At 59.2% G+C, this 56,202-nt stretch carries 54 protein-coding genes, 5 tRNA genes and 1 pseudogene (1 of these 60 only partly in view); 24 read left to right on the forward strand and 36 right to left on the reverse strand.

What is annotated here, in order from left to right:
* The first annotated feature begins 327 nt into the window (after positions 1–327).
* From FFS64_RS24610 to FFS64_RS24620, 3 genes are all read left to right on the forward strand, one after another.
* Positions 328–3,417, forward strand: a complete 3,090-nt coding sequence (locus tag FFS64_RS24610) for an Ig-like domain-containing protein (protein WP_305955752.1) — start codon at positions 328–330, stop codon at positions 3,415–3,417.
* Positions 3,418–3,613: 196 nt separating this feature from the next.
* Entirely contained in the window at positions 3,614–4,744 is a 1,131-nt protein-coding gene (locus FFS64_RS24615; protein WP_137807498.1) for a carbon-nitrogen hydrolase family protein, read from the forward strand.
* Between the two features lie 3 nt (positions 4,745–4,747).
* Positions 4,748–5,788 (forward strand): AraC family transcriptional regulator, encoded by a 1,041-nt coding sequence (locus FFS64_RS24620; RefSeq protein ID WP_137807499.1) that lies wholly within the window; start codon positions 4,748–4,750, stop codon positions 5,786–5,788.
* 3 nt (positions 5,789–5,791) lie between these two features.
* Here the strand turns inward: FFS64_RS24620 and FFS64_RS24625 are convergent, their stop codons facing one another.
* From FFS64_RS24625 to FFS64_RS24685, 13 genes are all read right to left on the reverse strand, one after another.
* Positions 5,792–5,971 (reverse strand): hypothetical protein, encoded by a 180-nt coding sequence (locus FFS64_RS24625; protein WP_137807500.1) that lies wholly within the window; start codon positions 5,969–5,971, stop codon positions 5,792–5,794.
* Positions 5,972–6,128: 157 nt separating this feature from the next.
* Positions 6,129–6,971 (reverse strand): DUF2242 domain-containing protein, encoded by an 843-nt coding sequence (locus FFS64_RS24630; RefSeq protein WP_137807501.1) that lies wholly within the window; start codon positions 6,969–6,971, stop codon positions 6,129–6,131.
* 201 nt (positions 6,972–7,172) lie between these two features.
* Positions 7,173–9,044 carry a SurA N-terminal domain-containing protein gene (locus FFS64_RS24635; RefSeq protein WP_137807502.1) on the reverse strand — a complete coding sequence of 624 codons (1,872 nt, stop codon included), beginning with the start codon at positions 9,042–9,044 and terminating at the stop codon, positions 7,173–7,175.
* Positions 9,045–9,146: 102 nt separating this feature from the next.
* Positions 9,147–9,224 (reverse strand) — tRNA-Leu (locus FFS64_RS24640).
* Between the two features lie 53 nt (positions 9,225–9,277).
* Complete coding sequence (locus FFS64_RS24645) at positions 9,278–9,550, reverse strand: HU family DNA-binding protein (RefSeq protein WP_002552737.1); 273 nt, start codon at positions 9,548–9,550, stop codon at positions 9,278–9,280.
* 149 nt (positions 9,551–9,699) lie between these two features.
* On the reverse strand, positions 9,700–12,096 hold the full coding sequence (gene lon, locus FFS64_RS24650; RefSeq protein WP_137807503.1) for an endopeptidase La: 2,397 nt from the start codon (positions 12,094–12,096) through the stop codon (positions 9,700–9,702).
* A gap of 161 nt (positions 12,097–12,257) precedes the next feature.
* Positions 12,258–13,541, reverse strand: a complete 1,284-nt coding sequence (clpX, locus tag FFS64_RS24655) for an ATP-dependent Clp protease ATP-binding subunit ClpX (protein ID WP_007946893.1) — start codon at positions 13,539–13,541, stop codon at positions 12,258–12,260.
* Between the two features lie 112 nt (positions 13,542–13,653).
* On the reverse strand, positions 13,654–14,289 hold the full coding sequence (gene clpP / locus FFS64_RS24660; protein WP_137807504.1) for an ATP-dependent Clp endopeptidase proteolytic subunit ClpP: 636 nt from the start codon (positions 14,287–14,289) through the stop codon (positions 13,654–13,656).
* A 93-nt stretch (positions 14,290–14,382) separates the two neighbouring features.
* Positions 14,383–15,693, reverse strand: a complete 1,311-nt coding sequence (tig, locus tag FFS64_RS24665; RefSeq protein WP_137807505.1) for a trigger factor — start codon at positions 15,691–15,693, stop codon at positions 14,383–14,385.
* A gap of 401 nt (positions 15,694–16,094) precedes the next feature.
* A tRNA-His gene (locus tag FFS64_RS24670) sits at positions 16,095–16,170 on the reverse strand.
* Between the two features lie 78 nt (positions 16,171–16,248).
* Positions 16,249–16,333, reverse strand: a tRNA-Leu gene (locus FFS64_RS24675).
* 56 nt (positions 16,334–16,389) lie between these two features.
* Positions 16,390–16,465, reverse strand: a tRNA-His gene (locus tag FFS64_RS24680).
* A 32-nt stretch (positions 16,466–16,497) separates the two neighbouring features.
* Positions 16,498–16,574: transfer RNA gene (locus FFS64_RS24685), tRNA-Arg, on the reverse strand.
* 275 nt (positions 16,575–16,849) lie between these two features.
* Here FFS64_RS24685 and folD point away from each other — a divergent pair.
* Positions 16,850–17,704 carry a bifunctional methylenetetrahydrofolate dehydrogenase/methenyltetrahydrofolate cyclohydrolase FolD gene (gene folD / locus FFS64_RS24690; protein ID WP_007986489.1) on the forward strand — a complete coding sequence of 285 codons (855 nt, stop codon included), beginning with the start codon at positions 16,850–16,852 and terminating at the stop codon, positions 17,702–17,704.
* Positions 17,705–17,942: 238 nt separating this feature from the next.
* A complete protein-coding gene (pbpG, locus tag FFS64_RS24695; protein WP_137807506.1) occupies positions 17,943–18,881 on the forward strand; it encodes a D-alanyl-D-alanine endopeptidase in 939 nt (312 codons plus the stop codon).
* Between the two features lie 58 nt (positions 18,882–18,939).
* Here pbpG and FFS64_RS24700 read toward each other — a convergent pair whose 3' ends face one another.
* The 3 genes from FFS64_RS24700 to FFS64_RS24710 form a co-directional block, all read right to left on the reverse strand.
* Positions 18,940–19,155 carry a hypothetical protein gene (locus FFS64_RS24700; RefSeq protein WP_137807507.1) on the reverse strand — a complete coding sequence of 72 codons (216 nt, stop codon included), beginning with the start codon at positions 19,153–19,155 and terminating at the stop codon, positions 18,940–18,942.
* A 17-nt stretch (positions 19,156–19,172) separates the two neighbouring features.
* Positions 19,173–19,379, reverse strand: a complete 207-nt coding sequence (locus FFS64_RS24705) for a DUF6021 family protein (RefSeq protein ID WP_137807508.1) — start codon at positions 19,377–19,379, stop codon at positions 19,173–19,175.
* Positions 19,380–19,473: 94 nt separating this feature from the next.
* Positions 19,474–20,202, reverse strand: coding sequence for a peptidase C39 family protein (locus tag FFS64_RS24710; RefSeq protein ID WP_137807509.1), 729 nt, complete (start codon positions 20,200–20,202; stop codon positions 19,474–19,476).
* 167 nt (positions 20,203–20,369) lie between these two features.
* Here FFS64_RS24710 and FFS64_RS24715 point away from each other — a divergent pair, with 167 nt between their 5' ends.
* Complete coding sequence (locus FFS64_RS24715) at positions 20,370–20,540, forward strand: hypothetical protein (RefSeq protein ID WP_171017130.1); 171 nt, start codon at positions 20,370–20,372, stop codon at positions 20,538–20,540.
* Positions 20,541–20,618: 78 nt separating this feature from the next.
* On the opposite strand, the gene FFS64_RS24720 is transcribed toward FFS64_RS24715, so the two are convergent.
* Together FFS64_RS24720 and FFS64_RS24725 are read right to left on the reverse strand one after the other, a co-directional pair.
* A complete protein-coding gene (locus FFS64_RS24720) occupies positions 20,619–21,368 on the reverse strand; it encodes a TerC family protein (RefSeq protein ID WP_095192797.1) in 750 nt (249 codons plus the stop codon).
* A gap of 29 nt (positions 21,369–21,397) precedes the next feature.
* The gene (locus FFS64_RS24725) at positions 21,398–21,640 is read right to left on the reverse strand and encodes a hypothetical protein (protein ID WP_095192798.1); all 243 of its coding nucleotides are present in this window, start codon (positions 21,638–21,640) and stop codon (positions 21,398–21,400) included.
* Between the two features lie 135 nt (positions 21,641–21,775).
* On the opposite strand from FFS64_RS24725, the gene nhaR reads away from it, so the two are divergent.
* Entirely contained in the window at positions 21,776–22,675 is a 900-nt protein-coding gene (gene nhaR, locus FFS64_RS24730; RefSeq protein WP_095192888.1) for a transcriptional activator NhaR, read from the forward strand.
* 4 nt (positions 22,676–22,679) lie between these two features.
* Here the strand turns inward: nhaR and FFS64_RS24735 are convergent, their stop codons facing one another.
* Positions 22,680–23,834 (reverse strand): MFS transporter, encoded by a 1,155-nt coding sequence (locus FFS64_RS24735; protein WP_137807511.1) that lies wholly within the window; start codon positions 23,832–23,834, stop codon positions 22,680–22,682.
* 277 nt (positions 23,835–24,111) lie between these two features.
* Here FFS64_RS24735 and sstT point away from each other — a divergent pair, with 277 nt between their 5' ends.
* A complete protein-coding gene (gene sstT / locus FFS64_RS24740) occupies positions 24,112–25,344 on the forward strand; it encodes a serine/threonine transporter SstT (protein ID WP_137807512.1) in 1,233 nt (410 codons plus the stop codon).
* 75 nt (positions 25,345–25,419) lie between these two features.
* Here the strand turns inward: sstT and FFS64_RS24745 are convergent, their stop codons facing one another.
* A complete protein-coding gene (locus FFS64_RS24745) occupies positions 25,420–25,929 on the reverse strand; it encodes a DUF1993 family protein (protein ID WP_095192800.1) in 510 nt (169 codons plus the stop codon).
* 139 nt (positions 25,930–26,068) lie between these two features.
* On the opposite strand from FFS64_RS24745, the gene FFS64_RS24750 reads away from it, so the two are divergent.
* Positions 26,069–26,713 carry a YceH family protein gene (locus tag FFS64_RS24750; RefSeq protein ID WP_095192801.1) on the forward strand — a complete coding sequence of 215 codons (645 nt, stop codon included), beginning with the start codon at positions 26,069–26,071 and terminating at the stop codon, positions 26,711–26,713.
* Between the two features lie 69 nt (positions 26,714–26,782).
* Here FFS64_RS24750 and FFS64_RS24755 read toward each other — a convergent pair whose 3' ends face one another.
* A complete protein-coding gene (locus FFS64_RS24755; RefSeq protein ID WP_137807513.1) occupies positions 26,783–27,301 on the reverse strand; it encodes a cupin domain-containing protein in 519 nt (172 codons plus the stop codon).
* Between the two features lie 201 nt (positions 27,302–27,502).
* Positions 27,503–28,321, reverse strand: coding sequence for a shikimate 5-dehydrogenase (locus FFS64_RS24760; protein ID WP_137807514.1), 819 nt, complete (start codon positions 28,319–28,321; stop codon positions 27,503–27,505).
* A 245-nt stretch (positions 28,322–28,566) separates the two neighbouring features.
* On the opposite strand from FFS64_RS24760, the gene FFS64_RS24765 reads away from it, so the two are divergent.
* The 3 genes from FFS64_RS24765 to FFS64_RS24775 all read left to right on the forward strand — a co-directional run bounded on the left by FFS64_RS24765 (position 28,567) and on the right by FFS64_RS24775 (position 29,746).
* Positions 28,567–28,929, forward strand: a complete 363-nt coding sequence (locus tag FFS64_RS24765) for a hypothetical protein (protein ID WP_137807515.1) — start codon at positions 28,567–28,569, stop codon at positions 28,927–28,929.
* Positions 28,930–29,244: 315 nt separating this feature from the next.
* Complete coding sequence (locus FFS64_RS24770) at positions 29,245–29,439, forward strand: hypothetical protein (RefSeq protein ID WP_034149937.1); 195 nt, start codon at positions 29,245–29,247, stop codon at positions 29,437–29,439.
* 115 nt (positions 29,440–29,554) lie between these two features.
* Positions 29,555–29,746, forward strand: coding sequence for a hypothetical protein (locus FFS64_RS24775; RefSeq protein WP_137807553.1), 192 nt, complete (start codon positions 29,555–29,557; stop codon positions 29,744–29,746).
* Here the strand turns inward: FFS64_RS24775 and FFS64_RS24780 are convergent.
* Positions 29,743–30,804 (reverse strand): AI-2E family transporter, encoded by a 1,062-nt coding sequence (locus FFS64_RS24780; RefSeq protein WP_137807516.1) that lies wholly within the window; start codon positions 30,802–30,804, stop codon positions 29,743–29,745. The genes FFS64_RS24775 and FFS64_RS24780 overlap by 4 nt on opposite strands.
* A 162-nt stretch (positions 30,805–30,966) precedes the next feature.
* Between FFS64_RS24780 and yegQ the strand changes: the two genes are divergently transcribed.
* Positions 30,967–32,292, forward strand: coding sequence for a tRNA 5-hydroxyuridine modification protein YegQ (gene yegQ, locus FFS64_RS24785; protein ID WP_137807517.1), 1,326 nt, complete (start codon positions 30,967–30,969; stop codon positions 32,290–32,292).
* Between the two features lie 104 nt (positions 32,293–32,396).
* Here yegQ and FFS64_RS24795 read toward each other — a convergent pair whose 3' ends face one another.
* Complete coding sequence (locus FFS64_RS24795) at positions 32,397–33,260, reverse strand: LysR family transcriptional regulator (protein WP_095192807.1); 864 nt, start codon at positions 33,258–33,260, stop codon at positions 32,397–32,399.
* 98 nt (positions 33,261–33,358) lie between these two features.
* Between FFS64_RS24795 and FFS64_RS24800 the strand changes: the two genes are divergently transcribed.
* Complete coding sequence (locus FFS64_RS24800) at positions 33,359–34,261, forward strand: DMT family transporter (RefSeq protein WP_137807518.1); 903 nt, start codon at positions 33,359–33,361, stop codon at positions 34,259–34,261.
* A 147-nt stretch (positions 34,262–34,408) separates the two neighbouring features.
* Here the strand turns inward: FFS64_RS24800 and FFS64_RS24805 are convergent, their stop codons facing one another.
* On the reverse strand, positions 34,409–35,119 hold the full coding sequence (locus tag FFS64_RS24805; protein WP_137807519.1) for a FadR/GntR family transcriptional regulator: 711 nt from the start codon (positions 35,117–35,119) through the stop codon (positions 34,409–34,411).
* Between the two features lie 281 nt (positions 35,120–35,400).
* On the opposite strand from FFS64_RS24805, the gene FFS64_RS24810 reads away from it, so the two are divergent.
* Complete coding sequence (locus tag FFS64_RS24810; protein ID WP_137807520.1) at positions 35,401–36,747, forward strand: MFS transporter; 1,347 nt, start codon at positions 35,401–35,403, stop codon at positions 36,745–36,747.
* A 39-nt stretch (positions 36,748–36,786) separates the two neighbouring features.
* A complete protein-coding gene (gene gudD, locus FFS64_RS24815) occupies positions 36,787–38,130 on the forward strand; it encodes a glucarate dehydratase (protein ID WP_137807521.1) in 1,344 nt (447 codons plus the stop codon).
* A 63-nt stretch (positions 38,131–38,193) separates the two neighbouring features.
* Here the strand turns inward: gudD and FFS64_RS24820 are convergent, their stop codons facing one another.
* A complete protein-coding gene (locus FFS64_RS24820; protein WP_137807522.1) occupies positions 38,194–39,072 on the reverse strand; it encodes a LysR family transcriptional regulator in 879 nt (292 codons plus the stop codon).
* A gap of 221 nt (positions 39,073–39,293) precedes the next feature.
* Here FFS64_RS24820 and ampC point away from each other — a divergent pair, with 221 nt between their 5' ends.
* Complete coding sequence (gene ampC, locus FFS64_RS24825; protein WP_372242186.1) at positions 39,294–40,376, forward strand: class C beta-lactamase; 1,083 nt, start codon at positions 39,294–39,296, stop codon at positions 40,374–40,376.
* 154 nt (positions 40,377–40,530) lie between these two features.
* Here the strand turns inward: ampC and FFS64_RS24830 are convergent, their stop codons facing one another.
* Positions 40,531–41,094, reverse strand: coding sequence for a DUF4174 domain-containing protein (locus FFS64_RS24830; protein WP_137807524.1), 564 nt, complete (start codon positions 41,092–41,094; stop codon positions 40,531–40,533).
* Positions 41,095–41,274: 180 nt separating this feature from the next.
* Between FFS64_RS24830 and FFS64_RS24835 the strand changes: the two genes are divergently transcribed.
* A complete protein-coding gene (locus tag FFS64_RS24835; RefSeq protein ID WP_137807525.1) occupies positions 41,275–41,643 on the forward strand; it encodes a VOC family protein in 369 nt (122 codons plus the stop codon).
* A gap of 9 nt (positions 41,644–41,652) precedes the next feature.
* Here the strand turns inward: FFS64_RS24835 and FFS64_RS24840 are convergent, their stop codons facing one another.
* Together FFS64_RS24840 and FFS64_RS24845 are read right to left on the reverse strand one after the other, a co-directional pair.
* Complete coding sequence (locus tag FFS64_RS24840; RefSeq protein WP_137807526.1) at positions 41,653–42,438, reverse strand: sulfite exporter TauE/SafE family protein; 786 nt, start codon at positions 42,436–42,438, stop codon at positions 41,653–41,655.
* Positions 42,439–42,569: 131 nt separating this feature from the next.
* The gene (locus FFS64_RS24845) at positions 42,570–43,307 is read right to left on the reverse strand and encodes a hypothetical protein (protein WP_137807527.1); all 738 of its coding nucleotides are present in this window, start codon (positions 43,305–43,307) and stop codon (positions 42,570–42,572) included.
* Positions 43,308–43,562: 255 nt separating this feature from the next.
* On the opposite strand from FFS64_RS24845, the gene FFS64_RS24850 reads away from it, so the two are divergent.
* Together FFS64_RS24850 and FFS64_RS24855 are read left to right on the forward strand one after the other, a co-directional pair.
* The gene (locus FFS64_RS24850; protein WP_137807528.1) at positions 43,563–44,384 is read left to right on the forward strand and encodes an aldo/keto reductase; all 822 of its coding nucleotides are present in this window, start codon (positions 43,563–43,565) and stop codon (positions 44,382–44,384) included.
* A gap of 54 nt (positions 44,385–44,438) precedes the next feature.
* The gene (locus tag FFS64_RS24855) at positions 44,439–44,909 is read left to right on the forward strand and encodes a DUF1810 domain-containing protein (RefSeq protein ID WP_137807529.1); all 471 of its coding nucleotides are present in this window, start codon (positions 44,439–44,441) and stop codon (positions 44,907–44,909) included.
* On the opposite strand, the gene FFS64_RS24860 is transcribed toward FFS64_RS24855, so the two are convergent.
* Positions 44,874–47,234 (reverse strand): DNA polymerase II, encoded by a 2,361-nt coding sequence (locus tag FFS64_RS24860; RefSeq protein WP_171017131.1) that lies wholly within the window; start codon positions 47,232–47,234, stop codon positions 44,874–44,876. The genes FFS64_RS24855 and FFS64_RS24860 overlap by 36 nt on opposite strands.
* A gap of 223 nt (positions 47,235–47,457) precedes the next feature.
* Here FFS64_RS24860 and FFS64_RS24865 point away from each other — a divergent pair, with 223 nt between their 5' ends.
* Positions 47,458–47,898, forward strand: coding sequence for a CBS domain-containing protein (locus FFS64_RS24865; RefSeq protein ID WP_008021710.1), 441 nt, complete (start codon positions 47,458–47,460; stop codon positions 47,896–47,898).
* A 65-nt stretch (positions 47,899–47,963) separates the two neighbouring features.
* Here FFS64_RS24865 and FFS64_RS24870 read toward each other — a convergent pair whose 3' ends face one another.
* Positions 47,964–48,587, reverse strand: coding sequence for a glutathione S-transferase family protein (locus tag FFS64_RS24870; RefSeq protein ID WP_137807531.1), 624 nt, complete (start codon positions 48,585–48,587; stop codon positions 47,964–47,966).
* Positions 48,588–48,801: 214 nt separating this feature from the next.
* On the opposite strand from FFS64_RS24870, the pseudogene FFS64_RS24875 reads away from it, so the two are divergent.
* Positions 48,802–49,047: pseudogene (locus tag FFS64_RS24875) on the forward strand (hypothetical protein); the annotation flags it as partial.
* 76 nt (positions 49,048–49,123) lie between these two features.
* Here FFS64_RS24875 and FFS64_RS24880 read toward each other — a convergent pair.
* A complete protein-coding gene (locus FFS64_RS24880; RefSeq protein ID WP_137807533.1) occupies positions 49,124–50,209 on the reverse strand; it encodes a DUF1615 domain-containing protein in 1,086 nt (361 codons plus the stop codon).
* Positions 50,210–50,412: 203 nt separating this feature from the next.
* Between FFS64_RS24880 and FFS64_RS24885 the strand changes: the two genes are divergently transcribed.
* Entirely contained in the window at positions 50,413–51,948 is a 1,536-nt protein-coding gene (locus FFS64_RS24885; protein WP_137807534.1) for an FAD-dependent oxidoreductase, read from the forward strand.
* A gap of 57 nt (positions 51,949–52,005) precedes the next feature.
* Here the strand turns inward: FFS64_RS24885 and FFS64_RS24890 are convergent, their stop codons facing one another.
* The gene (locus FFS64_RS24890) at positions 52,006–52,716 is read right to left on the reverse strand and encodes a glutathione binding-like protein (RefSeq protein WP_137807535.1); all 711 of its coding nucleotides are present in this window, start codon (positions 52,714–52,716) and stop codon (positions 52,006–52,008) included.
* Between the two features lie 367 nt (positions 52,717–53,083).
* Between FFS64_RS24890 and FFS64_RS24895 the strand changes: the two genes are divergently transcribed.
* Positions 53,084–53,749: a histidine phosphatase family protein gene (locus FFS64_RS24895; RefSeq protein ID WP_095192826.1), complete on the forward strand. Its 666-nt coding sequence runs from the start codon at positions 53,084–53,086 to the stop codon at positions 53,747–53,749.
* 119 nt (positions 53,750–53,868) lie between these two features.
* Here the strand turns inward: FFS64_RS24895 and mnmH are convergent, their stop codons facing one another.
* The 3 genes from mnmH to FFS64_RS24910 all read right to left on the reverse strand — a co-directional run.
* Positions 53,869–54,972: a tRNA 2-selenouridine(34) synthase MnmH gene (gene mnmH, locus FFS64_RS24900; RefSeq protein WP_137807536.1), complete on the reverse strand. Its 1,104-nt coding sequence runs from the start codon at positions 54,970–54,972 to the stop codon at positions 53,869–53,871.
* A complete protein-coding gene (selD, locus tag FFS64_RS24905) occupies positions 54,972–56,006 on the reverse strand; it encodes a selenide, water dikinase SelD (protein ID WP_137807537.1) in 1,035 nt (344 codons plus the stop codon). The genes mnmH and selD overlap by 1 nt, the downstream gene beginning before the upstream one ends.
* A 138-nt stretch (positions 56,007–56,144) precedes the next feature.
* A protein-coding gene (locus FFS64_RS24910; RefSeq protein WP_137807538.1) for a zinc-binding alcohol dehydrogenase family protein crosses the window boundary here: on the reverse strand, positions 56,145–56,202 show its 3' end. The gene runs 899 nt beyond the window's last position; the window shows 58 of its 957 coding nt (coding positions 900–957); its start codon lies off the right edge, out of view — the gene reads right to left on this strand; the stop codon is at positions 56,145–56,147.

The following is a 56,202-nucleotide window of genomic DNA, read 5'->3' on the forward strand; positions in this document are numbered from 1 at the left end:
CCCCTGAACCGCGTTCAAATCCTTGCCAATTGGTGGTCAGCAGTCGCGACCGCTGAAATTTTTTGGATCCAATAACTGTCAAAATCGTGATAATTACCATTCACACAATTGGGGCACTACACCCAATAAATTGGGAATTTTCACCAAATATGAGGAATATCACCCACCTTTAAACTCTGTTATTTGCAGCATTCACAGTGACGATCAATAGAATTGAACTTTCTCTTTTCCCTGCTGTAGTGGCTCATTTGTTGCTCCACCCATCGTATCCGCACCGGCGGTCGTCCCGAAAATGGAGACGGCGGGGCATCACGCGAGGGGTGAAAAATGAAACGCCCGACACCACCATGCAATTCCATCGACTTGCTGCGCAGGTCAAGCCTGCCCTGCGCGATGCTCCTTACCCTGAACGCCGCCAACGCCGTGCCGCTCGATGATGTCAGCCAGCCGCCACCGACGGACCCCTCGGCGTACTCCAACCCGCCCGCCGACCCGGCGGCGGCGCTGGAAGCCTTGAAAACCATGCCCGAGACCAACCAGGGTGCGCTGGCCCTACCCAACGGCGCATATGGGGACCGAAACACCCCGCGCGCTGACAACGTGCTGCCGCCGAGCCTGCAAACCTCGTTCAAAATACCCACCAATGGCAAACCCAGCCCATTGTTCGGAGCGCAACCCTTCACCCAACAACTGCTGCTGTTGGAGGAGTTCGGCACGGAAAAACTCGATCCGACCCTGCCCGCGCCGCCACTGACCTTCCCTGTGCCTCTTGCCGGTCCAGCGCCACAGCAGGATCCGGACAATATCGCTCGCAGCGGCCCGTCGACTTCGGCACTGGAAGCCTTCATGCGCCAGCCCGGGCTCCACCCATACCCGTCCCAATACTCCAACGTGCTGGATCGCAACCCCTGGAAATCGCAGATTGAAGCTTTCCTCAACCGCCATCCGGTAGGTTCGCCGGCCGAAGGTCGTCCACCAGGAAAAGGCTGGTCCCATCAACGCTGGAACGAGTTTTACCCGCAGGTCGCATTCAAAACCGTGCAAGCGGGCGCCAGAATCAACGGCGGCATGCGCGACCGCCGACAATTGCACAACTACGCCGTTGGTGAGTTCGGGCCTGGCGGGCTCTACTACCAGACCTCGGACAACCCGACCATCAACGGCACGACCAAAGGCATCGACACCCGCTTTCACCCCAACATGCCGATCCAGAACCACAAAGCGCTATGGACCTTTGACGGTACGTTCCCGGTAAAACTGCTGATGGCGCGTCACGGCCAACCGGTGCTGATGCGTCACTACAACGCCCTGCCCATCGATCCGGGGGCTAACATGGGTTTCGGCCTGCACACTCTCAGCACCCACGAACACAACGGCCACTCCCCCGCGGAAAGCGACGGCTACACCAATGCGTTTTTCTTTCCGGGGCAGTACTACGACTATCGCTGGCCGCTACAACTGGCCGGCTACGACACCATCAACACCAAGGCCGAAGCCCCACGTGCGGCATTCCCCTGCACCCCGGGAGAAACCCTGTTCGTCAACGACACCAACCCGGGCCTGAAGACCTGCAACAACGGCACGATCAAAATCCGCGGCGACTGGCGCGAAACCATGAGCACCCATTGGTTCCACGACCACATGCTCGATTTCACCGCGCAGAACGTCTACAAGGGCAACGCGGTGATGATGAACTACTACAGCGCGCTGGATCGCGGCAACGAAGCGATCGAGGACGGCGTCAACCTGCGCTTGCCCAGCGGTTCGGCAATGCCCTGGGGTAACCGCGACTATGACGTCAACCTGATGGTGGCAGACAAGGCCTGGGACAAGAACGGTCAACTGTGGTTCAACCCGTTCAACACCGACGGCTTTCTTGGCGACCAGATCCTGGTGAACTGGCAGTACCAGCCGCGCCTGAAAGTGCGCGCGCGCAGCTACCGCTTCCGCATTCTCAATGGCTCGGTATCGCGCTACTTCAGGATTGCCCTGGTACGTGAAATCGTCGGCAATGGCGGTGAGTTCCCTGGGCCGGCAGGTTCCGGCGTGTCTTTTGCCCGGGTGCCGTTCCACTTGATCGGCAACGACGGCAACCTCATGGAACACGCCGTGCCATTCGACGGCAGCATGGACCTGGATGCCGACGGCGACCTGCAGGATCACAACGCCATCCTCCCCGCCCAAGGCATCGCCGAGCGTTACGACATCATCGTCAACTTCGCGAAAAACGGGATCAAGACCGGCGACAAGCTGTACTTCGTCAACCTGATGGCGCATCAGACCGGCAAGGGTCCGGAGATGGACCCCCTCAGCCTGGCCGATGTGCTGTCCGGGAAGTACAAGGCAGTGCTTAAGCTGGGAAGCAAAGGGCTGGAATGGGACAACGGCGATCCGGTAGTGGGCAAGTTCCTGCAATTGGTGGTGCAGCCTTACAGCGGCACGGACGTGAGCATGAATCCGGCCGACTACGAACCCGCCAAGCCGGGCAAGGCAGAGGGTAAAACCATGATTCCACTGACCCTCAACCGTGACGATCCACAGGTGCAGGCCAAACTCAAACTTGCGCGGCATCGCGAGTTCATTTTCGGCCGCTCCGACGGCACCGACCAGGAACCCTGGACCATCAAGACCGACGGTGGTTTTGGCTACCAGATGGACGCACGGCGAATCAGCGCCGCTCCGCAATTGGCCAACGGCCCGACCGATGCCGGCTACAGCGGCGACGGTACCCTGGAAGTGTGGAAAATCAAGAATGGCGGCAATGGCTGGACCCACCCGGTGCACGTGCATTTCGAAGAAGGCATCGTCCTCAACCGCGACGGCAAGGCGCCGCCTGAATGGGAAAAAGGCGCGCGCAAGGACGTCTATCGTATTGGCGAAGGCATCGACAGTTCAGTGGACGTGGAAATAGCCATTCGCTTCCGCGAGTTCGCCGGGACCTACATGGAGCACTGCCATAACACCCAGCATGAGGACACCTCGATGCTGCTGCGCTGGGACATCGAGAAGCCCGGCCAATTCCAGTTGATGCCAACGCCCCTGCCCGGCTGGGACGGCGTCACCTACGTGAACTCTGCGGCGCTGCCGACCTTCCGCACAGGCGAAGGCGAAAACAAAAAACCGGTCGCCAAACCCGACAGCGCTGTCAGCAGAGACGGCAAACCGTTGACGATCAACGTCCTGGCCAACGACACCGACCCTGACGGTAATGTGCCACTTAAAGTGGTGGGGCTGACACAGCCGGGCTCCGGCAAGGGTAGCGTCAGCACCGACGGTGTACGTGTGATCTACACACCACCGCCCACAATCGCCGCATCGTTCACCGCCAGCTTTACTTATCAAGCCAGCGATACCAGGAACGCGGTGTCGACACCGGCAACGGTGACTGTCGCAGTCTCGGCACCGGTCACAAGGTGACGCTAAGCGCAACAGTTACAGCAGCCCTACCCAGAAATTGCAGGTAGGGCTGCCTGAGATCGCTCACCCCTATCATTTGAGATGGGAGATTTTTTTACCTGGTGGAAAATTTTCGCCAACCTATTGATTTGCCGTACCCTCCAAATCCATCCAAACTGAAAACCCATGCCTGCACACGGCCGTTGACTGTTTCCCCATGCGCAAACTTCTGTACCTGACTTTCTCCATGGCGTTGATCGCCGCCCTCACGACCTACGCCATGTGGGCCGCGGATCGCCCGGCAGGCCATTATCTCTCGGACCTTCGGATCGATCTGGCGATCGATCAAGGCACTCCCGCCGACCGCGGTAACCTGTTGGGCATTCAGCCCGAGCTGTTCCCCACCGATTATCAAAGCCCCGAGCGCCTGCACCGCAAACTCGCGGCCTACCTGCACAAAGCCCGGGAACAAGGCTTGCTAAACGAGAAAACCATCGTGGTACTGCCCGAACACGTCGGCACCTGGCTGATGGTCAGCGGTGAAAAGGATGAGTTGTACCAGGCCACCACGCTGAAGGAAGCCATGAACTGGCTGGCCGTGAGCAATCCTTTGAAGTTTGTCCGGGCGTTGATCAGTGCCGAGGGCGGCAGTCGCCTGGCTGACGCCCACTTGCGCATGAAAGCCAAAGGCATGGCCAAGGAGTATCAGGCGCTGTTCGGCGGCTTGGCGAAAGAGTTTCAGGTGACGCTGGTGGCGGGTTCCATCGTACTGCCTGAACCCAGCATCATTGATGGCACCCTGAAAGTCGGTCGCGGCGCACTGTTCAACAGCAGCGTTGTGTTCGGCCGTGACGGTGTGCCGATCGGCCAGCCACAGCGGCAGATGCACCCGGTTTTTGAACAGCAGGATGCGATCAAGGCCAATGGCGAGCACACGCTCAACGTCGTCGATACACCGGCCGGTCGCCTGGGCGTGCTGATCGGCGGCGACAGCTGGTACCCGGACAACTACCGCAAGCTCGACGATCAGCAGGCACGGATTGTCGCGGTCCCGGCGTTTGTTGCCGGTCGTGGCACCTGGGATCAGCCGTGGCGCGGCTACAAGGGCTCGTCGATACCCGGTTCCGTCAGTCTCAAGGCCGGGGAGATCAGCGAAGGCCAGGCCTGGCATCGCCTGACCCTGACTGCTCAACCACCGTCCAGCCAGGCGATCGCCGGCATGAGCGTGTTCTTGCGTGGACAGTTCTGGGATCAGGCCAGCGCCGGTCAGAGTTTTCTCAGCAGCAACGGTCAGCACTTCGCCGACGGCAACGCCCATGGCGCTCGCCTGCTGAATCTGTGGTTGTAAGCCATGAAACCACAGCCGATGCGTCTGGGCGATCTCTCGGTCGGCTTCGTCCACAGCCTGGCCGACGCCGTGCGCAGCCATGGTGCCGACCCGCAGCCTCTGCTGGAACAATATGGCCTCGATGCAGCCCGCCTCAGCGAAGCGGGTGCCCGACTCTCGATTCCGCGCTACATGCGCCTGGGCCACAGTGCCATTCAGCTGACCGACAACCCGGCGCTCGGCTTGCGCATGGGGCAGCTCAGCCGCCTGAGTCAGGCCGGCCTGGCCGGCGTTACCGCAGCCCAGGCGCCGACGGTGCGCGAGGCAGCACGCTGCCTGATTCGCTTTGAAGCCTTGTATGGCTCCAACTATCGCGGCCAATCGAGCTTTCACGAAGACCCTCAGGGGGCCTGGCTGCGCTTCTATTCCATCAGTCCCTACAACAGCTACAACCGCTTCGTGGTGGATTCGATCATTGCCGGGTGGTTGCAGCAATTGTCCAGCGTGAGCCCTGCCCCGCTGCGCGCCGAACGCATCGATATCGAATTCGAAGCACCTGACTACCACGCGGCCTACGACATGCTGGGCGATTGCCCGATTCAGTTTGGCGCCGAGCACAACCAATTGCGCCTGAGCCTGGCCAGCCTCGCCCAGCGTAATCCGCAGCACTGTCCGAGTACGTGGCGGCACTTGTTGATGTTATGTGAACGGGAACTGGAGCAACTGACACGCACCCGCAGCCTGCGTGAACGCATCACTCAATTGCTGGGGCCGTTGCTCAATGGTGGCCGGGAACCCGACCTGGAAGAAGTGGCGGCACGCCTGAAGCTGCCCGTCTGGACACTACGCCGCAAACTGGCGGAAGAAGGTACGCAGTTTCGCGCGATTCTCAACGACACACGTCGCGACCTGGCCATGACCTACATCCGCGATACTGAACTGGCGTTTGGAGAAATCGCCTACCTGCTGGGCTTTGCCTCAGCCGAAGCGTTTCAACGTGCCTTCAAACGCTGGACTGGCCAGACACCCGGCGAGTTTCGTCGTAGTCACCGCCAATCCGCTTGACGCTCACAGCTCTGTAGCATCTTCCGCTGGCTCCAGCGGGTCCAGTTCAAATGCCTGATACTCAAGCAGTTCTTCCTGATAATCGTCCATTTCGAATCCCCCGCAACTCATTGAAAAAGTCTTAATAAATGACCAGTGCCCCGAGCATAAAGTGCCCGCATGAAAGAAAAATGACGCAGACACGACACTTCGTCGCTACTGGATAAAACGTAGCAGGCAGTCAGGAATTTATCACAGGAATTTTTCGATACAGCGCGCAGGACAGCGGTGTGTTTGACGCGGATCAATCTTTACCGCAGCTCCGGGACCGGTGCGGATTCACCCGGTCCCGTAACGCCAATCATTGCCCGGTAATCGGCATGGCCTGGATCGGCTCCGAAGGGGGCGGGATGTCGCTTGGGTTGGCGGGTGGCGTGATCGTTTCCGTGGCAGGTGCCGGCTCGGCGCTTGGAGTCGCGGTAATCGGCGCTGCTTCAGGCGGCGGTGCTACCGGCTCGGACGCCGCTGGAGCCGCTTCGGCCGGCGTCGTTGTCGCTTGCGTAGCCGGGGCAGGTTCTGCCTTCGCTTCCGGGGCCAGTGGGGCCGGTGTGGCCTTGGGTTCAGGCACGCCCAGATCGGCTTTCGGCTTCTCCGGGATATGGGCCGCTGCTTTCACTTCCTTAGGCAGGAACAGCTCGACCAGGGCGAAGAAACGCTCGTAAAACTTGGCCGACGATACGGTTTCGCTCGCGACCTTGACCATCGAATCGTCCGACGAACCGATCGGCATCGAGACCGAACCCAGCACGCCTACACCGAGACTGGCGGAGTTATTGGTCTTCTTCAGCGCATAACGGTCCTGCAAGGCGTTGGCGAACACCGTGGCGTGATGCCCGGCGCTGCCGTCATCGGCACAGACCACACTGAAACTGATTTCCATGTGGGTCTCACCGGTCTGCTGGAAGCTCTTGTGCCCGCTGACCAGCTTCGGATCACTGCTAGTGATGATGTAGCCCTGGCTCAGCAAGGCCCGACGAGCAGCTTCGCAACTCTGCACATCTGTCACGGGGTAGTTACGGGAGAATGTTCCGGAGTCGTCGAAGTTCTCATGCTCATAGATGGCGGCTTTCTTCGACGAGCACCCGGCCGCGACGGCCAGCACCAGCGCCAGCCCGGCAACACGCATGGGAAGTGATTTAAACATTGAACATCCTGAGAAAAACGGTCCGGGGCGTATTGTGCAACAGATCGATGCTTAGCGTCGCATCGATTGTGTCTTAAAACAGTTACAGGGGTGTTGACTCCGATATTAAGCAAAAGTCCCCCACGTTTGTCAGTGCAGCTGTAACAAAAAACCCCGGCCTTTCGGCCGGGGTTACTGTGTAGCGCATCGCTCAGTCAGTCATCAGAAACGCTTGATGTCAGCCTGGCTTTCCAGCTGCTTGCGGTAAGCCGCAAAGTCTTGCTGGCCGACACGCGAAGCGAGGAAGCGACGGTATTGAGCCTTCTCTTCTTCAGTCGGCGCTGCGGCTTCATTGACGCCGCTCAGACGCACGATCATCAGACTGCCATCAGGCAGGGTAACGCTCGTGAACGTCGGCTTGTCCTTGGCGGCAGGCTTGGGCATGCGGAACAGCGCCTGTAGCACGGTTGGGTCGATCCCTTCATGAGCGCGGGTCGCGGCTTCGGTAACCTTCCAGCTCTGACCGTCAACGGGCTTGTCCAGAGCGGTCTTGCCATCGCGCAGGCCGGCAATCAGCTCATCAGCCTTGGTCTTGGCGGCGGCACTGGCGTGTTCCTTGGCCAATTGCGCACGAATCGGGCCAGCCACGCTCTCCAGCGGCAATTGCGCAGGCTTGAGATGTTCCTTGGCGCGCAACACGATCACGGTTTCCGGATCGAGCTCGATGGCGGTACTGTTGGCACCCTCTTCCAGCACTTCCTGACTGAACGCCGCGGTGATCACAGCACGATTGGCCGCGATGCCCTCGCCACCTTCACGGCCGAACGGCTTGGAGGTGTGAACGGTCAGTTTCAGGTCCTGTGCCGGCTGGGCCAGATCGGAAGCTTCGAACGAGGCGTCTTCCAATTGCTTGGTCGCTTCGACGAAACGCTGCTCGACCTGTTGGGCCTTCAATTCGCGGGTCAGCTTGTCTTTGAGGCTGGCGAGTGTCGGCACTTCAGGCGCTTCCACACCCAACAGCTTGATCAGGTGGAAACCGAAGTCGGTGCGAACCGGCTCGGAAACCTGATCCTTGGTCAACGAATACAGGGATTTTTCAAACGCTGGATCATAGACGCCAGGACCTGCGTAGCCGAGGTCACCGCCATTGTTGGCCGAACCCGGATCCTGGGAGAACTCCTTGGCCAGGGCTTCGAACTTCTCGCCTTTGGCCAGACGAGCCTGGATCTCGTCAATCCTGGCCTTGGCTTGCGCCTCGGTGGTCTTGTCGTTCACTTCGATCAGAATGTGCGCAGCCCGACGTTGCTCGGACAGATTTGCGATTTCTTTCTGATACGCCGCTTGCAGGTCTTCGTCCTTGACGCTGACCTGATCGAAGAAGGAAGCCTTCTTCAACTCCAGATAATCGATGACCACCTGATCCGGCGTCATGAATTCCTTGGCGTGTTCGTCGTAATAGGCTTTGACTTCATCGTCGGTCAGCTTCACAGCCGCCGGATCAGCCTTGATGTTCAGGGTCGCGAAATCGCGGGTCTGTTTTTCCAGACGGGCAAATGCCAGAACCTGTGCATCAGTGACGAAACCGCTGCCCGCCAGACCGGCACGCAGCTGGCCGATCAGCATTTCCTGGGCCAGCATCTGGCGGAACTGCATACGGCTGTAACCGAGTTGACGAATGACCTGGTCAAAACGCTCAGGACTGAACTTGCCATCCACCTGGAACTCAGGCGTTTGCAGGATGACCTGGTCCAGCGCCGCTTCGGAGAAAGCGAATTTCGAGTTTTCTGCGCCTTGCAGCAGCAGCTTGCGATCGATCAGACCTTTGAGGGCCGATTCGCGCAGCATCTTCTCGTCGAGCAAGGAAGCATCGAAATCCTTGCCCAGCTGTTGCATGAGTTGACGGCGTTGCATATCGACCGCCTGGCTCAGCTCGTTCTGGCTGATTTCTTCGCCATTGACCTGCGCCGCCTCGTTTTTGTTCGTCGTGGCCTGAAAAATGGCGTCGAAACCGGTCAAGGCCATCAGTACGACGATGACCCCGATAATGGTCTTGGCAATCCAGCCTTGTGAATTGTCCCTGATATTCTGCAGCATGCGTCCCCCATAAACGGTTGAACTTCAAAATTAGGCAACCGTGGAGCGTGGGTAGAATCCGGATAGAAGAAAGGCGCATCCGAGGATGCGCCTTCTCGTAACTGGCGGAGCGGACCGATGACTCGAACTTGCGAGCCTCGGTGTCTCGGACCGGCGACCTGCCGACTGGACTACCGCTCCGCTGCCAGGTCAGGCATGACCCCGACCCGGATAGGCAAAAACCTGAATCGAACTTAGTTGACAGCTTCTTTCAGTGCTTTACCGGCTTTGAAACCTGGTTTTTTGGCTGCTGCGATTTCCAGCGTCTTACCGGTCTGTGGGTTACGACCAATGCGAGCTGGACGATCAGTTACGGAGAAAGTACCGAAACCAACCAGAACAACAGAGTCGCCAGCCTTGAGAGCGCCAGTGACGGATTCGATTACAGCGTCCAGCGCACGGCCAGCAGCAGCTTTCGGGATATCAGCGGATGCAGCGATAGCATCAATCAGTTCCGACTTGTTCACTCTAAGTCCCCTTATATCTATTTGAGTATGATTCTAAGTTTTTTTGGTGAAAGCAAAAACGAGTGCTGAATGGCCTACAGACACTTAAGAGCCGCTTTATAACAAGGGCTCTAAAAAGCTGTCAAGGAAGCCCCCCAGGCAAATACGTACTAATGCGTGCTAATTCTTTCCTTAGAATCGGACTCGCGCTTTTCATCCTTCGCGACAATCTCCGGAGCCACATCAGGCAAGGGCTCCGGCGCGTATTGCAGCGCAATTTGCAGGACCTCGTCAATCCATTTAACCGGTTTAATCTGGAGATCTTGCTTGATATTGTCAGGAATTTCCTTCAGATCGCGAACATTCTCTTCGGGAATGATCACAGTCTTGATTCCGCCACGGTGAGCAGCGAGCAGTTTTTCTTTCAAACCACCAATCGCCAACACTTGACCACGCAAGGTGATTTCACCGGTCATGGCCACATCCGCACGCACAGGAATGCTGGTCAATGCCGACACCAGCGCCGTGCACATGCCCACACCCGCGCTAGGGCCGTCTTTCGGCGTCGCCCCTTCCGGCATATGGATGTGGGTATCGCGCTTCTCGTGGAAGTCCAGGGGAATCCCCAGGCTCTTCGCGCGACTGCGCACCACGGTCAAGGCTGCGGTAATCGATTCGACCATGACGTCACCCAGGGAACCGGTCTTGATCAACTGGCCCTTGCCCGGCACGACGGCGGCTTCGATGGTCAGCAATTCGCCACCCACCTGAGTCCACGCCAACCCGGTAACCTGACCGATCTGGTCCTGCTGCTCAGCCAGACCGTAGCGGAATTTACGCACGCCCAGGAAGTGTTCCAGCGCGTCAGCGGTGACCTTCACCGAGAAGCGTTTTTCCAGTGCATGCTCTTTGACCGCCTTGCGGCAAACCTTGGCAATCTGGCGCTCCAGGCCACGCACACCGGCTTCGCGGGTGTAGTAGCGAATGATGTCGCGGATCGCTTCCTCGTCGAATTCCAGCTCGCCTTTTTTCAAGCCATTGGCCTGGATCTGCTTGGGCGAAAGGTATTTGACGGCAATGTTGATCTTCTCGTCTTCGGTGTAGCCCGGCAGACGAATCACTTCCATCCGGTCCAGCAGCGCCGGTGGGATGTTCATGGAGTTCGAGGTGCACAGGAACATCACATCGGACAGGTCGTAATCGACTTCCAGATAGTGGTCGTTGAAGTTGTGGTTCTGCTCGGGATCGAGTACTTCCAGCAACGCCGACGCCGGATCGCCACGCATGTCGCTGCCCATTTTGTCGATTTCGTCGAGCAGGAACAGCGGGTTGCGGACGCCCACTTTGGTCATTTTTTGAATCAATCTTCCTGGCATCGAACCGATGTAAGTACGGCGATGACCACGGATTTCCGCCTCATCACGCACACCGCCAAGGGCCATGCGCACGAATTTGCGGTTGGTGGCGTGAGCGATCGACTCCGCCAGAGAGGTTTTACCCACCCCCGGAGGACCTACCAGGCACAACACCGGACCACGAATCTTCTTCACGCGTTTTTGCACGGCGAGGTATTCGAGAATCCGCTCTTTGACTTCTTCCAGACCATAATGGTCGGCATCGAGAATGTCTTCTGCGCGCGCCAGATCCAGACGCACCTTGCTCTGAGCCTTCCACGGCACCTGGACCAGCCAGTCGATGTACGAACGTACCACGGTCGCTTCCGCGGACATTGGCGACATTTGCTTGAGCTTGTTCAGTTCGGCCTGGGCCTTGGCAAGCGCGTCTTTTGGCAGGCCGGCAGCATCGATACGCTTTTTCAGCTCTTCGACTTCGTTGTGACCTTCGTCGCTGTCGCCGAGCTCTTTCTGAATGGCCTTCATCTGCTCGTTCAGGTAGTACTCGCGCTGACTGCGCTCCATTTGCTTTTTGACGCGACCGCGAATGCGTTTTTCGACTTGCAGCAGATCGATCTCGGCATCAAGCAACGCCAGGACATGCTCGACCCGTGCCGACAAATCGATGATCTCGAGGATTTCCTGCTTCTGCTCGATTTTGAGGGCCATGTGCGCGGCCATGGTGTCGACCAGGCGCCCAGGCTCGTCGATGCTGTTGAGCGACGACAGGACCTCGGCGGGGACTTTCTTGCCCAACTGCACATACTGTTCGAACTGAGACAGCAGGCTGCGAACAAACACTTCCGACTCGCGCTCGGGCGCGTCGACTTCGTCGATCAACGAGACTTCGGCGCGGCAGTGGCCGTCCACTTCGCTGAAGCGCTCCACGGCGCCCCGCTGCTCGCCTTCGACCAGAACCTTGACCGTGCCATCAGGCAGCTTCAGCAACTGCAGAACGGTCGCAATCGTACCCACGCGATAAAGTGCGTCTTCGCCAGGATCGTCGTCGGCAGGGTTTCTCTGGGCCAGCAGAAGGATCTGCTTGTCGCCCGTCATCGCTGCCTCGAGGGCTTCGATGGATTTCTCGCGCCCCACGAACAGCGGGATAACCATGTGCGGATAAACCACGACATCACGCAATGGCAGGAGAGGCAATTCGATGGTTGTCTTCATGATTTCGCCTCTATGGCGGCCATAAGGCCGGAAACAGATGGAAGTAAGCTTGAAACCAAGATGGGGGCAGCCTTGAAAAAAAACAAGCACAAAGACGGTGTAAAAACCTGCAAAAAGCAAAGGGGCCCGAAGGCCCCTTCTTTGTACCGGCTGCGTGACGCTTAGGCGTCTGGCGCGGCCTTGGCAGCAGGCTCACTGTTTTCGTAGATATACAGTGGCTTGGACTTGCCTTCTATAACGCTTTCGTCGATCACTACTTTACTCACCTCGGACTGCGAGGGGATTTCATACATAGTGTCGAGCAACACACCTTCGAGAATCGAGCGCAGGCCACGAGCACCGGTTTTGCGTTCCAGCGCGCGCTTGGCGACCGATTTTAGCGCGTCGGCCCGGAATTCCAGGTCCACGCCTTCCATCTCGAACAACTTGGCATACTGCTTGGTCAGCGCATTTTTCGGCTCGGTGAGAATCTGCATCAACGCAGCTTCATCAAGCTCGTCCAGCGTCGCAAGGACCGGCAGACGACCGACGAACTCCGGGATCAGACCGAACTTGACCAGATCGTCAGGCTCGACTTCACGCAGGGATTCACCGACTTTCTTGCCTTCTTCCTTGCTGCGAACTTCTGCGTTGAAACCGATGCCGCCCTTGGTGGAACGGTTTTGAATAACCTTTTCCAGACCGGAGAACGCACCACCGCAGATGAACAGGATGTTACGGGTGTCGACCTGAAGGAATTCCTGCTGCGGGTGCTTGCGACCGCCTTGAGGCGGAACGGAAGCGACCGTGCCTTCGATCAACTTGAGCAGGGCCTGCTGCACGCCTTCACCGGAAACATCCCGGGTGATCGACGGGTTGTCAGACTTGCGCGAGATCTTGTCGATCTCATCGATGTAGACAATGCCCATCTGGGCCTTTTCCACGTCGTAATCGCACTTCTGCAACAGCTTCTGAATGATGTTCTCGACATCTTCACCCACGTAACCCGCCTCGGTGAGGGTGGTTGCGTCGGCGATGGTGAACGGAACGTTCAGCAAGCGGGCCAGTGTTTCGGCAAGCAGGGTTTTACCCGAGCCTGTCGGGCCGATCAGCAAAATGTTGCTCTTGCCGAGTTCGACGTCGTCATTCTTTTTGTCACGCTGGTTCAGGCGCTTGTAGTGGTTGTACACCGCTACGGCCAGAACCTTTTTCGCGCGCTCCTGACCAATCACGTACTGATCAAGGATGCCGCTGATTTCTTTAGGCGAAGGCAATTTATGCGCGCTGCTCTCGGCCTGGGCTTCCTGCACCTCCTCACGGATGATGTCATTGCACAGGTCGACGCACTCGTCGCAGATAAAGACCGAGGGGCCGGCAATCAATTTGCGTACTTCATGCTGGCTTTTGCCACAGAAGGAGCAATAGAGCAGCTTGCCGTTGTCCTCGCCGTTGCGGGTGTCAGTCATTCGTTCGATCCAAATCCGATAGGCTTGCAACACAAGATGAAGGCTATTGCGGGCTTTTTCAAGCCCGCTGGTGATCAGACCAGCCGACCAAGCCTATTTTGAGCTGCTTATTTTAAGCGGGGCGCTGGGTGATCACTTGGTCGATCAAGCCGTACTCACGTGCAGCGTCTGCACTCATGAAATTATCGCGGTTGGTATCGCGCTCGATCTCTTCAAGCGTGCGCCCGCTATGCTTGGCCATCAGCGTGTTGAGACGCTCGCGGATGAAGAGGATTTCCTTGGCATGGATTTCGATGTCCGATGCCTGGCCCTGGAAACCGCCCAGAGGCTGGTGAATCATCACGCGCGAGTTCGGCAGGCAGTAACGCTTGCCAGGGGCACCGGCTGTCAGCAGGAACGCGCCCATGCTGCACGCCTGGCCGATACAGGTGGTCGAGACGTTGGGTTTGATGAACTGCATGGTGTCGTAGATCGACATGCCGGCTGTCACCGAACCGCCCGGGGAGTTGATATAGAGATGGATGTCCTTGTCCGGGTTTTCCGCTTCAAGGAACAGCAATTGCGCACAAATCAGGTTGGCCATGTAGTCCTCTACCGGGCCAACCAGAAAAATCACTCGCTCCTTGAGAAGGCGCGAGTAAATGTCGTAGGCGCGTTCGCCACGAGCGGACTGCTCGACAACCATCGGGACCAGGCCGCCTGCGGCCTGGATATCAGAGTTCTGCTGAATATACGAATTACGGAACATGCTCTGCAGTCACTCCCAAATAGTTATGTCTTGAATACGCATAAGCCAGCTCGAAAGCTGGCTTATGGTGTGTACTTCTTAACGCAGCAACAATCAGTCGGCTTGTGGAGCTTCTACCGGCTTGACCGCTTCTTCGTAAGAGACCGATTTGTCGGTCACGCTAGCTTTCTGCAGAACAGTATCCACAACTTGTTCTTCCAGCACAACCGAACGGACTTCGTTCAGTTGCTGGTCGTTCTTGTAGTACCAGGACACAACCTGCTCAGGCTCTTGGTAGGCCGAAGCCATCTCCTGAATCATTTCACGAACGCGGGCTTCGTCAGGCTTGAGGTCGAATTGCTTGACCACTTCAGCGACGATCAGACCCAGGACAACGCGGCGCTTGGCTTGTTCTTCGAACAGCTCGGCCGGCAGTTGGTCAGGCTTGATATTGCCGCCGAACTGCTGAACAGCCTGCACGCGCAGACGATCAACTTCGTTGGACAGCAGTGCCTTTGGTACTTCGATCGGGTTGGTGGCCAGCAGACCGTCCATTACCTGATTCTTGACCTTGGATTTGATCGCCTGACGCAGTTCACGCTCCATGTTCTTGCGAACTTCGGCGCGGAAGCCTTCCAGACCGGTTTCCTTGATACCGAATTGAGCGAAGAACTCTTCGGTCAGTTCTGGCAATTTTGGCTCGGAAACAGTGTTCACGGTCACGGTGAACTCAGCGGTTTTGCCAGCCAGGTCGAGGTTCTGATAATCCTCTGGGAAGGTCAGGCTCAGAACGCGCTCTTCGCCAGCCTTGGCGCCAACCAGACCGTCTTCGAAACCAGGGATCATGCGGCCGGAACCCAGAACCAGCTGAGTACCTTTGGCGGAACCGCCAGCGAACACTTCACCGTCGACCTTGCCGACGAAATCGATGTTCAGTTGATCTTCGTTCTGAGCGGCACGATCAGCCACTTCGAAACGGGTGTTCTGCTTGCGCAGGATGTCCAGCATCTTGTCCAGATCAGCATCGGACACGTCAGCGCTCAGGCGCTCTACGGTGATACCTTCGAAACCGGCGACGGTGAACTCAGGGAACACTTCGAATACAGCAACGTATTCCAGGTCCTTGCCTGCTTCCAGCGATTTAGGCTCGATCGAAGGCGAACCAGCCGGGTTCAGCTTCTGCTCAACGACTGCTTCGTAGAAAGAGGACTGGATGACGTCGCCCACGGCTTCCTGACGCGCTTCAGCACCGAAGCGGCGCTTGATTTCGCTCATTGGCACTTTGCCCGGACGGAAGCCTGCGATCTTGGCCTTTTGGGCAGTCTGCTGCAGACGCTTGTTGACCTGAGTCTCGATGCGCTCAGCCGGCACGGTGATGCTCATGCGGCGCTCAAGAGCAGAAGTATTTTCAACAGAAACTTGCATGGATATTCCTCGTTGCACAGACGTTAGCCGGCCGTTTCCGACCCCAGAATCAAGGGCATGCATTCTAGTGGGTCAAACTCAAGAAGTCACCCTACTGAAAACGGGTAAAAACGCAGCTGGCAATTTATAGGTGCGAATGCACGGATGCACCTCGCCCCGGTGGCAAATACAGCCAATAACGCCAAGGCTCTGCGCCAACCCTTCTATATATAGAAGAGGTTGCCGATCATCTCCCTGACAGACGACCTTGCAAGCAAGGCCGGCGGGGAGCGCGGTATCATCGAGAAACATAAATACGACGAAACGCCCTGCCCCTGCGACTCGTTACTGCAGCCGCTGGATACTCAAATCCCTGAAACAAAAAAGGCGCCAGACTGTTAAATCTGGCGCCTTTCGAAATATGGGGTGGACGATGGGGATCGAACCCACGACAACGGGAGTCACAATCCCGTGCTCTACCAACTGAGCTACGCCCACCATATTGCGTGTCAAAGAAGCCAAGCAACTTCTTTGTAGAGCCCCAACCAGGCCAACCGGCATGAATGAAGCTTTATTTGGTGCGGATGAAGAGACTCGAACTCTTACGCCTCGCGGCGCTGGAACCTAAATCCAGTGTGTCTACCAATTCCACCACATCCGCGGATGAAGCCTTTAAAGCAAAGGCGCCAGACTGTTAATCTGGCGCCTTTCGAAATATGGGGTGGACGATGGGGATCGAACCCACGACAACGGGAGTCACAATCCCGTGCTCTACCAACTGAGCTACGCCCACCATATCGCGCTACTTGTGCCAAAGCTGCCTAATGGCGCACCCGGCAGGACTCGAACCTGCGACCATCCGCTTAGAAGGCGGATGCTCTATCCAGCTGAGCTACGGGCGCCTTATTAATCTGTACTCTTGGAGGACTACAAACTAAATGCTTTCCAGCCTCGCAGAACCGTAATTCCACTTGACCTTCTTAACCAGTGCTAGGCTGTGCCCGACAAGTGCGACGAATAGTATAGAGCCCCCCGAAGGTCGTCAAATCCTTTTTAAAAAAAATTCATTTAATTAAAGGAGTTAGGGGAATTTGCAGACCAAGCGCCTTTGCCCTCACCGCATGACATGCGAGAATGCGCTCTCTTTTTTTCCCCTCTCGATGGTTAATCACGCGCAATGACTGCACAACTAATCGACGGCAAATCGATCGCCGCCAGCCTGCGCCAGCAGATCGCCCAACGCGTCACCGAGCGTCGCCAGCAAGGCCTGCGCACGCCGGGCCTCGCGGTGATTCTGGTCGGCAGCGATCCTGCCTCTCAGGTTTATGTCTCGCACAAGCGTAAAGACTGTGAAGAGGTCGGCTTCCTTTCCCAAGCTTATGACCTGCCTTCCGAAACCACTCAAGAAGCGCTGGCCGATCTGATCGATCGCCTCAATGACGACCCGGCGATTGACGGCGTCCTGCTGCAGCTTCCTCTTCCCGAGCATCTGGACGCGTCCAAACTGCTGGAGCGCATTCGCCCGGACAAAGACGTCGACGGCTTCCATCCTTACAACGTCGGCCGTCTGGCCCAACGCATTCCGTTGCTGCGTCCGTGCACCCCCAAAGGCATCATGACCCTGCTGGAAAGCACCGGTGCCGATCTGTACGGGATGAACGCCGTGGTGGTCGGCGCGTCCAACATCGTTGGCCGCCCGATGGCGATGGAACTGTTGCTGGCCGGCTGCACCGTAACCGTCACTCACCGCTTCACCAAGGATCTGGCCGGCCACGTCGGTCGTGCCGACCTGGTCGTGGTGGCCGCCGGCAAGCCTGGCTTGGTCAAGGGGGAGTGGATCAAGGAAGGCGCGATCGTGATCGACGTCGGCATCAACCGCCAGGACGACGGCAAACTGGTCGGTGACGTGATCTATGAAACCGCCCTGCCCCGCGCCGGCTGGATCACTCCGGTGCCGGGCGGCGTCGGTCCGATGACCCGCGCCTGCCTGCTGGAAAACACGCTGTACGCAGCCGAAACCCTGCACAGCTGAGACCCGTTGCAGAGGTAGCCAGCGACTCAAGGAACCCCGCCCATGGCGGGGTTCTTTTTTTCCCGCGGAACAGGATCGACCATCCGCCGGAAAGTGACTTTTTTTTCATGTTTACAGGCACTTTCACCCCTCCCCCGAACAACCATCGACAGTTATTCAGCCATACTCCAGAATGTCGCGCTTTTTAAGAATTAGCCCGTTACATAACGGTGTATCAACACTTTATGAGTCTGCCAGCGTGAAAATCCGTCTATCGATCCTGAGCCTATTTTTTGCAGTTACAGGGACTTTCATCACGCCAATTGCCAGCGCCGGCGAAACCACCGCAGCGCCTCGAGACACCTCGCAACTCAAGCTCGCTTCCGGCAGCACCTTGTTGCTGGACATGCAGACCAACAAAGTCATCTATGCCAACAATCCCGACGCGGTTGTTCCCATCGCGTCCGTCAGCAAACTGATGACGGGCCTGGTCGTGGTTGAAGCCAGGCAGAACATGGACGAATACATCAACATCAACATCAGTAACACACCGGAAATGAAAGGTGTGTTCTCCCGGGTAAAACTGAAGAGCGAACTGCCGCGCCGGGAAATGCTGCTGATCGCGCTGATGTCGTCTGAAAACCGCGCCGCCGCGAGCCTGGCCCACCACTACCCGGGTGGATACGCCGCATTTATCGCCGCGATGAATGCCAAGGCCAAGGCCCTGGGCATGACCAAGACCCATTTTGTCGAACCCACCGGTCTCTCGGCGCGCAACGTATCCACCGCTCGCGACCTGAGCAAACTGTTGATTGCCGCGCACAAGTATCCGTTACTGACAGAGCTGAGCACGACCAAGGAAAAAACCGTCACATTCCGCAAGCCCAAATACAGCCTGGGCTTTCGCAACACCGACCATTTGGTTCGCAAGCCAGACTGGGACATCCAATTGACGAAAACCGGTTTCACCAACGAAGCAGGCCACTGCCTGGTGCTGGTGACCCGGATGAGTAACCGCCCGGTTGTCCTGGTCCTCCTTGATGCTTATGGCAAGTACACACACTTTGCCGATGCCGCGCGCATCCGCAATTGGGTCGAAACCGGCAAAAGCGCCAACGTTGCGTCTGCTGCCCTGCAATACAAATCAGACAAGAACCTCAAGCATCGCCAGAGCGGCGTGGTTGAAGCTTCAAAGTAACCACATACTGCAACCGCATGAAAAAGCCCCGAACATTCGGGGCTTTTTTCGTCAGCGATCAATCGTTGGGCAATGGCATCTGGTCATCATCCGGAATGCCATCCCCTTTGCTGGGGTCTCGCCAGCCCTGCGGATGTTCCGCCGGTATCACGGTCGGGCGGGCCAGCGGATCTCGTAACGGGCTGTCCGGATCCAACACCGGATCGACACTTTCTTCGGGAGTGGTCGGAACGTTTTCCGGACGCTTGTCGTTGAAACTAGAATCGGTAGACATATGCACCTCCTTGGGATCTAGGGTTTCAGATCACCGAGCGGATCATAGGGCTTTGCCGGAGTCTTGGGATTGTCACCCGGTTTCACATCCCTCGGCGCCTTGGCCGGTCCGACAGGATCGACCTGAGGGTCGGCAAGAGCCGGGGAGTCCGGGTCGAAACCCAACTCATCGCCGGACGAATGTTCGGACGAGTGCGGGCCGGAAGGGGTATTGGAATGTGCCATGGACGCCTCCTGATCGAAAGGCCCTAAACATCCGGGCCTTTAAATATCAGATACCATCTGGCTAGCGCGGTGCCCACCAGATGACGAACGGGCCTTACTGCGCGCTCAAGGCTTTTTTCGCTCTCGCCGCCGCCTGCTCCTGGCCGGCCTGAGCAAGATCGTTCGCCGCCTTGAGCCAGCGCTGCTGATCGACTTCGGCCGGAATCTGCGTCGGCGCCTGAATCAACACTGCCCAACCACCGGCGTCTTTGAAAGCCGATTCGAACGAGCCGAAACTCATCAGCAACCGCTGATCCATCCCCGCACGCAACAGCACGGTCTGTTTCTGACGGTTATACCCGGACAAGATGGCATAACGCGGCTCGGCCCAGAGTGCAGAACCCTCGGTAAAACGCACCATCACCGGATAACCGGCCGCCACCTGGGTCAACAACGCCGGCAGATTGCTGTCCAGCGGATAGACCATCATCCCGTACTCACGGGCCAGGCTCTGCATGTTTTGTTGCAACTGAGCCTCGGCGCCCGGCAAGTGCAACGGCTTATCAAGCAAGCCCGGGGTAATTACGATGCCCTGCTGGGACAACAGGCTCGCCAGCACTTGCGGGCCGCTCTGATTGGCCACGCCGCGATAGAACCGGCCGCTGAGTTCGACACGCTCCGGCAGACGCTTGATCTGCGGCGCAACGCTGCCGGCACAACCGGCCAGCCCAGCTACGCAACCCACGATTACCGCCGCCGATAGAATTCGAGAAATTACCCGCACCATCATCACTCTCTTGATCAGACGCCAGGCAATCCGCTTCCCGGCTTGGCCGTCGATCATAGGACGCCACGCGGCGGCGGTATAGCCTTAACCGGTAGTTGATCGGGTTCGATAGAGCGAACTGGTTGGTCCCAGTCGACCTTCGGTCAATAGCCTGCAACACACCAGCGGCTAGACTGTCACTTGCAAAGCGTGTGCGCCCGCTGCAGGGCAAAGAGGAGGCATCGATGAGCCTGACAATGACAATCGTGATGTTGATCTCCGGCTGGCTGGCCGTCGCCGCCGCCATGTTATGGGGGGTTCTGCGCATTACCCGTCGCCACCATCACCACCCTGCCCGACCGGCACCCTTGGCGAAATCCGACAAAGCCGCCACGCGTCACGCCTCCGCCCACTGATCGACATTTTCCAGCGCACATAAAAAAACGGCCGCCTGGACTCTTGCGAGTTCAGGCGGCCGTTTCGTTCAGCGCCGGTTATGCGTCAGCGGTTACACGCTTGTGCTTCGCCCGACGGGACATCATGTTCAACACCTCGATCGCAGCCGAGAACGCCATGGCAGCGTAGACGTAGCCTTTCGGTACGTGGGCGCCGAAGCCTTCAGCGATCAGCGTCATGCCGATCATGATCAGGAAGCCCAGGGCCAGCATCACCACCGTCGGGTTGTCGTTGATGAACTTGGCCAGCGGGTCAGCCGCCAGCAACATCACCAGTACCGACACCACCACCGCAATGATCATGATCGGCAAATGCTCGGTCATGCCGACAGCGGTAATGATGCTGTCGATGGAAAACACCATGTCCAGCATCAGGATCTGGCCGATCGCCGCGGCAAAGCCCAGGGTCACGGTAGAAGTCGCCGACTTCGGATCTTCCGGTGCCGGGTCCATGCTGTGATGGATTTCGGTGGTGGCTTTCCACAACAGGAACAGGCCGCCGGCGATCAGGATCATGTCTTTCCAGGAGAACGCGTGACCGAAGAGGTCGATCACAGGCTCGGTCAACTGGACGATGAACGCGATGGTACTCAGCAGGCCCAGTCGCAGGATCAGTGCCATGCCGATACCGATGCGCCGCGCCTTCTGCCGGTGCTGCTCGGGCAGTTTGTTGGTCAGGATCGAGATGAAGATCAGGTTATCGATGCCGAGCACGATCTCCATCACTACCAGGGTGGCCAGGGCAACCCAGGCGGTGGGGCTGGCAGCTAGTTGTAAAAGGTATTCCATGGGTCAGTCCTGACTCGCTGTAAGACGGTTTAGATTTCCTGGGAGGAAGATTCGGATTTATCCGCGTCTTTTTCCGATGATTCTTTCTTGCTGATCAACCCGCCCGTGGCTTCGCTGAGCGCCTGCTCAGCAGCTTTGTGGGTGTCGTCGATGGCTTGCTTGGCACTTTCGGCAGCCTTGCCCATCAGTTGCTGAGCGCTTTTTTCGGCCTGATCACAACCGGCCAGTACCAGCACAGACGCAATCAGCAGAGCCGTGGTTTTAAGCTTCATGATGTTTTCCTCGATAGAACAAACGGGACCGTAACGATGGCCCGTTGATAGCGACGCATTCTAGGGAGATGAACACTTCAGGAAAATTCGTATTTTCAGCGGTTATACTTCGACTTTTACGAACTGTAGATGACCATGCTCAACTATCGACAACTGCATTACTTCTGGGTGGTGGCCAAAACCGGCAGCATTGTCCGCGCCTGCGAGCAGCTGAACCTGACGCCCCAGACCATCAGCGGGCAAATATCGCTGCTCGAACAAACCTACGGCATCGAGTTGTTTCGCCGGGTCGGCCGGCAACTTGAGCTCACCGAAGCCGGCCGCCAGACCCTGCCCTACGCCGAACAGATGTTCCAGCTCGGCGGCGAACTGGAATTGATGTTGCGGGCACAACCCAATGAACAGCAGATTCTGTTTCGGGTCGGCGTGGCCGACGTGGTGCCCAAATCCATCGTCTATCGGCTGATCGCGCCGACCATGGAATTGAGCGAGCCACTGCGCATCACCTGCCGCGAAGACAAGCTTGAACGTTTGTTGGCCGATCTGGCGATCCAGCGCCTGGACCTGGTGATTTCCGACAGCCCGATGCCCTCGCACCTGGACATCAAGGGCTACAGCCAGAAACTCGGTGAATGCGGGATCAGTTTCTTCGCCACCGCCGAATTGGCGACACGCTACGGTCAGGATTTTCCCCGCAGCCTGCACGGCGCTCCCCTGCTGATTCCCGGGCCGGAAACCGTAGTGCGCAGCCGCTTGCAACGCTGGTTCGCCGAACAGCAGATCCAGCCGCAGATTGTCGGCGAGTTCGATGACAGCGCATTGATGCAGGCTTTCGGTCAATCCGGCAGCGGGATTTTCATTGGCCCGAGCGTGATTGCCGATGAAGTGAAACGCCAACTTGGCGTAGAGGTGATTGGCCAGACCGACGCGGTGAGCGAGTCGTTCTACGCCATTTCGGTGGAACGCAAGGTCAAGCACCCTGGCATTGTCGCCATTACCGAAGGTGCCCGACGCGAGTTGTTTACCGAATTGTGACGCCTCAGACGCAGACTTCGCGGGGCTTGAAGGTCATCAGCGCGATGGCCAACAGGATCGAGGCCAGGATAAAGCCGGCCGCGGCGAAACCAAGGCCTTGCAGGCCGACACTGTCGATCACCCGCCCGCCGATCATGGCGCCCAGGCCGATCCCCAGGTTGCCCCCGGCGATGTTCAGCGACGCCGCAAATGCAGGCGCTTCAGGCGCAGCCTTCATCAAGCGCACGTGACTGACCAGGAACAACGCAGCCTGGGTCACACCCCAGATGCCCATTGCCGCCGCCAGTCCGAGGGGCGAATGAATGTTCGGCACCAACGCCACCAGGCCGGCAATCATGAAGGCGCAGAACATCATCGACGCTACCAGCGGATGGCGATCCACCGCACGCCCACCCAACGAGTTGCCTATCAGCCCGACCGCGCCAAAGCCCATCAGGCACCAGCCGACCAACGTGCCGTTGAATCCGGCCAGGCGCTCGAGGATGTCCGCCAGGTAGGTGTAGGCGGTGAACATGCCGCTGAACACCACGATCGACAGCAGCACGTGCCCCACCATCAAGGGGCTGCGCAGGATCTTGAACTGTGAGAGGAAGCTGACTTGATGCTGATGCAGGCTGGTTTTCGGCAGGTAGATAAACAGCAGCAACGCCTTGGCAAAAGCGATCAACGCCAGAAGGGCGAAAGCACTGCGCCAGCCGAATGCATCGGAAATCAGCGTACCCACCGGAATGCCGAACACCGTGGCGCAAACAATGCCGAAGCCAATCTTGGCCACGGCGCGCCCGGCCTGATCCGGCCCGACGATGTCCACCGCCGTCTCACTGGCCAGTGACCAGAACACCGGCAAGCCCAATGCCGGAATCAACCGGGCAAGCGCCATCACCCAGATGTTCGGCGCCAGTGCCGCGAGGATGTTGGCCAGGCCAATCATGATCAGCACCGAGATAAACAGCTTGCGCCGCTCGAAGCGGGCGAAATATGCCGTGAGGAACGGCCCGAACGCGGCGACGGTAAAGGCGAACAGGGTCACCAGCAAACCCGCTTGCGGGATGCTGACGTCAAGGTCACGGGCAATGGCCGGCAACAGGCCGACGATGATGAATTCCGTGGTCAGCACCGTAAAACCGGCGGCTGACAACAGAAGAATGGGCAACAACATGCAGAACTCCAGAAAACGACGACACCAGCGATAACCCGAAGGCCCACTGGCAAACATGAAAATGAGGATGGCGAAGCTTAACAGAGTGTTTTCGGACACGGTTGCATGAACCTGCAAATTGCGCCGCACATTTGGGTGGCAGATCGTCACAGGGCTGAAGGATCGGGACCCCGCTGTGATAAAGTCCGCGCCCCGCGAAACGTACACCCTGTTCATCGGCCATTTTTGGCCTTGATGTCGCAAGATCCCGCGCCTAATAAAATCAGAGATGCCGTTCATGACCGCTTCATCCCCTTCGCTATTGCAACGCCTGAAACGCACCAGCCTGGTCACACAAATCATCATTGGCTTGATCGCCGGGATTGGCCTGGCCCTGATTGCGCCTGAAGCGGCGAAGTCCACCGCCTTCATCGGTAAAGTCTTCGTGTCCGCCCTGAAGGCAGTCGCGCCGATTCTGGTGTTCGTGCTGGTCATGGCGTCGATCGCCAACCACAAGCACGGCCAGGAAACCCACATCCGGCCGATCCTGTTTCTGTATCTGCTGGGCACGTTCGCTGCCGCCGTGGTCGCGGTGGTTGCCAGCATGATGTTCCCATCGAGCCTGGTCCTCTCGACCCAAGACGTAGCCGTCACCGCACCAGGCGGCATCAGCGAAGTGCTGCAAAGCCTGTTGCTCAGCGTGGTCGACAACCCGGTCAGTGCGCTGATGAACGCCAACTTTATCGGCATTCTGGCCTGGGCCATCGGCATGGGCGTCGCCATTCGCCATGCCGGTGACACCACGCGCGAGGTGCTGGGCGACTTGTCCAACGGCGTGACGGTGATTGTGCGTCTGGTGATTTGTTTTGCGCCGCTGGGGATTTTCGGCCTCGTGGCCTCGACCTTGGCCACGTCCGGTTTCGGTGCCTTGATCGGTTATGCGCAACTGCTCGCCGTGTTGCTGGGCTGCATGCTGTTCGTGGCCCTGGTGATGAACCCGGTCATCGTGTTCTGGAAACTGCGCCGCAACCCGTATCCACTGGTGTTGATGTGCTTGCGAGAAAGCGGTATCACCGCGTTTTTCACCCGCAGTTCGGCAGCGAACATTCCGGTCAACCTTGAGTTGAGCAAACGTCTGGGCCTGCACGAAGACACTTACTCGGTGTCGATCCCGCTCGGCGCCACCATCAACATGGCCGGTGCGGCTATCACCATCACCGTGCTGACGTTGGCGGCGGTGCACACCCTAGGCATTGCCGTGGACATTCCGACAGCCATTCTGCTGAGCGTTGTCGCGGCCATTTGCGCCTGTGGCGCCTCGGGCGTGGCCGGCGGTTCGCTGCTGCTGATCCCGCTGGCGTGCAGCCTGTTCGGCATCCCGAGTGAAATCGCCATGCAGGTGGTGGCGGTCGGTTTCATCATCGGTGTGTTGCAGGATTCGGCGGAGACGGCGTTGAACTCTTCGACCGATGTACTGTTCACGGCGGCGGCTTGCCTGGGTGAAGACGCGAAAGCCGAACGCCTGGCCTAAACACCCATCCCACAGGGACAACGAAAAAGCCCGCCAAGGCTTACACCTTGGCGGGCTTTTTTGTACCCGGATTGTTTAGAACGCGCCCATGTAATCGCGCTTGCCCACTTCCACGCCGTTATGACGCAACAGTGCGTAAGCCGTGGTGACATGGAAGAAGAACTGCGGCAGGCCGTAGGTCAACAGGTAAGCCTGGCCAGAGAAACGCTTCTCTTTAGGCGTGCCCGGACGGGTCACGATTTCGATGCCTTCCTTGCCGTTGATCTGCTCCGGTTTGATCTCGCCGATGAACGCCAGCACCTTGGCGATCAGCGCTTGCAGTTCGGCGAAGGTGGTTTCGGTGTCGTCGTATTTCGGCAGTTCGATCTCGGCCAGACGCGCGGATACGCCTTTGCTGAAATCAACCGCGATCTGCACCTGGCGCACCAGCGGGAACATATCCGGGTACAGGCGAGCTTGCAGGAAGGCGTTCGGGTCGATGTTCTTGGCGGCGGCATGGGCCTCGGCCTTTTTCAGCACGTCGCTCAGGGCGTTGAGCATTTGCTGGAAAACAGGAACGGAAGCGTCGTACAGGGAAATGGTCATGGCAGTCTCATGTGATGACAGGAGGGAAACGTCGGCCGATTATAGCCATGCCCGCCCCTCCTGCGGCTTGTCTTTTATCCTGCAAGGATTAGGCTAGGCGGCTTCGATGGCATGCTTCGACTGCATAGGGAAAAGCGCGATGAGCACTGAACAACAACAGACCTTCGACGAACCGCGCCTCAACAGCACGGAAATCCGCATTCTGGGTTCGTTGATCGAGAAACAGGCCACCAGCCCGGAAACCTATCCGCTGACCCTCAATGCGCTGGTAATTGCCTGCAATCAGAAAACCAGTCGCGAACCGGTGATGAACCTGACCCAGGGTCAGGTCGGCCAGAGCCTGCGCGCGCTTGAAGGACGCGGCTTCACCAAACTGGTGATGGGCAGCCGCGCCGATCGCTGGGAGCACAAGGTCGACAAGGCCCTGGAGCTGGTGCCGGCGCAGGTGATTCTGATGGGGCTGCTGTACCTGCGCGGCCCGCAAACCGTCAATGAACTGCTGACCCGCAGCGGGCGCATGCATGATTTCGAAGACAGCGAGCAGGTCGTGCATCAGCTTGAACGGTTGATTGCCCGGGGACTGGCGCTGCTGATTCCACGCCAGGCCGGACAGCGGGAGGATCGCTACATGCATGCCATGGGTGATCCGGCGGATATCGAGGCGATTCTGGCCGCGCGGCAGAACCCGGTTGAGCGCAGCGGCGGGGGTGTTTCGGTCGAGCGGATCGAAGAGCTGGAAGCGCGGATTGCGGCATTGGAAGAGCGGTTGGCGCGCCTGGAGTAACCAGACAACACAGGGCTAAATGTGGGAGCGGGCTTGCTCGCTCCCACATTGGTTTTGTGGTGTTTGTTGTTATTCACCCTCCCAATAATCCACCCCATCCCCCTGTCGGGCCACGGCGACGAATCCCGAGGCATTGCCCTCGGTGTCGACATTGAAGTCATCCATCACCACATACTTTCCGGAGTCCGGGTATTCGCAGATGTCCGGTGATTGCTGGGTACTGACCGCCAGGTAACGCAGTTCGCCATTGCTGGTATTGATGATCTGGTGCGCCCTTTCCTGGCCGCCCGCCGGGCAGGCAATCACATCACCGGCGCGGATCGCAAAGCGCTCGGTGCCAAGGCGCACCTCCCCTTCCCCGGCCACGACGTAGAACATTTCTTCATTGACCCGGTGACTGTGGAACGGGCTGCCGCGCATACCTGGCTCGAGCGCATACAAGCGATAGCCGAGCTTCTGTGCGCCCAGTTGCTGACCGATGCGCGCAATGCGTTGTTGATAGCGACCGGCGGTTTCACCGGTCGGGGCAAACTCTTCGGGCAGTGGTTCTAACTCGACCTGATCCAGATTGAGAATCGCGGGATGCATGGGAACCTCGGTCACGGTGATTGTTGTTGGAGGGCAAGTCTTTGCTTGCTGGCCAGCAGTATAGGCCGAGGTGCACCGGCGAGACTGAGTCGCCGCTTTCGCGAGCAGGCTCGCTCCCACAGGTTATGTGAGCGCCACAAATCCCTGTGGGAGCGAGCCTGCTCGCGAAGCCGTCAGTCAGGCCGGCAAATAACCTGAAGATCACCCCCGCGCAAACGCCACCGCCGCCCGAAACTGCTCCTCCGTCGGCCGCACGCCGGTGTACAACACAAACTGCTCCAGCGCCTGGATCGCAATCACTTCCAGCCCGGTAATCACCTGCTTACCCTCGGCACGTCCCCGCACGATCAGCTGGGTTTCCGAGGGAATCGCCACCACATCGAAGACAATGTCCGCAGCTTTGATGACATCCGCCTCGAACGCCAGTTGACCCGCCTCCGGCCCGCCATCCATGCCGACCGGAGTGACATTGACCAGCATTTGCGGACGCCGCGAGCCCAGTTCGGCTTGCCATGGGTAGCCCAGGGATTCGGCCAGGGCACGGCCGGCGCGCTCGTTCCGGGCCACGATCAAGCCGTTCTTGTAGCCACCGTCGCGCAAGGCACTGGCCACGGCCTTGGCCATGCCGCCGCTGCCGCGCAGGGCAAACGTGGTGTCCTTGGGCACCGCGTGGGTGTCCAGCAACTGGGCAACGGCGATGTAATCGGTGTTGTAGGCCTTGAGGTGGCCGTTGGTGTTGACGATGGTGTTGATCGACTGGATGGCGGCGGCCGAGGCGTCCAGCTCATCGACCAGGGCAATGCAGGCTTCCTTGAATGGCATGGACACGCCGCAGCCGCGAATACCCAGGGCGCGAATGCCGCCCACCGCCCCCGGCAAGTCCTGACTGCTGAACGCCTTGTAATAAAAATTCAGCCCCAATTGCTCATACAGATGATTGTGAAATCGCAGGCCAAAGTTCCCGGGGCGCCCGGAGAGGGACATGCACAGCTGGGTATCTTTGTTCGGGTTCATCTGCATGCGGATCTCCTTGCGATGCACTTTCGGATGGACGGAATCAGCCGGCCAACCTGTTCTGTTCGATCATGATTCCATGCCTGCACACGGCCTCATTCGACCGTTCGCAAGCCGGTACAGACCTTACACAAAATTTACCCAACGGCTGTGCTGATTTTCAAAAAAAAGCTGTCTTAGAAGTATCCCCGCGACAATCCTTGGGTCTGTTGCAGACACAAGCGCCGGGGGCGATGAACCGAGGAACTATCATGATCCGTAAATTCCCCACAGTTGCCTTGCTGATTGGTGCTCTGGCTATCACAGGGCAAGCGCAAGCCCATGGTGGTGGCAATGACGCGGCGGTATTCGGGGCGATTGTGGGTACGGCCATCGTCGGCTCCGCCCTGATCAACGCCAACCGGCCGGTGTATGTCGCGCCACAACCGGTCTATGCCCCACCCCCTCCGGTTTACTACGCACCGCCTCCTCCGGTTTATTACCAGCCGGTGCCGGTGTACGTGCAACAACCGATCTACTACCGTCCGGCACCGGTCTACTATGGACCACCCCGTGGTTATTACGGCCCGCCACGCGGCTACTACGGCCCTCCCCGCGGTTATGGCCGCTGGTGACAGACTCATCATGGCCCCGCCTTTGTAGGAGCGAGCTTGCTCGCGATGGTCCCGAGAGCGCCGCGTACACCCGCCAAACACGCGTTATCGTTCACATGCATCGCGAGCAGAGCTCGCTCCTACAGATGTCAGCCGTTCGTCGGCCCGCGTCTGGATAAATCTCGTCAGTGTCGTTATCGGGACAGCATCGGCTGTTCAAGCGGGCAAGATTGACTCGCCCCTGCCATTGGGGAAACAGTCATATTTATGTCATGTCAGCACCGCAAACTTGAACCTGTCCGCCAACAACAGGTTGATAACAACAAGGACGCCCTCATGCCCACGCAGAACCCGCACCGCATTGTCGGTCTATGCACCTCCAGCAAGGTGTACAACGCCCTGACCGAACTCAAGCACCTGGAAGGCCATCGCAGCGCCAAGTTTCTCTCGCTGCTGACGCAAAACCTGGTGCGCAAAGGTCTGCTCAACGAGCAGGAAGTGGTCCATATGCTCGATCAGGTGGTCGACTGAGCGACAGACGGTCAGTTGGCCTCAACGACGTCAATGACCACTATCGAAAACGGTGATTGTCGGAAAAATCGGCCGCCCCGTAAGGTAGCTCCATAGATTGATGGAGGTACTTATGATGTCTCAGGTTCAGATCATGTCCGTTATCGGCAGCGCCGTCCCCGCATCCCTCAGGGAATCGGGCCTGCTTGCCTGCTGGTATCTGGTACTGGATGGCGAGCCGATCAGCGGCCCGCTCACCTCGCTGCCGGCCGCCCAGGCGATGTCGCAGCGTGTCAGCTCGGGCCAAACAGGCAACCTCAACGCCTAAGGCAGCTGAACCCGCGGTCTGGTTTCAAGGAAAATGTCCCAGCTCGACATGAACAACGCGGCAATCAATGGTCCGATGACAAATCCGTTGAGCCCGAAAACCGCCAGGCCACCGAGGGTCGAGATCAGGATCAGGTAGTCCGGCATCTTCGTATCCTTGCCTACCAGTATCGGGCGCAGCACGTTATCCACCAGCCCGATCACGAACACCCCGAACAACCCCAGCACCACCCCCTGCCAGATCGCCCCCGTGAACAGGAAAAATGCCGCTACGGGCGCCCAGACTATCCCTGCGCCCACCGCCGGCAACAGCGACAAAAATGCCATCAACACCGCCCAGAGCAATACGCTGGGGATGTCCAGAAACCAGAAGATCAAACCGCCCAATGCGCCCTGCGTGATCGCCACCAGCAGATTGCCTTTCACCGTGGCCCTGACCACGCGATTGAACTTGAGCTGCAAACGACGCTTTTGCTGTTCTTCCAGCGGCACCGCCGCACGCACCTGGCGTGCGAGTTCCGCGCCATCGCGCAGAAAAAAGAACAACAGGTAGAGCATGATGAAAAAACTGATGATGAACTCGAAGGTTCCCTGGCCGAAACTGAAAGCCTGGCTCGCCAACACTTGCCCCCCTGCCACCGCGCTCTTGATGATTTTCTCCCGCATCCCCTCCAACCCTCCCAGGCCGAAGCGATCCATCAAATGCTGGAAGTACGGCGGCAGGCTGTGCTTGAACTGCGCCACATAACCGGCGATGTCCAGTTCGCCGCTTTCGATGCTTTTGTAAACCGCGGCGCCCTCCTGAACCAGAAAGAAGCTGAGGACAATCACCGGCAGAATCGCAATCACCAGACAGATGCTCAAGGTGAGCAATGATGTGATGTTGCGCTCCCAGCCGAACTTCAATTGCAGTCGACGCTGCAGGGGCGCAAAGAGGATGCCGAGGATCACCGCCCAGAACACCGCGCCGTAAAACGGCAGCAGAATCCAGATAAAAGCGATGCTCACCACACCCAGCAGAACCGTGAGGGATTTGTCTTGCAGTTTCTCTTCGTTCATGTCCGATCCATGCCAGTGCGCCGGGACGCAGAATTGCGTCCTGATGCTTAGGCCGCCACGGCTCGCGCGAGTGCCATCCGTTTGTTCATCAAGCATAGATCCAGATCAATAAACCCTCGGGACAAGGTGTTTACCCTCGACGACTTTTGCGATCGACCCGCCATGAAGCTCATTGCCCCCGAACTGCTCGCCCCTGCCGGCACCCTGAAAAACATGCGCTATGCCTTCGCCTACGGCGCCGATGCCGTGTACGCCGGCCAGCCGCGCTACAGCTTGCGAGTGCGCAACAACGAATTCGACCATGCCACCCTGGCTCTCGGCATTGACGAGGCACAGGCTCAGGGCAAGCGCTTTTATGTGGTGGTGAACATCGCCCCGCACAATGCCAAGCTCAAGACCTTCCTCAAGGACCTGGCGCCCGTCATCGCCATGGCGCCCGATGCCCTGATCATGTCCGACCCCGGCCTGATCATGCTGGTGCGCCGGCACTACCCGCAGATGCCCATTCACCTCTCGGTGCAAGCCAACACGGTGAACTGGGCGAGCGTCGAGTTCTGGCAGCAGCAGGGTTTGAGCCGGATCATCCTGTCGCGGGAACTGTCCCTGGAAGAAATCGGCGAAATCCGCCAGCAAGTCCCGGCGATGGAGCTGGAGGTGTTCGTCCATGGCGCGCTGTGCATGGCCTACTCCGGCCGCTGCCTGTTGTCGGGCTACATGAACAAGCGCGATGCCAATCAGGGCAGTTGCACCAATGCCTGCCGCTGGAAGTATTCGGCGCAGGAAGCCACGGAAAATCAGCTCGGCGAGATTGTCCAGCACTGTCAGCCGGAACCGACCCTGGGTCTCGGCGCGCCCACCGAGCAAGTTTTCCTATTGCAGGAAGCCAATCGCCCGGGCGAACTGATGCCGGCCTTCGAAGACGAGCACGGCACCTACATCATGAACGCCAAGGACCTGCGCGCCGTGCAGCATGTCGAGCGCCTGACCCGGATGGGCGTGCACTCTTTGAAAATCGAGGGGCGGACCAAATCACACTTTTATTGCGCACGAACCACGCAGGTCTATCGCCGGGCGATCGATGACGCGGTGGCCGGCCGCGCGTTTGACCGCAGCCTCATGACCGACCTGGAATCCCTCGCCCAGCGCGGCTACACCGAAGGCTTCCTGCGGCGGCATGTGCATGACGAGTACCAGAACTACCAGAACGGCAGCTCGGTGTCGGAACGGCAACAGTTTGTCGGCGAACTGACCGGCGAACGGAGGGAACGGTTGGCCGAGGTGAAGGTGAAAAACCGCTTCGCCCTGGGCGATCACATGGAACTGATGACGCCTAAAGGCAACTTCCACTTCGATCTGCATCAACTGCAAAACGCCAAAGGTGAGCCGATCGACGTGGCGCCGGGGGATGGGCATACGGTGTACGTGCCGATTCCGGATGCGGTGGATTTGCGGTTTGGGTTGTTGATGCGGGATGTGAATGCAACATAACAATCCCTGTGGGAGCGAGCCTGCTCGCGAAGACTGACTTCCAGCCACCATCATTGTTGAATGTTAAATCGCTTTCGCGAGCAGGCTCGCCCCCACAGAAAAAGCTACGCGAACTCCTCACGCAACATCGCCACAAACGCTTCCCGCGCCGGGTGCACCCCGGCGTTTTCATGCCAGTAGAAAAGGTTGTCGATAGCGGTCAGCTCAGGGAATTCGTACCCGACGCAACCCGCGCCCCTGGCGTACTGATCGAACACGCCCTTGGGCACCAACGCCACGCCAGCCCCGGCGCTGACGCATCCGACAATCGCGCCGTAACTGGCCAGGCTGACAATCGGCAATGCCTGCCCCTGGCGCAACAGCCAATGCTCCAGCGCCGCCCGATACGGGCAACCCTGGGGCCACATGAACACGGTCTTGTCATGCAAATCCGCCATGTCGCGCACAGGCCCGAGTGATGTCGAGGCAATCAGCAGCAGGTCTTCGCGGTACATCGGCGTGCGCTTGAGGTGCGAGCGCTCGACATCCACCGCAACGATGGCGCCGTCGAGGCGATGGCTCAGCGTGTCATCCAGCAACTGGCCCCAGGTACCGGTGGTCAACTCCAGCGCCACCGCCGGGAAACGCTTGTGGAATTTCGCCAGCAAGCGCGGCAAGCGACCGGTGGCCGAAGACTCGATGGCGCCGATGCGCAACGGTCCGGACGGTTCGGCGGACGGATCCACCGCGCGTTTGGCTTCCGCAGTCAGGGCCAGAATTTTCGAGGCATAGGCCAGAAAAGTCTGCCCCGACGGGCTGATGCGCAGCCCGCGCCCCTCACGCAGAAACAGCGCGACGCCCAACTCCGCTTCCAGCGCCTTGATGCGCGCCGTGATGTTCGAAGGCACGCAATGCAGCAACTCGGCGGCACGGGCGATACTGCCCACCTCGGCCACGGTCTTGAACATTCGAATCTGGGCCAGCTCCATATACATCACTCAAAGTGAATGGTTTACGCAGTATAAGTCAGTTGTGGCGAACGATTTGAGTTCTGATACTCAACGCACCTGCCTCTCGGTGCACGATCATGAATCTACTCACGCCCTCCTCCAGTTCTCCCTTGAAAATCATCCTGGCCATGGCCTTCGCGGTGGCCTGCTGGGGTTATTCTCCGACCGGTATCCACATCGGCTTGCAAACCTACGACCCGGTGCACCTGGCGTTGCTGCGCTTTTTGCTGGCATCGCTGTTCATGGCCGTGGTCGCGGTGTTCAGGGGCATTCGTCTGCCGAAACTGCGCGATGTGCCTCTGCTGATGGCGCTGGGCTTCTTTGCTGTGAGCCTGCATCACGTGGCGATCAATTTCGGCCAGCAGGGCGTCAGCGCCGGCGCGTCGAGTGTGCTGGCACAGTCGACGCCGCTGTTCAGTACGTTGTTGGCGCGCTTCGTGTTCAAGGATCGGGTGAGCCTGTGGCGCTGGGGCTGTGTGATCCTGGGATTGATCGGTGTGGTGATTGTGGTGGCAGGCGATCGCGGCCTGGGCAGTATCGACGCCCACGGCTTGTTGATCCTGTTGGCGGCGTTGTCCTGGAGTCTTTACTTCGCCCTGCAAAAGCATCACACCGGGCGTTACGACGGGTTGACGCTGGTGTGTTACACGGTCTGGTCCGGCACGGCGCTGCTGTTGATTTTCCTGCCCGGGCTGGCGGATCAAGTGGTCAATGCCCCCCTGCGCGTACAGTTTGCGGTCGTTGCCCTGGGGATTTTCCCGAGTGCCCTGGCGTACCTGGCCTGGGCTTATGTGCTGGCGCATGTGGACCTGAGCCGGGCGACCATGACGCTGTATCTGGTGCCGCCGACGGCGATGGCGTCCGTGGGACTGGGTGAACGACCGACCTTGATGGTGGCGGTGGGTGCGATGGTGGTGTTGATCAGTGTGCTGGCGTTGAATCTGGAGCGGCGGCCAGTGGTGCAGGTACTTCGTGTCTGATCATTGATTTGTGTTGTGGCATCTGGCCTCTTCGCGGGCAAGCCACGCTCCCACAGGTCTAGTGTCGGACCAGAATTATGTGTCCGACACAAAACCTGTGGGAGCGTGGCTTGCCCGCGAAGAACGATGACTCGGTTTTACGGACAATCAGCTGGGCGAAAACCGGTCCCGGCTGTTGGTCAGATGCAGCCACATCGCCGCCCGCGCCGCGTCCGGGTCCTGGCGCTTGATGGCGTTGAGAATCGCCTCGTGTTCGAGGTTGGCCAGCTGCCCGAGCTTGCTCAAATCCACTGCGCCACGCTCTGCCGCATTGACCCGGGTGCGCGGAATCATGGCGCTGCCCAGGTGTTGCATGATCTCGGTAAAACACAGATTGCCGGTGGCTTCGGCAATCAGCAGATGAAAGCGCCGGTCGGCTTCGACGCAACTGTCGTTGTTGGCCAGCAGGTTTTGATAGTCGTCCAGCGCCTGGCGCATCTGCGCCACTTGTTGATCGGTCCGACGGATCGCGGCCAGCGCTGCCGCCTGGGTTTCCAGCCCCATGCGAAGCTCCAGGATACCGCGTACCCCCAGCGCCGTATCGACATTCAACCGTAGCCCCTGCTCCGGTGCCCGCTCCAGCACAAAGGTGCCGATGCCATGACGGGTCTCCACCAGCCCGGAGGCCTGCAATTTGGAGATCGCCTCGCGCACCACGGTGCGGCTCACGCCGTGTTCCTGAACGATCGAGTTCTCCGACGGCAGCTTGTCGCCGGGCGACATCTGCCCGAGCAGGATGCTCTGGGTCAACTTGTCCACCAGGTCGTGGGCCAGATTGTGGCTGCGCTTGCGGGCAGGTGCGTCGAGGTCTTCTTGCATGGCGATCATCCAAAGGCAGAGCTATCGGAATCGTAGCACTGCGCCCGTCCGGAATCTCAAGAAAACAGCGCACACTTGTATGACAACACTCAACAAACTCCGCAAAAACACCTAAATCCTAGGTGATAAAAAACCACAAACAGAATAAAAAACCTGCGAATCATGGCGATTTTATTGAACAAGGACGGTTGCAGATCGAAAAAATCTAGTTGTATGATGTCCATCAACAACGCAACACCTTGTCACACCCCGCATAAAAATAACGAGTGGGAGAAAACGCAGTGAATACATCCATCTCAGGGATGGACAATGGCGCCGATTCGGCCCTGAAGTCCGCTATCTCGAAAGTCAAACGCCACGTCTTGCCGCTGTTCGTCATCATGTTCATCGTCAACTACATTGACCGCGTGAACATCGGCTTCGTCCGCGCCCACATGGAACACGACCTGGGCATCGGCGCTGCCGCCTACGGCCTCGGTGCCGGCCTGTTCTTCATCGGCTACGCGCTGTTCGAAGTGCCCTCCAACATCCTTCTGCAAAAAGTCGGCGCACGCATCTGGCTGACCCGCATCATGCTGACCTGGGGCCTGGTGGCGGCCGGCATGGCGTTCATCCAGAACGAAACCCACTTCTACATCCTGCGATTTCTGCTGGGTGTGGCCGAAGCCGGCTTCTTTCCCGGGGTGATCTACTACTTCACCCGCTGGTTGCCAGGCGTGGAGCGCGGCAAGGCGATTGCGATTTTCCTCAGCGGCTCGGCCATTGCCTCGCTGATCTCCGGCCCCTTGTCCGGCCTGCTTCTGCAAATCAGCGGCCTGGGCATGCACGGCTGGCAATGGATGTACTTCATCGAGGGCATGTTCTCGGTGGGCTTGTGCGCCTTCGTCTGGTTCTGGCTGGACTCCAAACCCCACGACGCCAAATGGCTGACCCGCGACGAGCAGGACGCACTGGTCAAGGCCATCGACGACGAGCAGCTTGCTCGTGAGGCGGCGACGCCGGTCAAGCCGTCACTGGGCAAATTGCTCAAGGACCGGCAGATCATCCTGTTCTGCGTGATCTACTTCTTCATCCAGCTGACCATCTACGCCGCGACCTTCTGGCTGCCGAGCATCATCAAGAAGATGGGCGACCTGAGCGACTTCCAGGTCGGGATGTTCAACTCCATTCCATGGCTGCTGTCGATTGTCGGCATGTATACCTTCGCTTCGCTGTCGGCCAGGTGGAAGCATCAACAAGCCTGGGTCGCTGTGGCCCTGCTGATTGCCGCTGCCGGGATGTTCATGTCCACCACCGGCGGGCCGATTTTCGCCTTCGTAGCGATCTGCTTTGCCGCGCTGGGTTTCAAATCGGCGTCATCGTGTTTCTGGCCGATTCCCCAGGCCTATCTGGATGCACGCATCGCCGCGGGCGTCATCGCGCTGATCAACTCGGTGGGTAACCTTGGCGGCTTCGTCGCGCCGACCACCTTCGGCCTGCTCGAAGAACGCACCGGTTCCATTCAGGGCGGGCTGTATGGCTTGGCCGCAACCTCGATCATCGCCGCGATCATCGTCTTCGCCGCCCGCAACAAACCCAAGGCCGCCCCCGCCATTGCACCGGGCAAACCAGCGAGCCATCCCGTCTGAAGCATCACGCCTGAGTACAAGTTCTCAAAGGATAAGAAAATGACCGCACAAGAAGCCGCCAAAGCCCCGATCATCACCAGCATGCAGGTTGTTCCAGTGGCCGGCCACGATGGCATGCTGCTCAACCTGAGCGGCGCCCACGGCCCGTTTTTCACCCGCAACATCGTGATCCTCAAGGACAACGCCGGCCACACCGGCGTCGGCGAAGTACCGGGCGGCGAACGCATTCGCCAGACCCTCGAAGACGCCCGCAGCCTGGTAGTCGGCAGCCCGATCGGCACCTACCAGAAGATGCTCAACCAGGTGCGCCAGACCTTCGCCGACCGCGATGCCGGCGGACGCGGTTTGCAGACCTTCGACCTGCGCATCACCATTCACGCCGTCACCGGCCTGGAAGCCGCGCTGCTCGATTTACTCGGCCAGCATCTGGACGTGCCGGTGGCCGCCCTGCTCGGTGAAGGTCAGCAACGTAATGAAGTGAAGATGCTCGGTTATCTGTTTTATGTCGGTGATCGTAGCGAAACGGATCTGGCCTACCGCAGCGAACCGGACGCCGACAACGACTGGTTCCGCGTGCGTCACGAAAAGGCCATGACCGCCGACGCCGTGGTGCGCCTCGCCGAAGCCGCCCATGCGCGGTACGGCTTCAAGGACTTCAAGCTCAAGGGTGGCGTACTCAGCGGCGATGCCGAAATCGAAGCGGTCACCGCCCTGGCCGAACGCTTCCCCGATGCGCGCATCACCCTGGATCCGAATGGTGCATGGTCGCTGAAAGAAGCGATCAGGTTGTGTCGTGATCAGCATCAAGTGTTGGCCTACGCCGAAGACCCCTGCGGCGCGGAAAACGGCTATTCGGGCCGCGAAGTCATGGCCGAGTTCCGCCGCGCCACCGGCCTGAAAACCGCCACCAACATGATCGCCACTGACTGGCGGGAAATGGGCCACGCGATCCAGTTGCAATCGGTGGACATCCCATTGGCCGACCCGCACTTCTGGACGATGCAAGGTTCGGTGCGGGTCGCGCAGATGTGCCACGAATGGGGCCTGACCTGGGGCTCGCATTCCAACAACCACTTCGACATTTCCCTGGCGATGTTCACCCACGTCGCGGCCGCCGCACCGGGCGAAATCACCGCCATCGACACCCACTGGATCTGGCAGGACGGCCAGCGCCTGACCAAGGCCCCGCTGCAAATCGTCGACGGCTGCGTGCAAGTGCCACAAAAGCCGGGATTGGGAGTCGAGCTGGATATGGACCAACTGGCCAAGGCCCATGAGCTGTACAAAGGCATGGGCCTGGGTGCACGGGATGACAGCGTGGCCATGCAGTTTCTGATTCCGGGGTGGAAGTTCGATAACAAGCGGCCGTGTCTGGTGCGCTAAGAACGGGATCACTGAAGATCCCTGTGGGAGCGAGCCTGCTCGCTCCCACAGGTGTTGAGTCAGTTAATTCTTCTGTACCGTTTGCAGCAGCCATTCGCGAAATGCCGTCATCGCCGACGTTTCCGGTCGCGACTGCAAACGGGTCAGCCAGTAGCTGCCGGTGGTGATATGAATCGGGAAAGGCTGCTCGATCACATTTGCCGCCAATTGCCGCGAAAACATCAACGGCGGCGCCAGTGCCACACCTGCACCTTGCAAAGCAGCCTCCATCATCGCCAGTGACGAGTCAAAGACAATGCTCCCCGGCGAGGGCCCCAGCGTCGAAAGCCCGGCAGCCTGAAACCACTCGGGCCACTCGTCCGTGCGGTACGAGCGCAACAGCGTCTGCCGCAAAAGATCGTTCGGCGATTTCAATTGCCGGGCAATCTCGGGCACACACAACACCGACAGCGGCGCCTCGATCACCCGCACCGCTTCAATGCCATGCCACGCTCCCGCACCAAAACGAATGGCGTAATCCAGCCCCTCGGCGGCGACATCCACACGATTATTATGGGTCGACAGGCGCAGATCCATGAACGGATGTTTCGCCTGGAAGTCCGCCAGTCGCGGCAACAACCAACCCACCGCAAAGGTCCCCACCGCCCCAACCGTCAACACCTCGCGAAAGTGCCCGCCTTCAAAACATTCCAGCGTTTCGGCGATGCGGTCGAAGCACTCGCGCAACACCGGCAACAGGGTTTCCCCTTCGCGGGTCAGCATCAGCCCGCGGGGCAAGCGTTTGAATAGGGTCACGCCCAGTTGAGACTCAAGACTTTTGACCTGATGACTCACCGCCGCCTGCGTGACGCACAACTCCACCGCCGCCCGGGTAAAACTCAAGTGCCGCGCCGAAGCCTCGAAGGCGCGCAGTGCATTAAGCGGTAATTGCGGCCGGATCATGCCCACTCCAAAATTTTTCTAATGGCTCATGCAAAATATCATCGGTTGTCCAATCTTGGCAGACTGCATAGATTTGCTTCCCTCATCCGCGACCCGAATCGCAAAGCCGTTCGACCAACACCCTGAATACTCATGGAAGTGACTCAGTCATGCCTGAAATAAACCTGAACAAATTCACACGCTACGGCGCCCTGGCCCTGTTACTCGGTGCCAGCCAGTGCATGGCTGACGACCGCATCAAGGCCATCGTCGACGCTGCCGTCAAACCGGTGATGCAACAACAGCAGATCCCCGGCGTGGCGATTGCCATCACCGTCAACGGCCAGGCGCATTACTTTAATTACGGTGTAGCGTCGAAGGAAAACGACAAGGCTGTCTCCGAAAACACCCTGTTTGAAATCGGCTCGGTGAGCAAAACCTTCACCGCCACCCTCGCCGCCTACGCCGTGGCCAGCGGCAAACTGTCGTTATCCGACAAGGCCAGCAACGTTCTGCCGCAACTGCGGGGCAGCGCGTTCGATGACATCAGCGTGCTGCAACTGGGCACCTACACACCCGGTGGCCTGCCCCTGCAATTTCCGGATTCGGCCGATGCGCCAGACAAGATGCTCGACTATTTCAAACAGTGGAAATCGGTGTATGCCGCCGGCACCCATCGACAATATTCAAACCCGAGCCTGGGGCTGTTCGGCTATCTGGCGGCGAAAAGCATGGGTGCGCCATTTGACGACGTGATGGAAAAAAACCTGCTGCCGAAACTCGGGTTGAAGCACACCTTCCTCAAGGTGCCGCAAGATCAAATGGGACTTTACGCCCAGGGCTATAACAAGGATGACCAACCTGTACGGGTCGGGCCGGGAGCACTGGACTCCGAGGCATACGGGGTGAAGACCAGCGCGGCAGACATGCTTCGCTATGTCGAAGCGAACATGAAACCGGCGACGCTGGAAAAACCATTGCAGCAAGCAATCGCTATCACCCACACCGGTTACTACACCGTCGGCGACATGACCCAGGGCCTGGGCTGGGAGGCCTACCGCTCTCCGGTCACCCTCGAAAAGCTGCTCGCCGGCAACTCGACGCCAATGGCCATGGAAGCCCACACAGTCCAGTGGCTGAACCCACCCCAACCTTCAACGGAAGATGTGCTGTTCAACAAAACCGGTTCGACCGGCGGATTCGGTGCTTATGTGGCTTATGTGCCGTCGAAAGACATCGGCATCGTGATATTGGCCAACAAGAACTATCCAAACCCGGAACGGATCAAAATCGCTCATTCGATATTGACTGCGCTGGGCAAGTAATCTGAAACCCCTCACCTGTGGGAGCGAGCCTGCTCGCGAAGAGGCCGGCACATTCAACGTTGATGTTGCCTGACACAACGCTTTCGTCGGAACGCCGCCTGGAGGCGGCTCGTTCCCACAGGTAAATCATTCGCCAAAAAGATGATGCGTCGATTCAATCATCCGGCTGCTCAGGCGGCTTGGCGGGCTTCGCCGGTTTTGCGGGTTTTGCATTCTTTGCGCCCTTGGCCGGGGCTGCCTCGGCGGCCACCGGTGGCGGGGCGGGTGGAGCCGCTTCCTGCTCGGTCACCGGCAGGGCGTCGACGGTCTCGAAGATTTTTTTCAGGTCGACCGACTTCGATTCCTCCCCCGAGCTTTCGAGTTTCTTCTCGCCGTCCTTGCCCACCAGAATCACTTTCGGCAACGCCCCGGCACCGAGTTTCAAGGCGCGGATCAGCGCCATGGTGTCCTGTTGGCCAAGATCCTTGCCATCGAGTTGACCGGACATGTTCAACACGCTGTACACCCTGATGTTGCGCTGGGCGACACCCTGCTTGTTGGCCGGATCTTCCAGGGATTTCTTCAGGTTCACCCAGACGGGATCAACGGTGCTGCGCGTGATCACAATCAACGGCCGGGCCCTGCCCTTGTCTATATCCAGAGGTGAATCGCCATCGGCGGCGAACAAGGGGCCGGCGACAGCCAGCAGGGTAGCCAGGGTCAGTGACCTGATGAGCATGCGCATCTCCTTTTGATATCCACGCTCTAATGATTGCGCATCGCGGCGTTCGTTCCGGTGACGCTTCGCAAATGTGTTCGACCTTGCCCCAAGCTTAGGTCAGGGCGGTCATTGCGCAACAGGCTGGGCTAATCTGAAAACATCAAAAAGCGCTGGCTGAACCGCCGTGAGGACCCTCATATGAGCGCGCAGTTGAACCACACCATCGTCTGGTGCCGCGACAAACACCGGTCGGCACATTTTCTGGTCGAACTCCTCGGCCTGCCCGCTCCGGAACCCTTCGGGCCGATGCTGATCGTCAGGCTCGATAACCATGTGTCACTGGACTTCTACGACAACGATCCGCCGATTGCCTCGCAGCATTACGCGTTTTTGCTCGGCGACGACGACTTCGACCGGACCTTCGCGCGCCTGCAGGCACGCGGGCAGTCGTGGTGGGCCGATCCGGGCAAGCAGCGGCCGAAGGAAGTCAATGATTATGCGGGTGGGCGGCGGGTGTATTTCGATGACCCGGATGGGCATCTGCTGGAAATTTTCACCCGCGAATGATGCTGGCAATCAGAACGCCAGTTTGTAACCGATCAATACCAACATCGTGGCCAGGCAAGGACGCAACAACTCATCGGAGATGCGTCCGGTCAGGTGGCTGCCCAGGTAAATCCCCGGCAGCGAACCGACCAGCAAGTAACCCAGCACCTGCCAATCCATGTTGCCCATGCTCGCATGGCCAAGACCGGCGACCAGGGTCAGGGGCACGGCGTGGGCGATTTCCGTGCCCACCAGGCGGCGGGTCGGCAGCAGCGGATAAAGAATGAACAACGCCACGGTGCCCAATGCGCCGGCTCCGATGGACGTCAGCGCGACCATGGTGCCCAGGACCAGACCGGTGATTACGGTCAACGCATTGAGGCGCTTCCCGCTCGGCTTGTAATTGCCGCCGGCACGTTTGTGGGCGAAATCGAGCAGGCGCTTCTTGAACAGGATCGCCAGCGCCGTGGCAAACAGCACGAAGCCCAGAGCCTGTTTGATGATCGCGTTCATCGCATCGGGCGCTTCGTTCAGACTGCTCAGGAACCACAACGTCAACGCCACCGCCGGCACACTGCCAAGGGTCAGCCAGCCGGTAATCGACCAGTCGATGTTGTTGTTCTTTTTGTGGACCAGCACGCCACTGGACTTGGTGATGGCCGCGTACAGCAGATCGGTGCCGACCGCCGTTGCCGGATTGATACCGAACGCCAGCAGTATGGGCGTCATCAATGAGCCGCCACCCACGCCTGTCATGCCGACGATGAAGCCGACGACCAGCCCGGCGACAATCAACCCGATGTTCACTAAATCCATTGAGACGTCCACATAGACCGCAGGGAATTACAGGCCCGCAGCATAGCGATTTTTCTTATAACCAGTTATATCGATGCGATCTATCTTTATGCATTTCCTCCATTTTGCTCCCACAGGGATTGATGGGGGATTCACTGGACTGGAAGGAAATTCAGAAACAGCAAACTTTGAGCGTAATTGAGCCCGATCCGCCGATAGCGCTCATCCAGCATCTGGGTCAACAGGTCCAGCCGCGCGACGATCTTGCCGAACTCCACGGCAAAACTCAGGTTGCTGCCCTCCTCCGAGATCTCGTTGGAGAACAACATGGGCTGGCCATCCTTGTTCTGCCGCTGACTCAAGATCCAAGTGGCGATTTCGATGTTGCGCGCGGCGTTGCTGACGAACGTCGGGTTGATCGCGTCCGTCATGTAGAACTCCAGGCGATTGCCGTGAGCGGTGACCAGCATGCTGCCGATGGCATAAATGAACGCACCGACCCGGTCGCCGAGAAACTCCGGGCTCATGGCAAAACGCAACGCCGCCAGATCTTTTTTACCGCCCAGGGTGGGTAGCGGCTGTTGCTGTTCGATGGCCATGCGTACTTGCTTGCCGGCGGTGCGGGCGTCGAGGAAACCAGACTTTTTCAACTCATCGGGGTTGCGCAGGTAGAGCTTGCTCATCAACAAATAGAGGCTGTCGAGGTTGTCACGCATGGTCAGAGTGGCCATGCGGTCGACGCTGGTCTGCAGAAACTCCTGGGGTTTGCCTTCGCGCAACTGGGTGAACACATCGTTGCCGGGCTGATGGCTGCAACCGCCGGCACAGAGCAGCAACAGACCGGCCAACAGGCGAAATCGGCAAAGTTTGAAGGGCAACACTCGAACCATAAGGGATTGGGACTGACACATTCCTGTGCGGCGGGATTCGCTGCAACGGCTATGGATAGAGCCGGTCAGTTCGAAAAAGTGCAGTGCTGGGAGGGATCAATCGATCATCGGCAGGGAAAGAGCCGCCAGCCGCCGTTACCGAAGAAACGGATATGTACACAACCCACCACCAGCCTGGTCGGCCCAGAGGCCGCCAAGATGGAACCCGAGGGACTATCCTGATGCCAACCGGAGTAAAAATTACAAGGAATCAAAATGCGCATAGAACAACTGGCCGGCACCGAAGTGCCAGCCATCGGCCAAGGCACCTGGCAAATGGGCGAAGACAAATCCCGATACAAAGAGGAAGTCGCCGCCCTGCGCCAGGGCATTGAACTGGGCATGACCCTGATCGACACCGCCGAGATGTACGCCGAGGGTGGCGCCGAACAAGTCGTCGCCCAAGCCATCACCGGCCAGCGCGACAAGGTCTTCCTGGTCAGCAAGGTCTACCCACACAACGCCAGTCGCCAAGGCATTCCCCAGGCCTGCGAGCGCAGCCTGAAGCGGCTCGGTACCGATCACATCGACCTGTATCTGCTGCACTGGCGCGGCCAGTATCCGCTGGAAGAAACCGTCGAAGCCTTCGAACGCCTGCGCGACACCGGCAAGATCGGCCGCTGGGGCGTGTCAAATTTCGACGTCGATGATCTGCTGGAACTGAACGCCCCGGCCTGCGCCACCAATCAGGTGCTCTACAACCTGGAGGAGCGCGGGATAGAATTTGATTTACTGCCCTGGTGCCAGCAGCGCACGATGCCCGTCATGGCCTACTGTCCGATCGGTCAGGGTGGGCAGATGCTGGCCAATGCCACGCTCAGGCAGGTGGCTGCGCGTCATGGCGTCACCCCTGCGCAAGTGTCGCTGGCCTGGCTGCTGCGCCAGAAGGGGGTAATCGCCATCCCCAAGGCAGTCCACCCCAAGCATGTGCAACTCAACGCCCAGGCTGTCGGGTTGCAACTTGAAGCTGGGGATCTGGAGGCGCTGGACCAAGCGTTTCACGCGCCTACACGCAAGCAACGGCTGGCCATGGTCTGAGCCATCACCCCGATAGCCATCACCTTGACAGCATGAGTGTCAGAGGGCTTCGCCATGAGAAGCACCGATCAGAAGGACACCTTCAACCTGCAACGCTTTATCCAGGCGCAAGACCCGGTGTTCGACCGGGTCCAGGCCGAACTGAACGCCGGCCACAAACGCAGCCACTGGATGTGGTTCATCTTTCCGCAGCTTGCCGGGCTGGGTGACAGCGAAATGTCCCGACGCTTCGCGATTCGCTCCCGAGAAGAGGCGCAGGCCTATCTGGACCATCCCTTGCTGGGAACCAGGCTGCGCAGTTGCACCCATGAAGTACTGAACATACAGCAGCGCTCGGTAGCGGCGATTTTCGGCCATCCGGACGACCTGAAGTTTCACTCATCGATGACCCTGTTCGCCCAGGTCGCGCCCAAAGACAGTCCGTTTCATCAAGCCCTGAACCAGTACTTCCACGGCATCCTGGATGACTGGACGTTGTCGCTGCTGGACTCAAAACAGGCCCAGTTGCCCCCCAATCAGGGTTGAGAAATCGTCGTCGACGAACGGCAGGATCGCGTCCGCGAGCGGTTGCAGCTGTTTGGTGATGTAGTGGTCGTAATCGATGGGCGCGCTGCGGATCTCCAGCGGCTCGGGGCCGGCGACGGTGATCACGTAGCTGATCCAGCCACCGTTCTGGTATTGCCGCGGGCGGCCCTGGTGGTCGTTGTACTCGTCGGCGATACGCGCCGCCCGCACATGGGGCGGGACGTTGCGCTGGTAGTCATCGAGCGTACGCCGCAGGCGCTTGCGGTAGATCAGGCGGTCGTCGTACTCGCCGGCCAGGGTCTTGGCTACATAATCGCGCACATAATCTTGATAAGGCTTGCGCTGGAAGATCCGCAGGTACAGCTCCTGCTGGAATTGCCGAGCCAGCGGCGACCAGTCGGTACGCACGGTTTCCAGGCCTTTGTAGACCATCTCGTCAGTGCCATCGGCGCGCGTGACCAACCCCGCATAACGCTTCTTGCTGCCCTCCTCCGCACCGCGAATGGTCGGCATCAGGAACCGTTTGTAGTGGGTTTCGTACTGCAACTCCAAGGCGCTCTCCAGGCCATACGCTTGGCGCACGTGCTCGCGCCACCACTGGTTGACGTGATCCACCAATGCGCGCCCGATCTGCGCCGCTTCCTGTTGGCCGTGGGCGCGACGCAGCCAGACGAAGGTCGAGTCGGTGTCGCCATAGATCACCGTATGGCCTTGGGCTTCGATCAATTGGCGGGTGCGCAACATGATCTCGTGGCCACGCAAGGTTATGGACGATGCCAGTCGCGTATCGAAGAAGCGGCAACCGCTGGAGCCGAGCACGCCGTAGAAAGCGTTCATGATGATCTTCAGTGCCTGGGACAACGGCGCGTTGTGCTCGCGCTTGGCGGTTTCCCGGCCCTCGGCGACCCGGGCGACGATGGCGGGCAGGCAATGCCGGGTACGGGAGAACCGCGCCCCGCGAAAACCCGGTACCGAGTCGGCGTCATCGGGATGCCTGAGCCCTTCGATCAGGCCCACCGGGTCGATGAGGAAGGTACGGATGATCGAGGGATAAAGACTTTTGTAGTCGAACACCAGCACCGACTCATACAGCCCCGGTTGCGAGTCCATGACAAACCCGCCGGGGCTGGCTTGCGCAGGTTTGCCGCCGAGGTTCGGCGCAACGAAGCCCTGGCGGTGCATCAACGGCATGTACAGGTGAGTGAAGGCCGCCACCGAACCGCCCATGCGATCGGCCGGCAACCCCGTGACACTGGCCCGTTCCAGCAGGAAGGTCAGCAGCTCGGTCTTGGCGAAGATCCGCGTGACCAGTTCGCAGTCCTTGAGGTTGTACTTGGCCAGCGCCGGCTTGTCCTCGGCGAACATGCGGTTGATTTCATCCATGCGCTGGTACGGATTATCAATCGACTTGCCTTCGCCGAGCAGGGTTTGCGCGACGTTTTCCAGGCTGAATGACGGGAAACTCCAGGTCGCCGAACGCAAGGCTTCGATGCCGTCGATGATCAGCCGGCCGGCGGCGGACGCAAAGTAGTGGTTGCCGTTACCGTGTTCACGCCACTGCATTTCCTCGCCGCCGCGCCCCAGTTTCAGCGGCACACCCAGTTGCCGGGCGTGTTTGTGCAGCACCCGCAGGTCGAACTGCACGACGTTCCAGCCGATGATGGCGTCGGGATCATACCGGGCGAACCAGTCGTTGAGCCTTTTCAGCAACAGGGTACGCGACTCGCAGTATTCGAGCTCGAAATCCACCGCGCTGTCGTCGCCATTGGCCGGGCCGAGCATGTACACCTGACGCTCGCCACAGCCCTCCAGGGCGATGGAATACAAATCGCCCTGGGCAGTGGTTTCGATGTCCAGGGACACCAGTTTGAGGCTCGGCCGGTAGTCGGGGTCGGGTTTCATCTGCGCGTCGAGCAGCAGGTCATTGGCCCCCGGCGTACCGCTAAAACGGACGGGTGCGGTGATGAAGCGCTCCATCAGGTAGCGTTCCGGCGGGCGCACGTCGGCTTCGTACACTTCGACGCCGGCCCGGCGCAACGCGGTTTCCAGGCGCATCAACTGGCCGTGCTGCCGGCAATACAGACCCAGCACCGGGCGATGTTCGAAATCCTGCAGGGCCAGGAGTTTGAGTTCGACGTTCTTTTCGTCACGCAACAACGCCTCGGCCTGATCGCGCTGGCTGGCCGGAATGAACGCCACCGACGGCTGATGAGGCAGGCGGACGCGCCGGGGACCGTTATCGGTCGCCAGCCAGAACTCGACTTCCGTACCCGCCGGGGTATCGCGCCAATGCCGGGTCAGGACGAAGCCCTGGGGTAAATCCACCACTGCAAACCTCGGATTTGATTCAGGGTGTTGATTCTACGCGCTCAATGAGAAGTGGATGCGATCTCTGTGGGAGCGAGCCGACTCCCATAGGTTTTCAGCCTTTACTTAAGAAAAACCGTTGAATGACGTTTTTTGCGTGTTATCTGCCGCTTTCGCCCTTGCCCTGAAGGCCCGGGTCTACGATTCTTCAAGGACAACGACAACACCCTGGGACACCGCCATGAAAACCGTCGCGCAACTGCTCAAGTTGAAAGATCAGAAAAACCAGGAAGTGCACCAGATCAAACCTGATCACATGGTGCTGGAAGCGCTGATGAAGATGGCTGAAAAGAACGTCGGCGCCTTGCTGGTGGTGGACAATGATGAGGTGCTGGGCATCATCAGTGAGCGGGACTATGCGCGCAAACTGGTGCTGCATGGGCGTTCTTCGGTGGGTACGCCGGTGCGCGACATCATGGTGTCGCCGGTGATCACCGTGGACACTCACCAGACCGTCGATACCTGCCTTGGCATCATGTCCGACAAGCGCCTGCGCCACCTGCCGGTGGTGGAAAACGGCAAGTTGATCGGCTTGCTGTCGATCGGCGACCTGGTCAAAGAAGCGATCGCCGAACAGGCTGAACTGATTCGCCAGTTGGAGCAGTACATTCGCGGCGAATAGCTCAGCTACGCGAAAATCCCCCTGTGGGAGCGAACCTGCTCGCTCCCACATTTGATTTGTGCTGTTCAGGCGGGCCAGTGCCGGGCGAAGACCGGGGCCAGCGTCGGATGCCGGTCGATTCGTTCCAGCCAGGCGAAAAACCCCGGTCGGGCGCGGCGCAGATATTCCCGGCTCCCCGCCCACCGCGTGATCACCGCCGCCAGCACGTCCAGCGCTCCCGGCGTCTCGTCCCCCAGATACAGCTCACCGGAAAACTGGTCGGCAAACACCTCCCAACTCCAGTGCAGGCGCTGACGGGCACCGGTCATGAGGTTGCGCCGCGACGCCTCGTCTGCCTCGGCCAGCCAACGTTCGGGGTAATCGATGATGCCGATGGCCGCGTAACAATTACTGACGATGAACGCCAGTCCGCGAATGGCCTGGTCGCGGTCGGCGGGGTCGTCCGGCAACAACTTCGATTGAGGAAACGTCAGCCCGAGATGGATCAGGATCGCCGCGCTCTCGGTGAGGATGCTGCCGTCGGGCAATTGCAGCGTCGGGATCTGCTTGAGCGGGTTGAGTTTCTCCAGTGCCTGGGCAGCCTGCGCAGATGACTCGACATCGATGAAGCGGTAGGGGATTTCACACAGTTCCAGTGCCGCCTCTATCGCAGCCGCGCCCGAGTTCTGATGGCCGTAGAGTTGATACATACACACCTCCTGGTTGGCGGGATCAGCGCCAATTATCCAGTGTAGAAGCCGCCACCTGTGGGAGCGAGCCGGCTCGCTCCCACAGGGATCTCCAGTCGACACAACCAACCATTGACTGCGTCAATAGTCACCATTAACTCAATGAAGTTCTCTTAAAAACTGTGCGGCGTAACATCTGCTCCATACCAACCAAACACCCCCGGAGCACACGATCATGAAACGCCAAACCCTCCTCAGCATCGCTTTTTCGATCTTCGCAGTGAACGCTTTCGCCGCGACCTCTGCTCAACCTGTAGTCGCTGAAGGCGGCTCGGATCGTCTGATCGAAAGCCGTGTGGCTGAAGGTGGTTCGGATCGTCTGCTCCAGAATCGTGTGGCTGAAGGTGGCGCTGATCGCCTGCTCGAAAAACGCGCTGTGGCTGCCGATGGTTCTGATCGCCTGAAAGGCAACACCGTCGCCTAAACAAATCGCCAGACCGCATCACCCGAAAAGCCCGGCCTGATCAGCCGGGCTTTTTCGTGATTTTCAGATCCGCTCAACGCGCCATGCAACGCTGATAACGCTCATCTACCCGCTTGGCAAACCACGCCGTGGTGAGTTTGCGGGTGATTTTCGGGCTTTGCAGCACGATCCCCGGCAACACCGCGCGCGGCAATCGCCGGCCTTCGGCCTTGTCGGCCAACTCGAAAACCCGCTGATAAAGCTTGCTGTTTTCGAACGCCAACGTATTGCCCTCCTCCAACTGGTCCCTGATCGCCGGATTACGCATATCCAGTTGTTTGCCAAGGGTGCGCACGGCCTTTTCCGTGGTACCGGGCATGATCGAGTCGTAGCGCACCAGATCGCCATCCAAAGCCAATGGAACACCCGACGCCCTACTCACGGCGTTCTGGAACGCGGCATTGCGGCTGGCGTACCAACCGGCGTTGAAATCGGCGAAGCGATACAGCGGTTGCTTGTAGCTCACCGGATACCCCAGCAAATGCGCGATGCCGAAATACATGCCGCCTCGGCGAGTGAAGACTTCGCGGCGGATCGAGCCCTCCACCGGATAGGGATAGTCCTTCGCCTGCTGCTCGGCAAAGTCGATGCTGACCTGCATCGGCCCACCGGTGTGCACCGGGTTGAAGCCTGCAAACAATGTCTGCCCCATGGGCACCATGCCGATGAAGTCATCGAAAATCGCACTCAGCTCCTTTTCGCTGCGGGCCGTACTCAACCGGTCGCTGTAGCTTTTGCCATTGGGTGAGCGCACCTGCAACGCACCGCTGACCAACAGGCCGGGAATGTGCGCCTTGGCCGCCCGGCGGTCGATTTCGTCACGGGCGATCTTGCCCAGGCCGGGCACGGACGGGTCTGACTGGAAGGTCGATTCCTGCTCGGTGACGGCCAGTACCGCACAGAGGTTTTGCGTGGTCGGCGCGATGTTCTGCGCCACAAACGCGGCATAGATATCCGTGGCCCAGCCCTGGCGGTCGACGGTTTTGGCCGGCAGCAGACGCAGGATTTCCGCCTTCACCTCAGCAGGCGTGCGCGCCGGGGGTTCCTGGGTCCGTTGGCTGCCACAACCGGCCAGCACCAGCAATGCGGCGATGCTCATGATCAATCGGTGGGCTTGCATGTTGCTCCTGGTCATTGGATGCGCCGGTCAACCATAAGGTCGATGGCAGGGTGCTGGCTATGACTGCGGCACGGACGCCCTGTTCCCCGAATTGACACCGGACCTGCATTGCATCGCCGGCGGGGCCGATCCCGTTGGGCGCGTGGCCTGGCTGTCCTGCCTGTTTGGACCATACTTGCTTGACTCGTTAAGGAGGACAAGTCATGCAACGTAGCGACGTGTTGATCATCGGCGCCGGCCCGACCGGACTGGTACTGGCACTGTGGCTGAGCAGACTGGGCATTCGAGTACGAATCATCGATAAAACTTCAGCGCCCGGAACCACGTCCCGGGCGCTGGCCGTTCAGGCGCGGACACTGGAGTTGTATCGCCAACTCGACCTCGCGGACGCCGTGGTCAAGAAGGGACATCGCGTGGCGGCGGCCAATTTCTGGGTCAAGGGCGAACCCGTGACACGCTTGCCGTTGAGTCGCGTTGGCGAAGGCCTCACGCCTTATGCGTTCCTCGAAATATTCCCCCAGGACGAACACGAACGGCTGCTGATCGACCGCCTGGAAACCTTCGGTATCACAGTGGAGCGCAACACTGAGTTACTGGGGTTCGAGGAAACCGGCGACGACATCATCGCCACGCTGCGCCTGCCCGACGGCCATCAGGAAATCTGCCAGGCCTGTTACCTGGCCGGTTGCGACGGTGCCCGGTCGATTGTGCGCAAGACCCTGGACACCGGATTCCCCGGCGGCACTTATCAGCAGGTTTTCTATGTCGCCGATGTACAGGCCAGCGGGCCGACGTTCAACGGTGAACTGCACCTGGATCTCGATGAGGCGGATTTCCTTGCCGTGTTCCCGTTGGCAGGTGAAGGTCGTGCGCGGCTGATCGGCACGGTCCGCGACGAACGCGCCGAACACGCCGAAGGCCTGCGATTCGAAGACGTCAGCAGCCGGGCCATCGAACACCTGAAGGTCAAGATTGAGCGGTTGAACTGGTTCTCGACCTACCGTGTGCACCATCGGGTGGCGGATCACTTTCGCACCGGCCGCGCGTTTTTGCTGGGCGACGCCGCCCATGTGCACAGCCCCGCCGGCGGTCAGGGCATGAACACGGGGATTGGCGATGCGATCAACCTGGCCTGGAAACTCGCCGCGGTGTTGAGCGGCGGCGCCGAGGCCAAATTGCTCGCCACCTACGAAACCGAACGCATCGCGTTTGCCCGCAAACTGGTAGCCACCACGGACCGGGTCTTCACGTTCGTCACCGCCGAAGGACGCATGGCCGACCTGCTGCGCACGCGCCTGGCGCCGTTCCTGCTGCCGAAAATGGCTTCGTTTGAAACGTCCCGGGAATTCCTCTTTCGCACGGTGTCGCAGATCACCCTGAATTACCGTGGGATGCCGTTGAGTACGGGCGTTGCCGGGCATGTGCATGGCGGCGACCGCCTGCCCTGGGCACACGATGGCGAGGGGGACAATTTCGAACCGTTGAAATGCCCGACCTGGCAGGTGCATGTGTATGGCGACACCAGCGACGAAATGATCGCCTGGTGCCACGAACATCATTTGCCGCTGCATGTATTCGACTGGCGGCCGGCGTTCGAAACGGCGGGCCTTGGACGTAACGGGTTTTATCTGTTGCGGCCGGATACCTATGTGGCGATAGCCGAAACCTGCTCGGATCCGAAGGTGATTGCGCGGTACTTCCAGGATCACGGGATCCGGCCGTTTTTTGGCAGATCCTGAAACCACCACAAAACCTGTGGGAGCGAGCAGGCTCGCTCCCACAGGTTTTTCAGTGAGTCAGTTGGAGACGGGTTTCGGGATTTCCAGCCCGCGCTTCACCGCCGGCCGCGACAGGAAGCGATCCAGCACCCGCGTGACGTTCTGGAAATTCTGGATACCCACCAGATCGCCGGCCTCATAGAAGCCGATCAGGTTGCGCACCCACGGAAAAATGGCGATATCGGCAATGGTGTAGCGCTCGCCCATGATCCAGTCCCGTCCTTCCAGGCGCTTGTCGAGAACAGCGAGCAGACGCCTGCTTTCCTCGACGTAGCGGTCACGGGGACGCTTGTCTTCATAGTCCTTGCCGGCGAATTTGTTGAAGAAGCCGAGCTGGCCGAACATCGGGCCAATTCCGCCCATCTGGAACATCAGCCACTGGATGGTTTCGTAGCGCGCCGCCGACTCCTGGGCCAGCAATTGCCCGCTCTTGTCGGCCAGGTAAATCAGAATCGCCCCGGACTCGAACAATGGCAACGGCTGGCCATCCGGACCGTGGGGATCAAGGATCGCCGGGATTTTGTTGTTCGGGTTGAGTGACAGGAATTCGGGGGACATCTGATCGTTGGTGTCGAAACCAACGCGGTGTGGCTCGTAGGGCAGGCCGATCTCTTCGAGCATGATCGAAACCTTGACGCCGTTGGGGGTCGGCAAGGAGTACAGCTGAATCCACTCCGGATACTGGGCCGGCCATTTTTCGGTGATGGGGAACGCAGACAAATCGGTCATGGGCAGGATCCACGGGAAAATTGAGAATGCCGATGATAATGGAGATAACCCGCCGTGCGACGCCCGGAGCCATCAATACCACTGATGGTGAAGATCAAAAGAGATCACAACACCCCTGCGTAGTGGCCGGTGTACGGTGTCCATAAATCCGCAACATCCTGTCGATAACCTTCGCTGCAACCCGTTCAAGGTTACCGATACATTGCGGCGCTCTCGGCCGGAATCGAACCAAATGGGCTTCAGGGGACTCTGAGCACTGCCCTTTGAAACGGACCGGTTTCACGACATGGAAAACACCCGATGCAGGAAATTCGCGGTGTAAAGGTTTGTCAGCCTTAACCCAATGCGCTGAAGAACCCTTAATTCCATGACGAACCTTATGAAATTCGCCAAACGCTTCAAACATCGCGCTTATCTGGCCCTGCCCGTCCTGCTGGCGGCCAGTGCGGTGTTTTTTGCCCTGGAGTCCCGCGCGCAGCCGGCGGACGGCACCCAAACGCTGGTGTTCCTGCGCCATGCGGAAAAACCCGCCGGGGGCCTGGGCCAGCTCAATTGCCAGGGCCTGAACCGAGCGATCGATCTGGCTACCCTGCTGCCGGAAAAATTCGGCAAGGCCGACTATGTGTTTGCCGCCAACCCGACACGCAATGTCGAGGAAGGCGAACTGGACAATTCCTACAGCTACATCCGTCCATTGATGACCATCAGCCCCAGCGCGATCAAGCTCGGCTTGCCGGTGAACATCAACTTCTCGGCCAACGACACCAGTGATCTGGCCCGTGAACTGATCGACGACAAGTACCACAACGCAACCATCTACACCGCCTGGTCCCATGGTTACCTGCCGGAACTGATCAACAAGGTCGCCGGTAAAGCCGTGGGCAAGAAGCAGAACATCACCGACGATTGGGAATCCGGCGACTACGATTCGCTGTATGTGCTGACCCTGACCTGGCACAACGGCAAGGCCAGCCTGCAAAGCCAAAGCTACAAGCAAGGGCTGGATAATGGGCAGGAGACTTGCCCGACCTGATTTTTTGCAGTGTCTGTTCGGGCCTCTTCGCGAGCAGGCTCGCTCCCACAGGGGATTGAGGTACACACAAATTCAATGTGGGAGCGAGCCTGCTCGCGAAGGGGCCGGCAAAACCACCATCAACCTCGCTGACCACCCCGCTCCCGCAAATACTCCAACACCGCCCCCCGCTCCCCGGCAAACTCGATCCGCGCGCCCTTTTTCTCGCGCTGAAACGCATACATCGGGTCGTAGTACTCCACCAGCAACCCCTCGATCCAGCCCCGGTGCAAATCCACCGAACCGCTGCTTCCCTGCTCCGCCAGCGCCTCTTCCATCAACAGCAGCATCCGTCGATGACGCTCGCCGCCCAGGCGTTTGTGCACATTGTTCAGGCTCTCCAGCAAGCGTTCGGAAAACAACGCAAAGCCTTCGTCGCCATGCACTCGGATGAACTCGGCACACAGGTCCACCACGTAATCGCGCAGGATCCGCTCGACCCGCCCATGCAGGCTGTCTTCCAGCCAGACCATCGGGTACTGCTGCATACCCTGATACAGCGGCAATGGCAGCGCGCAGCTGCCGATGGCACGGCTTTCGTCCTCCAGCACGAATTGCTCGAGGCCCTGGGCGCGCTTTTTCAGCAGGTCTACCGCCAGGCGGTTTTCAAAGTCGATATTGGTCGGTTGGCCCGTGGCGCGCTTGCCGAAACTGGAACCGCGGTGATTGGCGTGACCTTCAAGGTCCAACCCGTTGCGCAATTGCGTCAGCACTTCGGTTTTGCCCGTGCCGGTCATGCCGCCCAGCAACACGAAATCGCACTGGGCAACGGCCTGATCGACCGTACTCAGCAGGAAGTTACGCATGGCCTTGTAACCGCCAGCGACGCGCGGATAGTCGATGCCCGCCTCGTCCTTGAGCCATTGCTGGACGATCTGCGAGCGCAGCCCGCCGCGAAAACAATACAAATACCCATCGGGATGCGCCCGGGCGAAATCCGCCCAGGCCTGGATGCGCTCGGCCTTGATCGCGCCGGACACCAATTGATGACCCAGGGCGATAGCGGCTTGCTGACCGTGTTGCTTGTAGCAGGTGCCGACCCGTTGCCGCTCGTGATCGTTCATCAGCGGCAGGTTGACTGCACCGGGGAACGCGCCCTTGGCAAACTCGATCGGCGCGCGGGCATCCATCATTGGCCGGTCGTTGAGGAAGATGTCGCGGTATTCGGTACAGTCGACAGACATCAAGACACCTCGACCGCATTGTTCTGTCGCTCGACCAGTTCACCGATGGGTTCAAGGTTCAGACCCATGTCGGCGGCGGTTTCGAGAAACTGTCGATTGCCTGCGGGGGTGACCGCGATCAGCAGGCCACCACTGGTTTGCGGATCGCACAGCACACGTTTATGCAGTTCCTGAAGACGGCCCAGTTTGCTGGCGTAACTGTCGAAGTTACGCAACGTGCCCCCCGGGATGCAGTCCTGTTCGAGGTAATACTCGACACCCGGCAAACGCGGCACCCGGTCGTATCGGATTCGCGCGGTCAGGCGGCTGCCATCCGCCATTTCCACCAGGTGACCCAGCAGGCCAAAACCCGTGACGTCGGTCATCGCCGTCACACCGTCGAGTTTGCCAAAGCGGCTACCGGGTTTGTTCAGGGTGCACATCCAGTCCCGGGCCAGGCCAATGTCGGCGGTGCGCAATTTTCCCTTTTTCTCGGCGGTGGTGAGGATGCCGATGCCCAGGGGTTTGGTCAGGTAAAGCAAGCAGCCGGCGGTGGCCGTGTCATTGCGCTTCATGTGGCGCTTTTCCACCAGGCCGGTAACGGCCAGGCCGAAGATCGGTTCCGGCGCATCGATGGAGTGCCCGCCCGCCAAGGGAATCCCCGCCTCGTCGCACACCGAACGGCCGCCGCGAATCACTTCCCGGGCAATCTCCGGCGCCAGTACGTTGACCGGCCAGCCAAGGATCGCAATCGCCATTAGCGGATCGCCGCCCATGGCGTAAATGTCACTGATGGCATTGGTCGCGGCGATGCGACCGAAATCGAAGGGATCGTCGACGATCGGCATGAAAAAGTCGGTGGTCGACACCACGCCGCGCTCTTCATCGATGGCGTAGACCGCCGCGTCGTCGCGCGAGGTATTGCCGACCCACAGTTTCGGATCAAGGTTCTGCGCGCCGCTACCGGCCAGAATCACTTCCAGTACCTGGGGGGAAATCTTGCAACCGCATCCAGCGCCATGGCTGTATTGGGTCAGACGGATCGGCTCGCTCATCGGGGTACCTCGCAACATTGGTGCGACCGATTCTAACCCTGCGGGAGCCGGCTTGCTCGCGAAAGCGGTGAGTCAGGCACATCAACGTTGAATGACACTGCGCTGTCGCGAGCAGGCTCGCTCCCACATAGATCAGGGTTACGGCAATAGAATCACTTTGTCGCCGCTGCCCTGGTTGACTTCCGAATAGCGCTCC

The organism is Pseudomonas sp. G(2018) (assembly GCF_005502415.1).
GTDB lineage: Bacteria > Pseudomonadota > Gammaproteobacteria > Pseudomonadales > Pseudomonadaceae > Aquipseudomonas.

Bases quoted from the DNA above. Each gene is read 5' to 3' on its own strand.
- FFS64_RS24770 (WP_034149937.1), top strand. From the start codon at position 29,245: ATGCCCACGCAGAACCCGCACCGCATTGTCGGTCTATGCACCTCCAGC.
- tig (WP_137807505.1), bottom strand. From the start codon at position 15,693: ATGCAAGTTTCTGTTGAAAATACTTCTGCTCTTGAGCGCCGCATGAGC.
- clpX (WP_007946893.1), bottom strand. From the start codon at position 13,541: ATGACTGACACCCGCAACGGCGAGGACAACGGCAAGCTGCTCTATTGC.
- FFS64_RS24705 (WP_137807508.1), bottom strand. From the start codon at position 19,379: ATGGCACATTCCAATACCCCTTCCGGCCCGCACTCGTCCGAACATTCG.
- FFS64_RS24755 (WP_137807513.1), bottom strand. From the start codon at position 27,301: ATGCATCCCGCGATTCTCAATCTGGATCAGGTCGAGTTAGAACCACTG.
- sstT (WP_137807512.1), top strand. From the start codon at position 24,112: ATGACCGCTTCATCCCCTTCGCTATTGCAACGCCTGAAACGCACCAGC.
- FFS64_RS24710 (WP_137807509.1), bottom strand. From the start codon at position 20,202: ATGATCGACGGCCAAGCCGGGAAGCGGATTGCCTGGCGTCTGATCAAG.
- FFS64_RS24850 (WP_137807528.1), top strand. From the start codon at position 43,563: ATGCGCATAGAACAACTGGCCGGCACCGAAGTGCCAGCCATCGGCCAA.
- FFS64_RS24620 (WP_137807499.1), top strand. From the start codon at position 4,748: ATGAAACCACAGCCGATGCGTCTGGGCGATCTCTCGGTCGGCTTCGTC.
- gudD (WP_137807521.1), top strand. From the start codon at position 36,787: ATGACCGCACAAGAAGCCGCCAAAGCCCCGATCATCACCAGCATGCAG.
- FFS64_RS24750 (WP_095192801.1), top strand. From the start codon at position 26,069: ATGAGCACTGAACAACAACAGACCTTCGACGAACCGCGCCTCAACAGC.
- FFS64_RS24795 (WP_095192807.1), bottom strand. From the start codon at position 33,260: ATGGAGCTGGCCCAGATTCGAATGTTCAAGACCGTGGCCGAGGTGGGC.
- FFS64_RS24615 (WP_137807498.1), top strand. From the start codon at position 3,614: ATGCGCAAACTTCTGTACCTGACTTTCTCCATGGCGTTGATCGCCGCC.
- FFS64_RS24775 (WP_137807553.1), top strand. From the start codon at position 29,555: ATGTCTCAGGTTCAGATCATGTCCGTTATCGGCAGCGCCGTCCCCGCA.
- FFS64_RS24865 (WP_008021710.1), top strand. From the start codon at position 47,458: ATGAAAACCGTCGCGCAACTGCTCAAGTTGAAAGATCAGAAAAACCAG.
- FFS64_RS24820 (WP_137807522.1), bottom strand. From the start codon at position 39,072: ATGATCCGGCCGCAATTACCGCTTAATGCACTGCGCGCCTTCGAGGCT.
- clpP (WP_137807504.1), bottom strand. From the start codon at position 14,289: ATGTTCCGTAATTCGTATATTCAGCAGAACTCTGATATCCAGGCCGCA.
- FFS64_RS24735 (WP_137807511.1), bottom strand. From the start codon at position 23,834: ATGTTGTTGCCCATTCTTCTGTTGTCAGCCGCCGGTTTTACGGTGCTG.
- FFS64_RS24630 (WP_137807501.1), bottom strand. From the start codon at position 6,971: ATGTTTAAATCACTTCCCATGCGTGTTGCCGGGCTGGCGCTGGTGCTG.
- FFS64_RS24895 (WP_095192826.1), top strand. From the start codon at position 53,084: ATGACGAACCTTATGAAATTCGCCAAACGCTTCAAACATCGCGCTTAT.
- FFS64_RS24720 (WP_095192797.1), bottom strand. From the start codon at position 21,368: ATGGAATACCTTTTACAACTAGCTGCCAGCCCCACCGCCTGGGTTGCC.
- ampC (WP_372242186.1), top strand. From the start codon at position 39,294: ATGGCTGACGACCGCATCAAGGCCATCGTCGACGCTGCCGTCAAACCG.
- FFS64_RS24845 (WP_137807527.1), bottom strand. From the start codon at position 43,307: ATGGTTCGAGTGTTGCCCTTCAAACTTTGCCGATTTCGCCTGTTGGCC.
- FFS64_RS24765 (WP_137807515.1), top strand. From the start codon at position 28,567: ATGATCCGTAAATTCCCCACAGTTGCCTTGCTGATTGGTGCTCTGGCT.
- nhaR (WP_095192888.1), top strand. From the start codon at position 21,776: ATGCTCAACTATCGACAACTGCATTACTTCTGGGTGGTGGCCAAAACC.
- FFS64_RS24890 (WP_137807535.1), bottom strand. From the start codon at position 52,716: ATGACCGATTTGTCTGCGTTCCCCATCACCGAAAAATGGCCGGCCCAG.
- lon (WP_137807503.1), bottom strand. From the start codon at position 12,096: ATGAAGACAACCATCGAATTGCCTCTCCTGCCATTGCGTGATGTCGTG.
- selD (WP_137807537.1), bottom strand. From the start codon at position 56,006: ATGAGCGAGCCGATCCGTCTGACCCAATACAGCCATGGCGCTGGATGC.
- FFS64_RS24635 (WP_137807502.1), bottom strand. From the start codon at position 9,044: ATGCTGCAGAATATCAGGGACAATTCACAAGGCTGGATTGCCAAGACC.
- FFS64_RS24780 (WP_137807516.1), bottom strand. From the start codon at position 30,804: ATGAACGAAGAGAAACTGCAAGACAAATCCCTCACGGTTCTGCTGGGT.
- FFS64_RS24700 (WP_137807507.1), bottom strand. From the start codon at position 19,155: ATGTCTACCGATTCTAGTTTCAACGACAAGCGTCCGGAAAACGTTCCG.
- folD (WP_007986489.1), top strand. From the start codon at position 16,850: ATGACTGCACAACTAATCGACGGCAAATCGATCGCCGCCAGCCTGCGC.
- FFS64_RS24745 (WP_095192800.1), bottom strand. From the start codon at position 25,929: ATGACCATTTCCCTGTACGACGCTTCCGTTCCTGTTTTCCAGCAAATG.
- FFS64_RS24830 (WP_137807524.1), bottom strand. From the start codon at position 41,094: ATGCTCATCAGGTCACTGACCCTGGCTACCCTGCTGGCTGTCGCCGGC.
- FFS64_RS24855 (WP_137807529.1), top strand. From the start codon at position 44,439: ATGAGAAGCACCGATCAGAAGGACACCTTCAACCTGCAACGCTTTATC.
- FFS64_RS24805 (WP_137807519.1), bottom strand. From the start codon at position 35,119: ATGCAAGAAGACCTCGACGCACCTGCCCGCAAGCGCAGCCACAATCTG.
- FFS64_RS24715 (WP_171017130.1), top strand. From the start codon at position 20,370: ATGAGCCTGACAATGACAATCGTGATGTTGATCTCCGGCTGGCTGGCC.
- FFS64_RS24840 (WP_137807526.1), bottom strand. From the start codon at position 42,438: ATGGATTTAGTGAACATCGGGTTGATTGTCGCCGGGCTGGTCGTCGGC.
- FFS64_RS24760 (WP_137807514.1), bottom strand. From the start codon at position 28,321: ATGCAGATGAACCCGAACAAAGATACCCAGCTGTGCATGTCCCTCTCC.
- FFS64_RS24835 (WP_137807525.1), top strand. From the start codon at position 41,275: ATGAGCGCGCAGTTGAACCACACCATCGTCTGGTGCCGCGACAAACAC.
- FFS64_RS24880 (WP_137807533.1), bottom strand. From the start codon at position 50,209: ATGCAAGCCCACCGATTGATCATGAGCATCGCCGCATTGCTGGTGCTG.
- FFS64_RS24870 (WP_137807531.1), bottom strand. From the start codon at position 48,587: ATGTATCAACTCTACGGCCATCAGAACTCGGGCGCGGCTGCGATAGAG.
- FFS64_RS24610 (WP_305955752.1), top strand. From the start codon at position 328: ATGAAACGCCCGACACCACCATGCAATTCCATCGACTTGCTGCGCAGG.
- mnmH (WP_137807536.1), bottom strand. From the start codon at position 54,972: ATGTCTGTCGACTGTACCGAATACCGCGACATCTTCCTCAACGACCGG.
- FFS64_RS24725 (WP_095192798.1), bottom strand. From the start codon at position 21,640: ATGAAGCTTAAAACCACGGCTCTGCTGATTGCGTCTGTGCTGGTACTG.
- FFS64_RS24885 (WP_137807534.1), top strand. From the start codon at position 50,413: ATGCAACGTAGCGACGTGTTGATCATCGGCGCCGGCCCGACCGGACTG.
- FFS64_RS24800 (WP_137807518.1), top strand. From the start codon at position 33,359: ATGAATCTACTCACGCCCTCCTCCAGTTCTCCCTTGAAAATCATCCTG.
- yegQ (WP_137807517.1), top strand. From the start codon at position 30,967: ATGAAGCTCATTGCCCCCGAACTGCTCGCCCCTGCCGGCACCCTGAAA.